This window comes from Olsenella uli DSM 7084 (genome assembly GCF_000143845.1).
Taxonomy (GTDB): domain Bacteria; phylum Actinomycetota; class Coriobacteriia; order Coriobacteriales; family Atopobiaceae; genus Olsenella; species Olsenella uli.
The window spans coordinates 628,816-686,486 of sequence record NC_014363.1; the positions used below are offsets into that span (position 1 = coordinate 628,816).

The window sequence follows — 57,671 nt, forward strand, 5'->3', positions numbered from 1 at the left end:
GCATTGCCCTTGCGGTCGCATCCGTCGTGGTTGCCGTGGCACGCAAGCGCAGGTATCGGCGGGAGCACAAACCCCAGTTCGACGACAAGTACTTCCGCGACGTCCCCTCGGACGACCATCCCGCCGTGCTCGGGGCCCTTCTCAACGAAGGCAAGCCCACGAGCGAGTGCATGACCGCGGCGCTCATGCAGCTCACGGATAACGGCTACGCAAAGCTGGAAGTCGTCAAGCGGACCGAGCGCGGCTTCCTGGGCTCCGAGAAGGAGGCCCAGGACTTCCTTCTCACGCGCAAGCAGGGCAACAGCCGCGCGGACAAGCAGGGCGAGTCTTCCCGAAAGGTGGACAAGTGGACCGCTGACTTCCTGTTCCGTGAGATGTCCCGCCTGAGCAAGCGCGTGTGCGAGGAAGGCGGCAGCGAGGACGAGCTGTACTTCGGCGAGATCGAGGACATAGCGAGGGAGCATCCCAAGCGTTATGAGAGGGCGCTTGAAAGCTGGAACACCTCCGTGCAGTCGCTGACCACGAGTCGCGGCTTCTTCAGGGACGAGCACGGTAGCGGGTCGGGCCTGCTCCATGTCCTGGGAACGCTCGACTTCCTGGCAGCAACCCTGCTCGTCATGGGCATAGTGGTCGGAATGCTCGTCTGGTGGATTGCGCTGGCCACCGCCGCCGTCCTCATCCTTGTCGCCCTGGTGCTCTTTGGTGTGGCGAATGGGCTGGACGAGCTCTCGCCCGAGGCGATCGAGCTCAGAGCGAAGCTGGAGGCGCTCCGGCGCTGGCTCAAGGATTTCACACGCCTGGGGGAGGCGGTTCCGACTGACGTCGTCCTCTGGAACAGGTTGCTGGTCATGGCCGTCGTGCTGGGCGTTGCCGACGAGGTCATCGAACAGCTCAAGGTCGCGGCGCCGCAGGTCCTCGAGGACCCCTACGTCAGGCCCGTCTATGGCTGGTACTACTACGGTGGGCCCCGCTCGTCCGCCCCGTTGCATAGCTTCACGGACAACGTCAGCACCGCACATAGGGTGAGCACGGCGGCCCTGGCCGCATCCTCGTCCAGCTCCGGTAGCGGCGGCGGAGGAGGTTTCTCCGGTGGCGGTGGCGGCGGCTTCGGCGGTGGCGGTGGCGGAGGCGCGTTCTGATGCGTGCTGCCATTCCCACCTTGGATGCCATTGGCCTCAGGGAGGAGCCCTCTTTCGCCAGACTTGCGGTCAGACTTCCTGCGTGACGCCCGTGGGGGTGCGAGAGGCCCTTCTTACGATTGCGAAAATCTTCCTGCGATTGCGGAAGTTCGTTGACGCCGGGAGATTCTCTGGTATCCTAGACAAGCTCGAAGTGGCGAGCGCATCGGCTGGGTAGCTCAGTTGGTAGAGCAGGGGACTGAAAATCCCCGTGTCAGGGGTTCGATTCCCTTCCCCGCCACCATAAGAAAGGCCCGCCTACCTGTGAAAAGGGTAGGCGGGCTTCTTTCTTGCTTGTGCTGTGCCACCACACGCGCCACCACAACGGCAGAATCGCGTCCCGTTGAACGCTCCGGGGAGGGCATCTCGCGGGGCGCGGCGTCCCAGGGAAAGGCAGCGTGTCGACAATCGCGCATAATCCTCCGCTCTCGCCAACAATGCAAATCGCGCCTAAGCCCACGGTCTGAGGTGCCAGGCCTATGTAACCCCTTGTGTGGCTGCCGGACGGGTCCTCTAGCCGACTGAGCTGAGATACCTCCTCAGGGCGTCGCGGTATATGTCGGCGCGGCTGACCCTGCGCCCTTTGGCGATGCGCTTCACCTCCTGTACGTCCGTCCTTGGCGGAATCATACACATAGGCAAGCTCAAGCAGCCTGCTCCTCTCGTCAGATCCCACTGAAAGCCATTCGCCGTCGTCCCTCTGGTGGTAGCAGACCATACCGCGCGTCGCGGCCACCACGTCGCCGTCCGATATCTCGGGATGCCTCGCATGGATGCGGGGGTGAACGTCTATGGCGCTCATGGGCGTGCCAGCCCGAGAGCGCCCGTTATAGCCGGGCCGCACGCCTGCCCGACGAGCGCCAACGTGTTCCCTATGCCGATCAGGCCATCGGATGCGGTGATGAGGAACGAACCTCTGTTCATGTCTGTGCCCTTCGCCGCAACTTGCTGGTTTCCCTGCCCTCGGAAATTACCGCTATCCCCGCGTCCCGCCGCGCCTGAGGGGCACCACGGGGGCGGACGCGTGCTCTCTGAGCGCCCTCTCAACGGCTCCCATGGCTGACTCCTTGCCCCTCTCCCTCGCCGTCGTGTAGATGTTGAGCGTCGTGCTCACCGTGGAGTGCCCGAGGGTACCCGACACCCCCGCTATGTCCTCGCCAGCCGCCCAGAGGACCACGAGAGAGGAAGCCGACGGGTGCCCCCACATCCAGCCCATGGAGCATTGCCAGGGCCTAGCCGTTGAGTGCCAAGACGTTGTCTGCACCGTCGATGTGCGACACCGGCGGTAGGCCGGCGCACCCCCTAATAGAAGCGGACGGAGAAGGAGCGCTCCCGGGGGTTGACGGCAAGCTCCTGGCGCGCGTCTATCGTGTAGCTGATGGGGTAGCGGCGATAGGCCGCCGAGAAGTCACCGAAGAAGGCCGCGATCTGCTCGTCGGTGCCCTGGATTTCCATCTGGACCGACCCGTCGGACTCGTTGCGTACCCATCCGGTCACACCGGTGCCCTCCGCCACGCGCCGCGAGGTCCAGCGAAAGCCAACTCCCTGGACCTCCCCCACGAAGCGAAGGCCGATCCGCCGGAGCCCCCCGTCTGTCTCGGACATCGGTGCCTCCCTACCTTCCATCCTCGTCTCCCGCCGTAGTTTGCCGTCCCTCGGGTGGCCTGCGCCTGCCAGGGTCCGTGTCAGCCCGTGCTCGCACCCGTCGGACTTGCTCCCGTCCAGGGGCTTAAGCCTTACAATGGGGAGGGCGGTCGTTGCCTGGCCCGTATCGTTCGATCCCTTGGAGCGTCCATGTCAGCCAAGTTTGTTCTCATGTCTGATTCTACCTGCGATTTCTCGCGAGAGGATGCAGAACGGATGGATGTCAGGTGCCTGCCCTTCACCTACACCGAGGCCGGCAGGCCCGATGGTGGCCTGCATGGCGAGGACGACCTGTTCCAGGCGCGCAGTGCCCACGAGTTCTACGGGGCCATCCGCCAAGGCGCCGCCCCCATGACCTCGCAACCCTCCCAGATGGTGTTCGAGCAGACGTTTCGCGAGCTTGCCGATGGTGGCAGGCCGGCCGTGCTCTTCTGCATCAGCAGCGGCATCAGCGGTGGCTACAACGGCGCCGTGACCGCGCTCGAGCGTGTGGAGGAGGAGCTGGGACGCAAGCTCCCGATCCTCGTCGTGGACTCGCTGTTGGCAAGCACGGCCTTCTATCTGCTGCTCGAGCAGGCCGTCCGCCTGCGGGACGAGGGCCGCGAGGCACAGGAGGTGTACGACTGGGCCCAGGACGCGCGCTATCACGTGCGTACGATCTTCATGGTCGACAACCTTGACACGCTGCATCGGGGCGGTCGCATTCCCAAGACCGTCGCTTTGGTGGCAGGGGCCCTGGACGCCAAGCCGCTCCTGAACTTCAACCTGGATGGGTCCCTGGGCATCATCGGCATCACGCGCGGTCGCCGAAAGGGCATGCGCAAGCTGGCCGAGCATTACGCCCAGTACCACCGCGACAATCAGTACGCCCCGACGGTCTGCATCGGAGATGCGGACTGCGAGGCGGACCGTGCGCGGTTGGCGGCCCTTCTGGAGGAGGTGCAGCCAGGCGTGCGCGTGCAACCGTCCACCATCGGTCCCACCATCGGCTGCCATGTGGGTCCTGGCATGCTGAGCTGTTGCTTCTGGGGAGATGACCGCCGCGAGGGCAAGGGCTACGGCAGGGTGCGGGGCCTCAGGCAGGGAGAGGCCGCGCGCTAGCGCCTTCGGCTCCGTGCCAACGTAAAAATAAACCTATTAAAATACACAACAACGACCATATGCACAAGAGACAATCGACAGATTGACATATTTCTTCTCCCTTCGTGATAGAATGGCAGCTATCGCGTGTGAAGGGGGAGTTGCATGTATGAAGTCGGGCAGTACATCGTCCATCCGGGCCAAGGCGTCTGCAAGGTCGAGGAGATCGTCTCCGACCCCGTCCAGGTCTACATGCTGATGCCCGTCGGGGGGCGGCATCCGATGAGGATCAGCTTTCCGGTGGCGTCCGAGGGGCGCCTGCGTCCCGTCCTGAGCAGGAGCGAGGCGCGTCAGCTCATCGGCGAGTACGACGAGATGGCCCTCGAGGACTTCTCCTGCAACAGCTCCGCGCTCGAGGAGGAGCACTACAAGAACGAGATGCGCCGCGGGACCTGTCGCGACTCCGTCCGCATCGCCAAGACCTTCCGCAAGCGCATCGATGACGTGAGGGCCTGCAACAAGAAGCCTCCCGTGGTCTACGAGCGCATCCTGAAGCAGGCACGCGAGCGCTCGCTGGCCGAGCTCGCGGTCGCGCTGGACGTCACGCCCGATGACGTGAGCGTGATGTTCCGTCGGGAGATGGGCGAGGCGGAGGAGAACTAGCCTCCCGGCCCTCGACTCCGGAACATCGCCCCTCCAGTCCCCATGCCCTTTTCGCTCGCCTGGGACTGCGGGCGCCCTGGGGCCAGGCGTCCCGTGGGCTACAATGGGCACCATGTGTCACGGGGTGCCGCCTGGCGTCCCAGGCCCGCGTCGCGGCAGGTGCGTGGGCCTCACCACAACCGTGATGGGAGAACCATGGCCACGACCAACGACGAATCCAAGACCCGGGCGATCATCACCGTTCTGGGAAGCGACCGATCGGGCATCGTCGCGGCCGTGACCGGCGCCCTTGCCGATCATGACGCCAACATCCTCGACATCTCGCAGACCATCCTGCAAGGCATCTTCACGATGACCATGCTGGTCGACCTCGCGTCGACCAACGTGGGCTTCTCCGAGCTCCAGGACCAGCTCTCGGAGCTCTCCGGTCGGCTGGGGGTCCAGATCACCCTGCAGCGCGAAGAGGTCTTCAACTTCATGTACCGCCTCTAGCCTCGGGACGCCTCCGGCACTGCGCCAGGAGGCCCGAGGTCGGCCGGAGGTCCAGCGTCTCGTCAGACGCCCCTGCCGCCACGACTCAGGGAGGTTCCCATGCCCGAGCCACCGCATCCCCTCCATCCCACACGGAGGTTTCTCACGTCCATGGAGACGTCCGCCCTCTCGCATGTCGCGGACGCCTACCCCATGCCGTCCGTCGGCCTGGGTAGGCCCGAGGTCTCTGACCAGCTGTATGAGGGCATGCAGCGGGTCGACCGCGTGCCGGACGAGCTCTACGACCGCTACGACGTCAAACGCGGCCTGCGCAACGCCGATGGCTCGGGCGTCCTGGTGGGCCTCACCACGATTTCTGACGTACACGGCTACAACAAGGTCGACGGCAGGATCGAGCCCGACCGGGGGGACCTCAAGTACCGCGGCTACTCCATCGTGGACCTCGTCGCCGGTACGCACGGCGAGGATCGCTTTGGCTATGAGGAGGTCTCCTACCTGCTTCTCTCGGGAAAGCTTCCCACCGTCGCCCAGCTCGCGGACTTCGAGGCCCGCATCGGCTCGCGCCGCCAGCTGCCCGAGGGCTACCTGGACATCTTCCCCCGCACCACGTACGCGCACTCCATCATGAACGTGCTCCAGCGCGCGACGCTTCTGCTCTACGCCTTCGACCGCGACCCGGACGACGCCTCGCCCGAGCACGAGATCGACGTGGCCCTGTCCCTGCTGGGCCGCTGGCCGCGCGTGGCGAGCGTCGCCCACCAGGCCTACGTCGCCGCGACGGACGGCGTGCGCCTGCGTGTCCCACCCGCGCGTGAGGGCTACACCATGGCCGAGACGGTCCTGGACGTCCTGCGCGGCGACGAGGGCTTCAGCCGCGAGGAGGCCATGATGCTCGACGTCATGCTCATGCTCCACGCCGAGCATGGCGGTGGCAACAACTCGAGCTTCACCTGCCGCGTGCTGTCCTCCTCGGGCACGGATGCCTACAGCGCCTACGCGGCTGCCATAGGCTCACTCAAGGGACCCAGGCACGGTGGGGCCAACTACAAGGCAGGAGAGATGATCGACGACGTGGCGGAACACGTGCGCGACTGGTCCAGCGACACGGAGGTCGCCGACTACCTCACCCAGATCCTGAACAGGCAGGCCTTCGACCGCACGGGGCTCATCTATGGTCTGGGCCATGCGGTCTACACCGTGACGGACCCGCGCGCCGAGGTGGTCAGGCACTACGCCCGCGCCCTGGCCGAACGCAAGGGACAGTTGGACAAGCTCGAGCTCATAGGCCGCGTGGAGCGCCTGGGCCCGCAGCTCATGCGCGACGTGCGTGGCATCACCAAGCCAATCAGCACCAACATCGACCTCTACACCGGCTTCGTGTATGCGATGCTCGGCATCCCGCGCGACCTCTACACGCCCATCTTCGCGCTCGCGCGCATGTCGGGCTGGGCGGCGCACCGCATGGAGGAGCTCTATGGCCCCGCACGCATTATCCGTCCGGCCTACAACTCCTACATGACGGACCAGTCCTACGTCCCCCTTGCGGAGCGCGCGTGATGGAGGCCGCAGGTCCCGTGCCCGCGACCGTGGGATCGCTGCCCGTGATGCCGAGGGCAGCGTTCTTCTCGGACATGGACGACACCTTCCTGGCGACCGACAAGTCCCTGGTGGCGCTCAACATGGAGGCGCTCGATGCCCTGGGCTGTCGTGGCCTGCCGTTCGTTCCCTGCACGGGCCGGGCGTGGGCGGCGGTGCCGCGCGAGCTTCTGGTGCATCCTGCCGTGCGCTACGTGGTGGGGGCTAACGGGGCGGTCGTCCGTGACGTGCGTCGGGGCGAGACCGTGCGCGAGGCCTCGCTCGACCCCGCCTGCGTCCGTGCGCTCCTGGGACGTCTCGGGGGCGTGGACTGCAGCTTCGACCTCTTCACGCCCGAGGGCGTGCTGTCCGAGCGGGCGCGCTACGAGAGGCTGGGCGCCTACATCGACGATGCGCCGAGCCTCGGTACCGTGCGCGCGTCGCGCCATCCCCAGGACCTCACGACGGAGCAGCTGATCGCCGGGCATCCCCACATCCAGAAGCTGACGCTCTACTGGAAGGACGAGAGCGACCGCAGGGCCATCCGCGAGGCGGTCGAGATGGACGGCGCCCTGGGACTCACCACGAGCCACCCCAAGAACTGGGAGGTCATGGCAGCGGGCGTCAGCAAGGGGTCGGGACTTGCGTTCGTCTGCGGACTGCTGGGCGTAGGGGAGTCGGCGGCGGTGGCCTTTGGCGACAGCCCCAACGACATCCCGATGCTCACGCGGGCAGGTGACGGCGTGGCGGTCGCCAACGCGACGGCCGAGACACGCGGAGCCGCCCGTCACGTGACGTCCTCGAATGATGAGGGGGGCGTGGGTCGCTACATCCTTGACCTGCTCGGACGGTGGACATAGGGAATCGTGACGGATGTTGTCTGTCGCGTGGCAGCGGCCGCATGATGGCAACCGCCTGCATGCCACGTTGCTGTCGACGTGTCGTGCGGGCGGATACGGGCGGATTGCGTCGCGGGGCGCCCCGGCGTCGCTATTCCTCGCCGTCCTGCGACAGGTCACTGCCAGCCTGGAGGGCCTGGGAGGAGTCCTCCTCGGCGGCGCTGTCCTCGACGTCCTCCTCGTCCTCGAGCACGAGGGGACGGAAGCTCGCGGTGTCACCGCCGATGACGGAGTGCTCGATCGTCTCGACCGACTCTGCCAGCTCGCTCTTCATCGTCGCCGAGAAGATGTCCTCATCCGGGTCCTCGAGTGCGCTCTCGTGCCTGCTGGTCGCACCGGTCGCCGTGGCCTTGCCGCATACGGCACCCCCCGCCGACTTGGTCCAGCCGATCTCGGGGCTCGCCTCGATGCGTGAGAGCCTGTGCTGGCGCTTGCGGCGGGAGAACAGGGGCACGTACTCGAAGACGATGGCCGAGTTCTCAAGGCCGTACCAGCGTGCCGGCGAACCGCAGATGCGACGGATGACGTACTTGGCCTCCATCACGTTGCGGTTGAACCCGCCGATCTCCGAGTCGGGGGAGAGGACCTTGCGGATCAGGCAGAAGCGAAAGTCTCCCACGATGCCGTTGTCGCGGTAGATCGAGTACTTGTGGTGCTGGGGGGCTATCTGCCTGCGTTCCACCAGGTTCTCGACCACCTGGTAGAGATAGGTGTTGACGCGCTGGTTCACGCGGAAGCCCAGGCGCAGCTGCACCTTGAAGAGGAAGTCGGTGCCAAAGTCGTTCACCAGGAACTCGTGGGTGTAGGGCTCGTCGGTGACCTGGACGTTCAGGAAGTAGTACGCACGGGCGCGCTTGGGCCGCTTGTCCAGGATCGAGTAGAGGATGTCGCGGTCCAGCTTGTCGGGCGACGAGTCGTTGGTCAGGAAGACCAGGTTGTCCGCTATGTAGGGGAACTCGTCGTCGTTCTTGAGCTCGAGGAGCTGGTCGATGTAGCGCGCGACAGGCAGGTAGACCGACTGCGTGCGCTCTATAGCGGTGCCGCGGCGCCACACGTACATCACGGCGAAGATGGCGGTAGCCATGAGAACGGTGAAGTAGCCGCCGTGGAAGAACTTGGTCAGGCTGGAGAAGAAGAACATGAGCTCGATGGCACCGAAGAACAGAGCGAACGGAATGGCCGCGCCCTGCTTGTGGCAGACCTTGGCCAGGTAGGTGTAGAGCAGGACCGTGGTCATCAGCATGGTGACGGTGATGGCCAGGCCGTAGGCCGCCTCCATGTGGCTGGAGGTCTGGAACAGCAGCACCACCAGGACGCAGCCGACCCACATGATGTTGTTGACCATGGGAATGTAGATCTGCCCCTTGGTCTCGCTGGGGTAGCTGATGCGCATGTGGGGCATCAGGTTCAGGCGGATGGCCTCGGACACGATGGAGTACGAGCCCGTGATGAGCGCCTGCGACGCGATGATGGCAGCCAGGGTGGAGAGCACGACGGCGAAGGCGCGCATCTCGGCGGGAACGATCTGGAAGAACGGATTGAGGTCCTCGACGGCGGCGAGCGCGCCATCAGAGTTGTGCAAGAGGATCCAGGCACCCTGGCCCAGGTAGTTGAAGATCAGGCAAGCCTTCACGAACGGCCAGCTCACGTAGATGTTGGGCTTGCCCACGTGTCCCATGTCCGAGTAGAGCGCCTCGGCGCCCGTGGTGCAGAGGAATACGTTGCCCAGGACCATGAGCCCCGCCGCATTGATCTGACCGTCGAAGAGGAAGGTGATGCCACGCACGGGGTTGAGCGCGCGCAGGACCGAGAGGTCGGCCCCCATGTTGACGAGGCCGGCGATGCCCAGGAACAGGAACCACAACGTCATGACGGGGCCGAAGAACCTGCCAATCGACGAGGTGCCCGCCTTCTGGGCGAAGAACAGCACGCTGATGATCAGGACCGTGATCGCGACCACGATGGCCTGGTTGTCCCCGATGAGCGTGTAGACGAAGTCGATGGTGCGCAGGCCCTCTATGGCGGTGGTGACCGTGACGGCCGGCGTCAGGATGCCGTCGGCCAGAAGCGCTGCCCCGCCGATCATGGCGGGGATGATGAGCCACTTGCCACAACGCCTGACCAGCGAGTACAGCGCGAAGATGCCGCCCTCGTTGTGGTTGTCGGCCCTCATGGCGACAAGGACGTACTTCACGGTGGTGATGAGCGTCAGAGTCCAGATGATGAGCGAGAGTGCCCCCAGGACCGCGTCCTGCCCCATGGTCATGAGGCCGCCGTTGCCGGCCATGATGGCCTTGAGCGTGTACATGGGGCTGGTGCCGATGTCCCCGTAGACGATGCCCAAGGTGACCAGGATCATGCCGGCGGAGAGGGGGATGCCCGCCTTGCGGGACCTGCGCATCGGACGGAGGGACTTGCCTGTCGACGGGGACGACTGCATCATGTGATACCTACCACTCACTCGTAAAGCTGTCCAAGGGCAACCTGGGGCCAGGTGTGCCGAATATGAAACCAAGCGCGTTAATCTAGCACAAGTCCATGCGTGTCATGTGCCATCCGCCAAAACACATGGCGGTAGGATGATTGTAGCCCCTGCGCCGCATCGTGCGCCACATGCCGTACACACGTGCCATGTGTCGCACGGGGTAGAATCAGGTCCGTTGACAGCGCGTCGGGCACGGTCCGCTGGCCGTTCGAGCCCGACCTCGTGGAAGGGAAGGCAATGGCAGAGGAAGAGAAGGGCACGTCCGTCTCGTCCGTGAGCGCGTCCACGCCGACGTCTGTGTCGTCCGCCATGCTGACACCCGTCTCGATGGCGTCTGTCCCGGCCGCGTCGGGCGGTGCGTTCATGAGCGTGCCCGCTGAGGCGCGCCTCGAGACCCCCAAGCCGGCTTCGGCACGTCTGGCCTGGGATGGATCGGGTGAGACAGCAGGCGAGCACCTGGATTTTGTCGTGACTGCCGCACACCTGGACGTGCGCGAGGACACCGGCAGGCTGGTGGGCAAGATGTTCTCGCTCACCTACGTGCAGGTCGACGCCAAGGGTGACGCCGACCAGACGCGCCCGGTGACCTTCGCCTACAACGGCGGTCCGGGCTGTGCGTCAGTGCCCGTGAACTTTGGCGGCATCGGGCCTCGTCGCGTGAAGACCGACGGCGTGAGGCACCTGGCCCACCCCATCCAGGTCGAGGACAATCCGGCGACGTTGCTGCGCGAGACCGACCTCGTCTTCCTGGACGCCCTGGGGACCGGCTGGTCCAGCGTCGCCGACGGTGCCGACACCTCCAAGATCTTTGGCGTGGACGGGGATGCCGACGCGTTCTGTCGCGCCATCACCACCTGGCTCGAGGAGAACGGCCGTTGGATGAGCCCCGTCTACCTCTTTGGAGAGTCGTACGGCACGGTCCGCAACGCCGTGCTCATGCGCCTTCTGGGCGAGCGCGACGTCAAGCTTGCCGGCGTCACGATGCTCTCGGCCATCTTTGACTTGGCACAGGTCGAGGAGGGCTCTGACCTCTACCACCTGGGCATGATGCCGACGATGGCCGCAACGGCGCAGTTCTTTGGCAAGTCCGGCAAGGGTGTGGACGCAGACGAGTGGTTCGACCGTGCGATGGGCTGGAGCGAGGATGTCCTGGCGCCGGCGCTCTTGCGCGGAGATCGTCTGGGCGAGGAGCGCGAGGCCGTGGTCGCACGGCAGATGAGCGAGTTCATCGGTCTTCCCGAGCATCATATCCGGCGCCGCCGCCTGCGCATCACGTTGGACGACTTCCGTCGGAATCTGCTGGCGGACGAAGGTCGCGTCACGGGTCGCCTGGACACGCGCTTCTCGTCTGACGCCCCTGTGGCGGTGCAGTCCAGCAGCGAGTTCTTTGCCATGGAGGATGCCGCAGACGATGCGATGGAATCCAGCTGGACCAGCGCCTTCCGCGCGTTTTGCCGAGACGAGCTGGGGTATCGCGGTCCCGCGCGCTATCTTTCCAGCAACTATGAGCGCGTGGGTGTCAACTGGAAGTGGTCGCACCGCGAACCTGGCAAGGACGGCGAGAGCAGCTCTCCCAACGTTGCTTACGACATCGCCGTCGCCCTGCGTCGCAACCCACATATGAAGCTTGCCATCCTGGGTGGGCGCTATGACGCGGCGACCACATACTGGAACGTCGTGCACGACATGTCTTGCCAGTTCCTCTCGGACGAGCTCAAGGAGCGTGTCGAGTGGCATCGCTATGGCTGTGGCCACATGGCCTACGTCGACGAGCCCACCTTGCTTCAGCTCTCCCATGACATGGAGGCCTTCTACCGCAAGGCATAGGCGTACGGGTGCAGGACGCACGGCCTGCGGGTGCGGTGCCCTGCAGTCGCGCGCGGCCTGCGGGTGCGGTCGGGGATGCGGGGCGCATGACTTGCGCAGCGTGCGTGACTTGCGGGTACGCGCGACTGCCATTGGCGTAGGTTCTGACGCTCGTTTCGTGATGCTGGCCCTGCGATAGGGGCTCCGAAGACTGCGAACGCTGGACAGAGGGGTTCTCGTGTTGCGCCGCGAGGGCCCCTCTGCCTGTGGAAGCCCCCTTGGCCCTCGAGGGTCGGTCGTCCTGCTCAGAGGATCGCTGGGAGCGGGGGACCTCACTGGCTTCGGTCCCACTTCTCGAATTCTCGGCACCGGTCATCGTCAACCGGTCATCGTGGGTCAGTTGGTGAGTCGTCAAAACCAGATGACACAAAAATAGGACTTATGTGTAGTTTTATGGTTAGAAAAATGATGAAACTGGAAGGGATTGAGCACTCAGTCAGGACAGTCATTCAATCTACCTGCGGATATCCCTTCACTCACGTTGTAGGGTGATGGGCGGGTTTGTCTCAGTTCGGAAGAATAGGGTCTATATCCACACATAACTGTCGATTTTGTTACATTCGGCTTGTGCTGTACCTATTTTGCGCGGCACTCAGTTCGCGCGACGCCCGGCTTGGTCCATCCATCTGGCCTAAGCCGGCCCGGCTCGCCCAACTTGGCCGGTTGACCTGATGCGCCGCCGTGCGGACCTTCCCGGGCGAACCTCCAGATCGTGTACTCGGGCAGTGCAGTCAGCTCACATAGATCGGCAGCACGTCAAAGATGCCCGCCATCTCCCTCGAGTCGAGGTCGAGCAGCCTGCTCAGAAGGGATTGGCGCTCCCACGCGGAGCTTTGGCTGATGGGACGCCTGCGGCGGTGGGACAGGCGGATGATCATGTCGAATACGGCATCGATCTTGGTTATGCTTCCGATGCACTCCTTGGTTATGCCAAGGGGTCGATACCCCATGGCGACCAGCGCATTATAGCGCTCCCGGTCTCGCCGCAGGCTGTCGGCTCCCGCGTGAAACTGCTTGCTGTCATATTCGCAGACAACCTTGTCCGGAAACAGGAAGTCCACGTAGAGCACCTGCTTTCCGCAGAGTCGAGCTGCCGAGTCCCTGAGCGTGATCTCTGCGTTGAGCTTTGCATTGCCTATGCCGTAGCCTCCGAGCCTTCTTGGGATGGCTGACATCATGGCGATTGCCACCTCCATAGGGGAGGTTGCACCTTCGCATGCATAGCGCAGGGACGTTTGGAATGGGTTGCACCCATATGCACCTTGCATCTGCCTGGCGAAGCTCTCGAGCCTCGCAACGCTTGTCACGGGCTCCGCACCACGAAATCCGATCGTGGGGGACATGCCCATGCCTTCGTCGAGATCGTCGAGGACGGGCACGAAGCGCGAGCACATGATCGATGCCACCCAGGCGAGCTGGACCGCGTCAAGGTGCGGTGCCATCTGCAGCAGTGTGAACTCCGGAGAGGAGATCAGACAGTCGTTGTGCAGGCGCAGAAACGCTCCCCTTGGAATTGCTCCGCTCCAGACGTGTCTCCTGACCTGCTTTGTCTGGTACCTGCGATCCGGCTGGGAGACCAACACATGCACCACGTCACCACGCACTCCCGTCCCCACCAGGTCATGCGCCTCGAACTCCCTGGACGGGCAGGCTGCGGCATCCAGGTTCCGCACGCACGCCTCCGTGACATCGCAGAAGCACCGTCCGTCATCGAACAGCCACCGGGAGAGCGCCGAGGTATGACTCAGGTACATCGCCATACCACAAGGCTACCTGCCTGTCGTTGTCAGGGATGCGACGGCCTAAGATAGCTCTGCCGCTGCGTTGCCCGTACGTCGCACGATGTAGGCATGGTGGACCTTGGCGTTGCGCCTGAAGTCCTCGGGAATCGTCTGCTCCGTGATGTCCTCCAACGCCACGCCCGCGCGCTCCAGTTTGTCGACGTCGGGCCTGAAGTTGCGGAGGTTGCACGAGAAGATCGCGCGGCCGTTTCTGGTGAGCAGTCGCGACAGCCCGATGATAAGCTCGGCATGGTCGCGCTGGACGTCCCAACTGCCCCTCCCCATGCGCTTGGAGTTGGAGAACGTCGGCACGTCACAGAAGATCAGGTCCCAGCGGTTCTTGGTGCGCCTCTGCGCCGATACCCAGTGGATCACGTCGGCCTGCACGTATTCGTGTGCGTCGTCGCTGCCGTGCGCACCATTGCGGCCGTACGCGCTACCGCGGCCAGGGCCGTTGCGGCCGTTGCGTCTCTCGCGCGGGTTGCCAGGCCTCCCGTTGGAGAAGCCGTTGCGGTCCATGTTGCGCCTCGCCCAGTCCAGCGACGGGCGGCTCATGTCGACCGTGGTGGTGTGCTTGGCCCCGCCGTCCGCCGCGTAGCAGGTGGCGGTCCCCGTGTAGGCGAACAGGTTGAGGAAGCGCTTGGACCCCTGGGTCTGCTTCATCATCTCGCGAACCAGGCCGCGCGTCTCGCGGTGGTCCAGGAAGAGGCCACAGTCCAACCTCGTGGAGAAGTTGACCTCGAAGGTGAGGCCTCCCTCGTCCACCAGATGGGCACCGGGGGACAGCGTCGGTCGTCCCGCATGGCCGCGACGTCCCGCATGGATGCCGCGCCCGTCGTGCCCGTCGTGCTGGGCGCGAGCGCCATGCATCCCGCGCCCGTCGCGCTTATCGCCTGCGGCCTGCGACGCGTACTGCGAGCCGCCCCTGCCGTGGGACCGCACGCGCACGAAGACGTCCTGCGGCTCCACGCCCAGCACCCTCGGGGCGATGGCCAGCACGTCCAGCAGGCGCCTGCGAGCCAGGGTGGCGTCCACGTCCTTGGGGGCCGCGTACTCGTACACCTGCAGCCAGCGACGGCGGGCGCCTTGGGGCGCCATGAGCTCCGATCCCTGGAACAGGTCGATGGTCACGGCATAGTCGGGCAGGTCAGCGTCGTAGATGCGGTAGCAGCTCACGTCCTCGCGCTGCGCCCACTTGCGCCGCTGCCTGTACACCTTGCTCAGGCGCGCCGCAAACTGGTCGCTGGCTTCCACGAACACGGGCACGCCCACCTGGCGGCCGTTGCGGTCCGCCACGCTCACCTGCGGCCTTGTGGCCGCCATGTTGCCGGCCGTGTAACTGCGTATGGTTGCGTCGGACTGTCCCACCAGGATCCCCAACGTGGTATCAGGCTTGCAGCCAAGGGCGGAGTCCACGGTGGCGTCGCGTGCCACTGCGACGACGCCCGTCTGGGCAGGTAGTCCTGCGGTCGCAGGCACAAGGGCCGCAGCCACGTCGGCCAACGCCATTGCCTCGAGTGCCACCTCGTCTTCGGGCACCCAGGATAGGTCGCAGACCGCAAGGGCGTTCTTCTCGGCCGAGAGGAGCGCTCCCACCTCGGCCGCGGACCCAAAGGCGGGCGCGACGTCCATGCCTGCCGCGCGCAGCGCCCGCACTGCGGCCTCCTGCGCCCCGCGACGCCCGTCGCATGCCAGCAGCCTCACGCCGCGGCCTGGGATTGCGTCCGCACGCCCGCAGGCGTCGTCGAGCAGGTCCTGCCATGCGCCTGCGTCGTGCCCCATCCAGCCGTCGAAGCCCCAATGTGCCCTCAGGAGCCCCGGGGCGCGGCCCAGCGCCTGCGAGGCCGCCTCCACCAGGACGGTTCCCGCACCGGAGTGAACGACGGCGACAGCGGCCCCCTCGTGGCGGCAGTTGCGGAACCATCCACCGTAGGCCAGCAGGGCGGCGGCGTAGTCCGACCGCAGGGGCGCGATGGGTGCCCTGCCCTTACGGGCGGACTCGTAGCCTCGGCGGAACAGGGGCTCGCCTGTCAGGTCGATGCCGACCACGGCGCGCTCGCGCTGCACGCGGACGGCGATGGTGACGTCGGGCCGGCTCGTGTCCACCACAGGACGGCCGCCTCGCCGCGACATAAGCCGGTCGACGACGGCGTCCTTGGAGCGCAGTGCCACGAACTGCGAGTTGCGCAGCGCCGCGTTGGTGCCGTGGGCATCGATCGCCATGGTTGCGGACGGAGGGAGGTGGTCCTCCCATGCAATGCGCGAGAGCCCCTCGTACAGTGCGTCTGACGACGTGGCATCCACGTGGCCCAGCACCAGGATGACACGTGAGGCCAGGCGACTCCAGAGGCAGGCCTTGTACGCGTCCCCAAGTCCCTCGCCGAAGCTCACCTGGCCGCGAAGCGCCCGGACCCGTGGCAGGCCCAGCGAGCTCAGCTCGTCTGCCAGCAGTGACTCGAAGCCCATGGGACAGGTTGCAAAGAGCCGCGTGGCAGGTCCCGCATGCGCCGTGCTGCGCTCCGTTCCGGGCGTGCCGCATTCCGTTCCCGCCATGCCATCCTCGGCCCTCGGTATGCCGGGACCTGGCCTCGTTTCGTCAGCCATTGGTACGCCTTCAGTCATCGGGACACCTCTCGCCCGTGGTCAGTGCGTCAATCATACTATCGGCCCTCCATCGTCGTCGGTGACATCTCCTGCTGTCGGCGTCGCCTGTCATCGGGTGCCGCCTGCGCAAAGGGACCATCCCCACGTGCCTGCGCGGGGGACCGCCCCCCACGCAAAGCTGCTCCCTGCGGGAAACCGTCTGCATTTGCCCCCCCGTGCATCGTGTTGAGGGATTATCATCAGACGTAGAGAAGGCAGGCCTGACGTGGCTGCGCGCCACGTGGGCGTCCGGCGAGACTGAGGGGAGAAGCACCATGGATCAGGAAACCCAGGCCAAGGTCCAGCTCTGGAAGGACAACGTCGAGGAACCCGACCTCAAGTCCGAGCTCGACGAGCTGCTCTCCGGTGACGAGGAGAAGCTCAACGACGCCTTCTACCGCAACCTCGCGTTCGGCACGGCCGGGCTGCGTGGCGTGCTGGGCGTCGGCTCCAACCGCATGAACGTCTACAACGTGGCCCAGGCCACCCAGGGCGTGGCGGACTACCTCAACGCCCACTACGACCACCCCACGCTCGCCCTCGCCCGCGACTCCCGCCTCAAGGGCGAGGACTTCCAGCGCGTCGCCGCAGGCGTCCTTGCCGCGAACGGCGTGCACGTCTTTGTCTATCCGCGCATCGAGCCCGTTCCCACGCTGTCCTTCGCCGTGCGCTACCTGCACGCCTCTGCGGGCATCGTGCTCACGGCCTCGCATAACCCGGCACAGTACAACGGCTACAAGGTCTACAACGACAACGGCGGACAGATCGCCAACGAGGCGGCCGACGAGATCTCCGCCGCCATCGCCAGGACCCCCGTCTTCGGTGGTCCCAAGATGATGGACTTCGAGGAGGGCCTGGAGAGGGGCCTCATCGAGTGGACTCCCGAGGAGGTCCTTGACGCCTTCATCGACAGCGTCAAGAAGGTCTCCGTCCCCGGCTTCAAGGCCGACCCGTCCTACTCCGTGGTGTATACGCCGCTCAACGGTACGGGCATGGAGTGCGTCACCCGCATCCTCAAGGAGATCGGCGTCGAGAACGTGGACGTCGTGGCCGAGCAGTCCCAGCCGGATGGCAACTTCCCCACCTGCAAGTACCCCAACCCGGAGTTCCGCGAGGCCCTCGACCTCGCCCTCAGGCTCGCGGACGAGAAGAGGCCCAACCTCGTGGTCGCGACCGACCCGGACGCGGACCGCATGGGCACGGCCATTCCCCACGGCGGGGAGTACAAGCTCCTCTCGGGCAACGAGATGGGCGTCCTCATGATGGACTGGCTGGCCCAGATGGCTGCCGAGAGGGGCGAGGACGTGCGCGAGAAGGTCGCGGTCACCACCATCGTATCGTCCGCCATGCCCGATGCCCTGGCCAAGGACAGGGGCTTCGAGCTCAGGCGCGTCCTGACCGGCTTCAAGTACATCGGGGACCAGATAGACCAGCTCAAGGACGAGGGCGAGGAGGAGCGCTACCTCATGGGCTTCGAGGAGTCCTACGGCTACCTCGTCGGCACGCACGCGCGTGACAAGGACGCCATCGTCGCCGTGGAGATGTGCGTCGAGATGGCGGCCCACTATGCAGCGTTGGGCAAGGACCTCTACGAGGCCATGGAGGACCTGTACCGGAGGTACGGCTACTACCTCAACGGCACCGTCAACGCCGCCTTCCCGGGTGCCGCCGGCGCCGACAGGATGGCTGCCATCATGCAGGGCCTGCGCACCGAGGCACCCACCGAGATCGCGGGCTACAAGGTCCTAGGCATCACGGACTTCGCCACCGGACCCCAGATGCCGCGTGTCTCCGGCCTGCAGAAGGAACCTGCCCAGAGCCTGCCGCCCGCCAACGTCATCGAGTTCCGCCTCGAGGGCGACAACAAGGTCATCTTCCGTCCCTCTGGCACGGAGCCCAAGGTCAAGGCCTATCTCTTCTCCAAGGGCGCCACACGGGAGGAGTCCGAGGCCATACGCGACAGGCTCGATGAGGCCTCCAAGGCCATTCTTTCGTAGGGGTGACGTGGCGGTGCGGCAGGGAATGGCGCGCACCTTGCCATTTCCCATCCGCCTTGCCCACGATTGCATCGTCTGAGGGGCCGGGCGCCTGGAGGGGCGCCCGGCCTTCGTGCGACTTCGCGCGGGATGTCCTGGACGGTCCGGACGCGTGAGGGCGAAAGGGCATACGGGGACGCTCGGCCTTCCGGTCCTCCGATGGGAGCCCTAGCTTGTGGTCGTGCCGCCTGGGCTGTCGCCCGTACCCACGGCACCTTCCCCCCTGGTGAGCTGGTACATGCCGTCACAGTTGGCCCCGATGGTCCCGGCGGCCCAGGGACGCATGGACGCCGAGGCGCTCGCGGGGTCGTAGAGCGAGACCGAGCCGTCGCTGTTCAGGCTCACGACCAGCGCCCAGTGCGCATAGGGGGTCGTGAAGTTCGCCTTCAGCTGGACCAGGGCGATGGAGGTGCTGCCCTCGGAGAGGATGGTCTTGAGGTTGTCCCCCGAGGGGGTGTACTCCTTGACGGCCACGCCGTAGTCGGCCGCCTTCCCCGTGAAGAAGGACGCAGCCGTCCCCAGGGTCTCGTCCGTGTAACCACCGCTCGTGGCATCGGCTGCGAGGCTTGCGGGCGTGAGGTCGGTCTTGCCCGTCAGGCCGGCGCGCGCCATGAAGAGCGCCGCGAGGCCCGAGCCGTTCACGCCGACGTTGCTTCCCGCATACTCCACGTAGCCCCAGCGCGCGTCCCAGTTGTAGACCAAGGGGTACGTACCGACCTCGTTGGAGTCCGTGTAGTCGGCGGACTTCTTGTCGCTGTCTGGCACGGATGCCACGAAGTCGGTGGCCTCGGGCTCGAGGAGGGCCAGCTCGGGCAGACGCTCGTCGGCGTATCTGTCGGCGTTCTGGGCGATCCAGGCCAACTTCTCGGAGCGGTTCAGCTGCGGTGTGAACTCGTTCGTCAGGTGCTCAGACGCGCCTGACGAGACACGGGAGTCGTAGGAGTTCACGGCCTTCTGGTCTCCCGTCTGCTCCGGCTGGGAGGGGCTGCAGCCACGGACACAGCTGCCAACCAGGAACAACACCAGCAGCAGTCCCAGGAGGCCCACGCAGAGAATGGCGATCGAGCGCCCGTTGAGGTCGTAGCGTGACAGGAAAGCGCCCCTGCGCTGGGCACCCCGCCCCCCGTAGCTGCGGCGGACGTTGAGACCGGCATCGCTCCCCAGCATGGTCCGCGCGTTGCGGCGGCTCTTGTAGGGCAGGTTGCGCTGTCGACGCGAGTCGCTGCCGTAGCCGGCCTGCATCGGACGGCTTGACGAGCTGCGACGCCCGTCTCCCGGGCGCTCCGAACGCACGTCGGGCCTTCCGCCACGTGAGGAGCTGTTACGAGAGGGGCGATAGCCATTGTCGGAGTAGGGCATGGAGTGTTCCCCCTAGGGTTATGCATCCTTCAGGACCACGCACGCTCCATACTATTGCAAGTCACGCATCAGGTAAGCCCAAAGTAGGGGAGCGGCCGTCAGAAGAGGGTGATCACCCCTGCGAAGGCCTTCGCTACTGCGGTGGTGATGGTGTGGGGCTTCGCCAGCAGGAAGAAGTGGCTGGATGCAGGAGAATCCTCGGAGGCCTGAACTTTTCCTAGTCTTGACGCACACCGGCTCCTTTCGCCGTTTTAATCAATACTCCTTGACGCCTATTTATCGCTGCCGTAGCTTGATACGTGGTCGCGCAAATAGGGCGTGACGCATGCAGGTATTCCTATTTTGCTCGATGCGGAGGCAGAGATGGTCAAGAGGCGCAACAATCGGCAGGATGCGATCAGGGACATCGTCCGCGGGAAGTCCATCCGCACCCAACGCACGCTTGTCGACGAGCTCCGGTCCATCGGCTTCAACTGCACCCAGGCCACCGTCTCGCGCGACATCGCCGACATGGGCCTGCGCAAGCTCTCCGAGGGTATCTACGTCCTGGCCGAGGATCTCCACCTGCAGCGCATGGTCTCGGAGTTCGTGGACAGCGTCGAGCGTGCCGACAACCTCGTCGTCATCAAGTCCCAGCCGGGCACGGCCCCCGGCGTGGCCGCGGCCGTCGATGCGGCCTCGCTGCCCGAGGTGAAGGGGTCCGTGGCAGGCAACGACACGGTCCTGGTCGTGTCTGGCGGCGTAGAAGCCGCGCAGGACCTCGTCAACCTCGTCAACAAGCTGCGTGACACCCGCAAGTAGCCATACTTTCCGCAAGTGGCCGGGCTTCTGCAAACGGTGCCAGACTTCGTGTCACCAGGCTTCTCGGGAGACGTTGCACTGTAGTCGCGCATAGACACAAAGGGACCGGAGCCCGTCCTTCGGGCTCCGGTCCCTTGGCATCGAGCGGGGACGAGGGGCAGGCCTAGGGGTTCGCTCCACCGTTCTCGGCACCGCCGCCTCCGTTGTCCGCGGGCGGCTCGGGCTGCTCCCCGCCGTTGTCGTTGCCGCCGCCGTTGTTCCCGCCGTTGTCGTTGCTGTTGCCGCCGCCGCCGTTGTCCGTCGTCTCGGTGGGCGCGGTCGTCTCGGTCGTGGTGGTCGTCGTGACCTCCGTGGTGGTCTCGTTTGCGTCGTCGGAGGTGCTCCTGGTCTTCGTCTTGGAGTCGGAGGCGGTGCCGCCCTTGAACTTCCAGCTGCCGTTCGACCGGTACTGGGGCGACTCGTCCGTGGTCGGGAACTCGCCGCGCGGTGTGCCGGCAAGCGCCTGGTTGATGAAGTAGGCGAAGATGGGGACCGACGTGTTGTAGGGGTGACCGTTCGACCCGTAGACGTGGACGGGGCTCTCCTCGCTGTAGCCGCACCAGACGGCGACGGAAAGCTGCGGAGTCACGCCGCAGAACCAGAGGTCACGGTAGTTCTCAGAGGTGCCGGTCTTGCCTGCGAGGGGCTGGTCGACGCTCACGAGCGACTGGAGCGAGTTCGCGGTGCCCGATCCCCTGCAGACGCCCTCCATCACGTCGAGGGCGGCGGAGGCCACGGCGGAGGAGACGGCCTGGGTGGGGGAGTCCGCGTGCTCGTAGACGGTGTTGCCGTTGCGATCCTCGATCTTGGTGATGGCGATGGCGTCGCGGTGCACGCCACCGGAGGCGATCGTCGCGTACGACTCGGCCATCTGGACCACGGGGACGCCCTCGGTGCCCAGCGTGATCGAGTCATAGGCGGGGATGTCCACGTCCACGCCCAGCGTGTGGGCCATGCTGACGACCTTGTCGGCACCTATGGCCTGGATGACCTGGACGAAGCCCGTGTTCGAGGAGACGGCGAACGCGTTTGCCAGGCTGATGTTGCCGTAGCTCGAGTTGCCGAAGTTTTGGACCTTCCAGGTGGGCGAGAACTGCATGGGCGAGTTGCAGTTGATGGAGACGCCGGGGCTCATCCCCTCCTGGAGCGCCGCGACGAGGGTGAAGAGCTTGAAACTCGAGCCCGGCTGGCGGTAGGCCTGGGTCGCCAGGTTGAACTGGCTCTCGGCATAGCTCTTGCCGCCGACCATCGCCTTGATGTAGCCCGTCGAGGGGTCCACGGCGACGAGCGCCGCCTGGAGCTCGTCGTTGCCGATCTCGTCGAGGCGCTGGGCCACCGCGCTCTCCGCCGCGGACTGGGTGCCGGGGTCGATGGTGGTGTAGACCTTCAGGCCGCCCTGCATGATGGTGTCCTGGTCGAAGTCCTCGAGGAGGAGCTGCTTCACGTAGTCGGAGAAGTAGGGGTAGCTGCCGATGCTGTCCGAGAAGGAACCCTCGTCGAGCGTCAGGTCCTCGGCCGTGGCGGCGTCGTGCTCCTCCTGGGTGATGTCGCCCTCGGAGAGCATCCAGTCCAGGACGAGGTTGCGGCGGGTGGTGGCAGCGCCGGGGTTGGAGAACGGGTCGTAGGCGGAGGGGGACTGCGGCAGGCCCGAGAGCGTCGCAGCCTCGGCCAGCGTGAGGTCGCTCGCATGCTTGTTGAAGTAGGTCATCGAGGCGGCCTCGATGCCATAGGCGCCGTGACCGTAGTAGATGGTGTTGAGGTACATGTTGAGGATCTGGTCCTTGGTGTACATCTTCTCCATCTGGATGGCGATGTAGGCCTCGCGCACCTTGCGCTTGAGGCTCTGCTCGAACTGCTCGTCGGAGAGGACGGTGTTCCTCACGAGCTGCTGGGTGATGGTTGAGGCGCCCTCGGAGCCACCGGCGAGCTGCACGAAGACGGCACGCACGATGCCCTGCGGGTCGACGCCGTTGTGCTGGTAGAAGCGCCTGTCCTCGATGTCCACGGTGGCCTGGCGCACGTAGGGCGAGATGGCGTCGAGCTCCACGCTCCTGCGGTTCTGCAGGTAGTACTCCGCTATGACCGAGCCGTCGGATGCGTAGACCGTCGTGGGCTCTGCCACCAGGTAGGCGTCTGCGGAGGAGTAGTCGGGCAGGTCCTGCAGCCACTGGGTGACGAGCGCGCCGAGCGATATCGAGAGGGCCGTGACAAGAAGCGCCAGAAAGCCGAAGAAGCCGGCGACGCCGAACCCGAAGACATGGGTGCGGGAATGTAGGTGAGCCCTGCGGGTGCGAATGCCCATTGGTTCCTCCTTGGAGAGACAGTCGCATCACATTATAGGGAAGTGTGGGGGAGTGGGTTTGGGTGAGGTGCGGCGCAGCTGCTCAGATACTTGCGCCGGTCTTCTCCCGACGTCACGCATCGTGGGTGCGGGCAATGCCATGGTACTTGACGGCTAGCGCCTCCGCTTGTCGACGAAGCTTCCTGCAAGCCCCATCAGCCATTTATCTACAAGGAGGTGATTCGCAAGCCCCATCGGCACGGCGATGGCGGATGCGAGGACGGTGTTAAGCAACCATCCCATCGGAATGGGCCAAAGGAAAACGAGGGTCTGCTGAACCGGGAAGCCCCATAGGTAAGTTCCATAGGACAGGTCTATGTCATGGGCGAAGTTTTGCGCCTTGTGCCTCGTTCCCCATCCTAGCCAGATGAGGGCATAGGGGAAGGTCAGGAGCATGGCCGGCAAGTCTAGGCCCAATGTGCAGAGGAGGCATGTTGCGGCTATTGCCGCAAGCCCCATGGGGGGCGAGACGACGATCTCGTCTCTCCATACCCAGACGAGCATGCCGACGAAGAACTCCAGAATGGCCCGGACGACGCTGAGCGCCATAAGCTGAGACAGGCTGAGGAAGATGATTCCCGCAGCGAGTGCGGCACAAATGAGAGCGGTTGCGCTCCCTTTCCTGAAGGACGTCATACGGAAGGTGAGATAGCACAGCACATAACAGGCAAATTCAACCGGCAGGGTCCACAACGCACCGTTCACGACGGCGGGATAGGGGTTTGTCTCGAACACGTCCGGCAGGCTGTGGACGGGTACGAGCAGTGCGTTGAGGAGATAGCGATAGGTTTGGGCGTTCTGGAAATACGAGGCAACATCGCTTGATGACAGCAGGGGGCCGAAGACAAGCGCGCACAGCAGAACGACGAAAGCGAGCTGCGGAAAAATTCTTTTGATGCGAGCAGCGAAGAATTTCGTGGCACTAGCATGGCGCTCACAGCTCTTGGAGATGAGAATGCCCCCATAGAGGAAAAACACGCCAACGGCCATGCCACCGATGCTGAGCCTTCCTGAGGTCAGCCGGTCAAGGAAAGATGCGCTGCCATTGGCTCCGCCCGTCAGGGAGTATGAGTGAGACCAGATGACGCCTAGTGCCGCAATGAAGCGGATAAGGTTGAGGTTGTTGTTGCGCCCATGCATGATGTCATGCAGGGTCGCTCTCTGGGCATGCTCCGGGTGCGGCACCAATGGATGCTCACTTTCATCTGACTCGGACGCTAGTGGTCGTTGCTGGACTGTCCAAGCTCATACAAGTGGTTGATAAGGGCCGCGACGCCAGAGGGCCAGAACTTATTGAACATGGCAAGGTCCTCCCGGCTGCGGCTGTTGTCGTGGATGAGACGGCTGGTCTCGGACCCTTCATGGATGCGGTGAAGCATGAGAGGCCTTGGGTTGTACACGAAGCTGCCATCGGCTGCCGAGAGCTTCTCCCATGCCTGCCAATCAAGGTCAGAGTTGAAGTCCTTGGCGAACAGAGGCTGTTCGAAAGCCGAGGTTATGAGCGTTACCGAGGGGCAGCAGATGGGACATCCAAGGGAGAGGATGCGCCGTCGTACCGACCGTCGCGTGGCGTTACGAGGTTTTTCCAGCGCCTTGAGCATGAGTCGCTTGATGCGTAGGTTCCTGTTGTCGAAGACGCGCTTGCCCTCCCTCAGCTCTCCATAGCTGGTGAAGTATAGCAGGGGGTTCCGGGAGGAGCCCAGCATGTGGAGCATGCTCTCGGCGTAGTCGGGAAGGTATATGTCATCCTGGTGGGCAATGGTGACCAGGGGACTGCTCGCCATTCTGACGGCGAAGTTCCAGTCTCCGGCGATGCCTCCGGGACCGTCGTTGACGAGCATCTCGCAACCTATCTGCTGGCAGGCACGCTCTATGGTGGGGTTGGGGGTCGAGGTGACGAGGATGACCCTTGTCGCAACGGTCTGCTGCCTAAGCGACTGCACGCATTCATCCAGGTAGGGGCTAGCCCCGTAGGCGCAGATTGCAAAGCAGTGATCTGGGGGAGTGTACATTCTTCATCTTCCAAGAGAGTGCGGACCTATCTATCGTGCCACCCTATAATATATGGGCTTGGGTGAAATGTAACTAGCGGAGCAGCCCTGATGTGTCTTTCGCTGCGGACAGGTGATTTCATTGGAGTACAGGCAGTACGAGGATCCGGCGGTCTTGCGCAAGCTTCAGCTTGTTTCGACGAGAATCCTGGGGGAGTTCGATAGGGTCTGTGCCAAGCTGGACATTCCCTACTTCGCGTATGGTGGTACGGCCATCGGAGCCGTGCGTCACGACGGCTTCATTCCCTGGGATGATGACGTCGACGTTGCGATGTTGCGCAGCGACTACGAGCGCTTCCTCAGGGAGGCCCCAGAGGCGCTCGCATCAGAGTACGAGATCGTCGATTGGCATACGGATCCGTTTTTTCCTGCCTGCAACGCGAACTTGGCCCTTAAGGGGACGTATTGTGTTCCAGACGAGTTCATGTGCTGTCGCTTCCAGTATCCCATTGGGATAGGCATATACGCCCTCGACCAGGTTCCTGCGGACGAGGGGGACTACCGCAGGCAGGTTCGGCGCACCTGGTTATGGGGGCGCCTGTCCTTCCTGAGGGCGACCTCAAGCCCGCATGTCAACCTCGGAGGAGTTCGCCGCCTCCTTGTCCTGGTTGCCTGCAAGCTTGCTCATTGGGGCATGCGTGTCGTTCGCCTCTCGCCGGCGTTCATTCATCAAAGGTGGGAGCGTGCTGCGCGTATGGCCCAGGGCGAGCCAGCCAATGAAGGCACGCTGTATGCTGACTATGCCGACAGGACGCCCTTGACCTGGGCGGTGACCAGATCTGACGTGTTCCCCTTGCAAGAGCATGCGTTCGAAGACCTGACCATTAAGCTCCCCCACGAGAATGACAAGCTGCTGAGACGAGGCTATGGTGACTACATGTCTCTGCCTCCCGAGAACGATCGCAAGAACCACCATCCTGGTAGGCTCGACTTCGGGGACTTTGCATGAGCGAGGGCATGACCGAGGGTCTTGCGACGAAGGCGTCAGACTCCACTCGATGCTCGGAGCAAATGGCCAAGGACTATCTATGGAATACCCTGGGGTCTTTGGTGAATGCGGGTGCAAGCGTTCTCATGTTGCTTGTCGTCACGCGTTTCCTGGGGGCGTACGCGGGTGGACTTTTCTCGATAGCCTTTGCGATAGCTCAGCAGTTTCAGGTGGTGGGGCATTTCGAGATGAGGGCCTACCAGGCAACTGATGCCAGAGAGAGGTTTTCGTTCGGCATTTACTTCGCGTCGCGAATCCTCACATGCTCTCTGATGGTTCTGCTCGTCGTTATCTATTCTATCTTTGTGGCGGAGCGACGCGAGGCCCCCGTGCTTCTCCTCATCGCCTCCCTCAGGTTGTTCGATGCCTTCGAGGATGTGTTCCATGGGATGTTTCAACAGCATGGCAGACTTGACGTGGCAGGCAAGGCGTTCTTCTGTAGGGGCTTGATGACGATTGTTACATTTTCCCTAGGAGTCATCCTGACGCGTGACATCGTCTCCGCTTGTGTCATATCCTTTGTCGCCTCGTTGGTGACGGTCATCTTGATGGACATCCTACCTGCCCGTTCGTTCGTTTCGCTCATCCCCACGTTCGAGCTGAAGCCCATCGTTCGCCTGCTTCTGGCCTGCATGCCGCTTTTTGTGGGCTCCTTTCTCCTGACTTACCTGAGCAACGCTCCAAAGTATGGGATAGAAGGCCTGATGACTAAGGACTACCAGACCTATTACTCGATCATCTTCATGCCCTCCCTGGTCATCAACCTGTTGAGCGGGTTCGTGTTCAAGCCGCTGCTGACCGATCTGGCGATGCATTGGACGAAAGGTGACGTGAAGGCTTTCTTCTCGATCATCGTGAGGGGTTTCATGGTTATTTGCGCTGCCACGTTGCTTGCCATGCTGGTTGCCTATCCGATAGGGACGGAGATCCTCTCTGCAATCTACGGAATTGACGTGACGCCTCTGCGCCCCGAGCTCATGATCCTTTTGATAGGGGGCCTTCTCAACGCGGTGAGCGTCATCCTATTCTATGCAGTGGTGACCATGCGCATGCAACGCTTTGTTATCGTGGCGTATGGCGCGGCGGCCCTTTTTTCATTCTTTGCGACCACCCCGTTTATTGCGGCTGCCGGACTGATGGGGGCTTGTATGCTCTATGATACGTCGATGCTCATTCTCTCGCTCATCTTCCTGGCGGCGTTGGTGTATCGGGCTAAGAGATGCGCCCCTTCGGCAGCCATGGCCCCTCCTGAGTCCCCTGGACTTGAGTGATTGCTATCCGAGGTCCATTCTCATTCGTAAGGTGCGGTTCTGACATGTGTCTCTGATCCAAGGTTGGTTGACTATGTGGCCTGTATTTTTTCTGAGTTTTGCGCTGGCTGGGGCTTTTCTATATGTTCCCGGGTTCTTCTTCTTTAGAGGGCTGGGATTCGGTACGGCTCCCTCCCTCTGCCTGTCACCCGCCGCATCTCTTCTCATATATTGTCTCCTGGGAGTTGCCTACGAACGCCTGGGAGTTTGGGCCAGTTGGCGCACCATGGTTCCGGTGACCCTAGCCCTATGCCTCATGCTTGGTATCGTGGCTGTCTTCGTTAGGCATCGCCTGTTGGGCAATGGTGTTGGGGCGGGAGTCCGTGGCACTGAGGGGGCCGACGAGAGCCGGGGTGAAGGGGTCGCGTGCCTTACTATCCCGGCGCTCGTTCCCTTCTTTCTGATGGCGCTCGCCGTCGGCATGTATGTCTTTGTGCTTCCTTTGGATGGCCCCGACTCCTTTGCCCAGAATTGGGACAACGCCTTCCACCTCAATGCGATCGCCCAGTTCCTGCGTACGGGAAACTACTCCGCGTTTTCGATGGGGGCCTGGCAGCCGGGCGAGGTTGCTCCAGTTGCAGATGTTATTGGCTACTATCCGGCAAGTTGGTCGATTCTCGTTGCCCTAGTTGATTCGGTCACGAGCACCTCGCTTCCCTGTGCGGTGAATGCTGCTAACTTTGCCCTTTTGTCCTTAGTATTTCCCAGCTCGATGTGTTTTTTGACGTACGTCTTGTTTGGTGGGAGCCGAACTCTCTGTCGTGCTGCCGCCGTCGTAACTCCGCTCTTCGTCGCGTTTCCCTGGATGTTCGTGGAGTATGGATCTCTCAACCCCAACCTTGCTGGAATGTCTCTGTCCCCTCTGGTTGTCGGATCCTTCATCCTGCTTGGACGCCGGCTGCTTGGGGGGAGTCCTTGGCTTGCAAGCGCTCTTTGCTTTGTGGTCACGTTGGTCTCGGGTGCGGCGGCACATCCCAGCGCAGTCTTCAGCTCGGCAGTCGTTCTTGCACCTTTCTGCGTCTGGCTGTCGGTTCAGGTTGCAAAGAAGGCATGGTCTGGCTCTCCTAAGCTTTCCCTGCGTCTGCACCTGGTGGCAATCTCGGTCTCGTGCGTTCTCGTCGCGCTTTGGGTGGGTTTCGCCTGTTTGCCTCCCCTGCATAACGTAGTGACGAACGCCTGGAACTATTGCGTCGGACCCTCTCAGGCAGTAACGAACCTGATTACCCTAAGCTTCGTGAGGGATTATGGGCAACCTCTCCTGAGTCTTCTTGTGTTTGTGGGTATTGTTACCCTCATCAGGGAGAACCGTGCGACCTGGATCGTTGCCTCGTGTGCTCTGGCGTCGTTCATCTTTCTGGTGGACCTCGTCCTCTCCTCGGATTTCGGTAAGTACAACCTCAAGGCCATAGCTGCGGGCTTTTGGTACCAAGATCCCTATCGCACGGCCGCGACCGTGGTCTTGGCCGTGATTCCCCTGGCGTCCGCAGGACTGGCCCGCGTGATGGTTTTTGTCCAGCATCGTGCTGGTATCGCACAGGTTGATTGGCGGGGAAGCACGCGCGCCTTGTCATTCTCAAGGCGCTACGCCCCGACCCTTGTCACGGGCCTTGTCGTTCTGGCGATTCTATGGCCGTCGTTTCGACTTCCAGGCGTGACGGATGTCACTACGGGCTTTGGTGGGTTCAGAGGCGACATGGCTCGTAGCTTTGATGTGTCGAGCAACGTTCTTGATGACGAGGAGAAGTGCTTTCTAGAGCGCGTTAAGAACGTTGTTCCGGGGGATGCGCTCATCGTCAACATGCCAGACGATGGCTCCGTATTCGCGAATGGGCTCTTTGGGCTGAATACCTACTACCGTGTTTTTGGCGTCCAGTGGAAAACCGATGAAACGACTGAGAGCAAAGTCGTGCGCGAGCGTGCGTCACATCTTGCCGACGACCCTGAGGTTCGTAGCGCATTCTCGTCTATCGGTGCAAAGTACCTGCTGATCCTTGATTCAACGGATGAGGAGAGCGACACAAGGCAATTCCTAGTCAGCTTCCAACCTGAGTTGTGGCAGGGCATCGCTGACGTGCACGAGGACACTCCCGGGTTGAGCCTTATGCTTTCCGAGGGGGACATGAGGCTATATCGCGTGTTGGATTAGCCTGCTAGCGTCGTGCAAAGGCGAAATCGTACGCTGCCTTCGCTGCTTTCATGAGCGTCATGTCAAGGGTGATGGCCAGGCCGAGCGAGATCCCGAAAACAGCAAGCGTTAGGAACATAGATCCCGCTATCGCCCAAAGACCTGTAAGTCCTTGAAGCTCTGGAAGCTGCGACAAGGGAACGAGGACGATCATGTGAACGAGATATACGGAAAAGGAGTGCCTGGCCACCAGGCTCACAAAGGCGTTGGTTCTCTTATTACGAAATATCCTGATGAGGTCGGCATAGAGTCCTAGGGTAGCAATAATAAAGAGGGGTGACGTATCCTGTGCATGTTGCCCGTACCCTTGATGGATAAGAAGTACCGAAAGTGCGAGACAGATCACCGTGAGGGGTGCGAGCCAGAGACGGGGGACATCCGTTGCCAGCCCTTCGTCGATAAATGACCCGAGACAGTATACGAAGAAGAACCCGCTGATGGGCAAAGAGAAGACCACCTCGCGTCCGAGGTTGGCGAAGATGGTCGCGTAGGTCTGGTAGGCAAGCCCTAGGGCAAGAAATGTTCTGCGCTCCGTAGGGGAAAGCCCCGGAAAGATCCGACGAACGAAGGGGGAGACGAGGAGGTATCCGAATAACGCATAGATAAACCAGTATTCGATGCTGGCGTATCCCTGGGCTGAGAGCAGGTTGTGTGCGAAGAGTCGAACAAAGGAAGTAGAGCCGTCGCCAGCGTGCCAGTCAAGAAGGGACCTGCCCAAAAAAACAAGCAGAGTGGGGAGTACGATGTTGCGCAGCTTGGAGCTATAGAACTTCCAGATCGAGTCCCCCTCCCGGGGAGGACGCAGGTTGAAGTGACCGGACATGAGGAAGAACAGCGCATTCCCAGTGAAAAAGAGGGTCTGCGCGCTCAGGCGGTACCATTGGGCCGCCCCTCCTGCCTGCGGTCCAATGACGACGAGGGAGTGCACGGCAACTACGAACAGCGTTGCAACGAATCGTATGGCATCGAACTCGTATGCCCTCGCCCTGCCTCCTAGGGCTTCTTTGCTACGTAGGGACTGTGGGTCTCCCGTTTCCTTCTGTGATTTCACGAAGCCTCCAGGGTATGCAGTCTGTTTAGAAGGCCAGTATAGTGCGCCATTCTGGTGGTATCTGCTAAGATGTGGAAGCACCTTTGGGAAATGGGGCATTAGGCTTGCGTCTGTCCCATGATGGTGCGTCTGTGCTCGCTTCAATTTTTTCGGAGATTAACGTGAACAGTATGGACAAAGCGCTTGTCAGCATCCTGGTTCCCATCTTCAATGTCGAAAAATACCTCGATCGGTGCCTAAGTTCCCTGAGGGACCAGAGCTATCGCAACATAGAGGTGCTTTGTATAAATGATGGCTCTACAGACGGCTCACGTACCATCATTGACTCTTATACGAGTTCCGATTCGCGCTTCAAGCTAATCGACAAGCCAAACAGTGGTTACGGCGATTCAATGAACAAGGGACTTGAGGCCGCACAGGGCAAATACATTTCCATCCTTGAGTCAGATGACTTTCTCGACTCCGATGCTATCGAGCATATGGTGGGCGAGGCTGAGTCAGACCAGCTTGAGGTGCTCAAATGCAACTTCTGGCTGTACTGGTCCGAAGAAAGGCCAGAGCGCTCATACCGAAACGATGTCTACTTTGCTTTGGCCACTCCGGAGATGGTGAACCTTGGCGTGCATGCACCAAGGAACTATCCGGACATCTTCTGGAAGAAGCCGTCAATTTGGTCCGCACTCTACCTCAAGAGCTTCTTGGACGAGAACAACGTCCGCTTCCTCTCCACTCCCGGCGCCTCATACCAGGATTCGAGCTTCACTTTCAAGGCCTTCTCGTGTGCTGAAAGGGTACGATATTCCGGAAGAGCGTTCCTGCATTACCGTCAGGACAACGAGCAGTCATCCGTTAACTCTCAAGGCAAGGTGTACTGCGTTTGTGACGAGCATGCGGAGATACAGCGTTTCCTGGATGAAGAGAGGCCCGAGTTTCGCCAAGAGCTCGATCCAGTGCGTGCGTACGTGAAGTTCTTGAACTATGCATGGAACTATGAGCGTCTGGCGGTTGAGTTCAAGCAGGAGTTTCTGGATAGGTTCTCGCTTGAGATGCGTGGCGAGGTCGACAGGGGGAGTATCCCGGCAGGCGTCCTGGACGGGAGCTATGCAAAAGATGGTGAGCTTTGGCGATGCCAATACTTCGACCCGGTTCAGGTGGCCAGTCTGAGGCAGGTCCTGTACAAGAAAGAACTCTACGCTGCCCTGTGCTCCTCCAGGGCAAGCTCCAGCAAGTTGCGGACTCTGAGGAACTTTTGGGCTGCCGGAGGTATTGCTACTGTTGTCGAACTTGCCAAGCTTAAGCTTCGAAAGGGTTAGTGGCTTACGCCATGGGTAAGATTTCGGTCATAGTTCCCGTCTATAACGTGGAGAACTACCTCGATGGGTGCCTGGAATCTCTCGTGGCCCAGACCTACCAGGACATAGAGATCGTCTGCGTGAACGACGGATCGACGGATGGGTCAAGGGAGAAATTGCGACAGTGGGCTGAGCGTGACGGTCGCGTGAGGGTCATACATCAGGGTAACGCTGGCGTTTCCGCTGCGCGCAATGCTGGTATCGAAGCTGCCACAGGTGAGTTTGTCTGCTTCTTGGATCCTGACGATCGCTTCCTCCCCCATGCATGCGAGGAGATTCATGCGATCCTCTCTTCCACAGGCGCCGACGTGCTGACCTTTAGCGCCACCTACATTTCTGCCAGTCCAGGCCCCCTGTGGCTTGATGATGCGCTCAGTTCGAGGGATGTCGATTACCTTGGCTTCTCCATCGACATCCTCTTCAAGGAGGCGTCACGGCCCTTCGTGTGGCGCATGGCGTTTAAGGCGGGCTTCCTTGCCGAACATGAACTTCGTTTCGACGAGAGCCTCCACTTTGGCGAAGACCAGGCGTTTTGCTTTGCGGTGTATCCTCGTTCGTCACATACGGTGTTCAGCTCGAAGATACTCTATGAGTATAGGGTTCAGCGTCCTGGCTCTCTTATGGACCAGAGGTACAAGGACCTTCGCAGCAAGATGCTTGAGCATGCGTGTGTCGTGGAGTGCGTCTACGCCGACTGGGAGCGCTTGGGCATCCTCGAACAGTACTGCCCTCTGATGCTTTCCTGGGGCTTGGATTTTGTTCTGACTGACATGCTCAGGGCTCCTCAGGATGATTTTGCGGTCATTGCCCAGCGCCTTTCGGGGATACTGCGTCACTTCTTCAGTGAGGACTCTCTGGGTCAGCTTGGTACCGAGGCGGACAGGTCTCTCGCGGCGAATTTGTTCCGATGTCCGCAGGCGCCATTGCTCTCGCGGAAGAGGGCGGCATGGCGCTTCTTTCGCTGTCGCTATGGCCGCAGGCTGACCCTGCGCTGGCTACTCACCCGCTTTTACTTAAGCTCTTCGTAGGGCTTCCCAGCGTGACCTATCGCTAGAGAGAATGCTGCTCCTTCCTTAGGAAGGAGCAGCGATGTTTTGAGGCGGCTTTGCTGACGTGCAGTCGACCGCTAGTATGCTCCGAAGTCCAGGCGGGCAGGGAAATGGTTCTTGCGCTTTTCGACGGGAGGAAGCTGCATGTAGTCGCCAAACATCTCCCTGAGCATCGCGTCGATCTCCCGTGGGAAGTGCAGCTTCATATCCTCGAAGTCGAGATCGAGAAAGGGCTTGATGTCATCCCATGCATATGTCTGGGTGAAGCGGTTCGTGTCGCACAGGTATCCGATGCGGCTCGTCGCCTCGTTAGCGTAGCGCCTGCGCGCCTCGCGCTCCTTGCGATAGGCGAACTCAGGCGATATGCGTAGAATCCTTGCAAAGGCATGTGCGCCCGCACAGGCAAAGCGCAGGAGCAACCCCCTCCATCCTCTAACCTGTATAACAGGATGGGAGACGCTTATGAGAATGCGAATGTGTGCCCAGAACCAGGCATCCCAAGCTTGCTTTCGGTACGCGTTTTCGTCATCCGCGACATTGTCGAAGGCATACATGTCAAGAAAAATCCCAAGGTCTAGAGGCAGCTCTGAGAGGGTCTCCTCGCAGAACTGCGTTCCCTTGAGCATGATGCGTGTCGTGGCGAGCGGGTAGTTGCTGTCTATGTCGGCATTAATGACGTCATAGGTGCCGGCATGCTCCTCGCGAATGATCTTGACGAGTTGCTCGAGGTCACGTGCAGGCATGCCGATGTCGATATCATCATCCCAGGGGATAAAGCCCTTGTGCCGAATAGCTCCGATGCCCGTTCCTGCAAGACCGAAGTATGTGAGGCCTTGCCCGTCACAGATACGAGCTACGTCCTTGAGGATTTTCAACTCGCACTGCTGCACATGGCGAAGGGTTTCCGCATCATATTCTCTCATAGGACTCCCGAAGCTTGGTATCGTCTGCGACGGATGACGCTAGAGCGTCTCGAGGTAACGCATGAAGTTGCGCTTGTTCTCGAGGGCAGTGGTGGTAGGCCGGCCCAGGTTGTCACGGGCACCTATGGAGCTGCGCACCTCAATGAGGGAGGGACCCGTCTGGGACTTTGCTTGCCTTAGGGCGGCGTCAAGTTCGTCAAGGTCTGAGACGCAGATAGAACTACTGTACCCGCATGATTGGGCGATGCCCACCAAGTCAATCGCACCCGCTGCCGTCGGCATGCCGCCGACCGTCTCGTGCGCTGCGTTGTTGATGATTACATGGACGAGGTTCTGGGGGGCCTGCGACCCAATGATGGCTATGGCGCCCATGTGCATGAGAGCCGCGCCATCTCCGTCTATGCACCAGATGCGCTGGTTAGGCTTGTGAAGGGCGATTCCTAGCGCGATGGACGAGGCATGTCCCATTGACCCGACAGTGAGGAAGTCTCGCTTGTGTCCTTGACCTGCGCTTTCACGGATCTCGAAGAGCTCGCGGCTCGCCTTTCCGGTGGTGGAGACGATGGGGTCATCGTCCGAGGCCAGCGTGATGTGCCGGATGATCTCCTCACGCACAAGAGAGTTGTCGTTTGCATACCTCACATCGCCAGAAAAAGAAAGAGCTCCCTTTCGGATAACAAAGGCGATGTCGTGTCCCTCGCCTAACAACCGCTTAAACTCGGTCATGGAGGCCTTGAGCTCATCCTCGGTGGTCTGCTTGTCGATGACGAAGTGACGCACGCCCATGTCGTCTAGGAGTCTAAGGGTTACCTCTCCCTGGTAGACATGCTGAGGCTCGTCGTGTATGCCCGGTTCGCCGCGCCAACCTATTACGAAGATGGTGGGGATGGCGTACACTTTCTCATTGAGCAGTGATGCAAGAGGATTGATGATGTTGCCCTCGCCGCTGTTTTGCATGTACACGACGGGAACCTTGCCAGTGGCAAGGTGGTAGCCGGCGGCAAGGGCGCAGCAGTTGCCCTCGTTTGCGGCGATGATGTGATGCTGCGGATCAATGCCATACTCGTGCATAAGGTAATTGCACAGGGGCTTCAGCTGCGAATCGGGGACGCCAGTGTAGAAATCGGCACCCAGGGCGTCTACGAAAGCTTTAACCTTCATCGATGTTGCTCCTCAACTGATCAGAGTAGCTTGGGTCAAATGCGGCAAGCTCCTCAATGGTATCGAGTTCGACGACCTGGCCCTCGAGGACAGGGCGGATTCTGAGATCGAACTCGTCGATGTGCTGGTTCACTATGTCATCCCAGAAGAGCCGCTCGTGGCCCTCCTGCGTATACGCGGAGCGTATACAGCGGGCGAGGTGGGCTGCGTCCCCGCCCTTAAAGAACGAGATGCCGACCATGGCGTAACTGTTGACCGCGCCCTTGCCAACCCTCGTTATGCGTCCGGTCGTGTCAAGGTCGAAGGCCCAGTCGTCCGTATAGCCCTCTGTCATGCGACCGAAATAGCACGATTTCGAGGGGAGATCGGAAAATATCCCCGACTCGGAGACGACCAGGTCGGCCTCGCATATGAAGGCGTCTCCTTGCTCCAGCACCTCGATGGCAGCGTATATCGAAGAGATGTTATTCTTCGAAAGGTACTCAGGGTTTTCGATGAGCTTGACCGGCCCATAGCGTTCCTCAAGGTAGCGGAACTGATCCTTGAGATATCCCACTACGACGTAGATGCACGCGACGCCCGCTGCCTCGAGCGCATTGATCACCGACTCTATCATGGGGGTGCCATTGACGCGTATCAATGGCTTTGGGGTCATCTGTGTAAGCGGGGCCATACGCGTCCCAAGCCCCGCCGCCATCACTATCGCCTGCGCCTGTGACACGAGCCGTACCCTATAGCTCGTCGATGAGGGTGATGATTTCCTTGAAGGGCATAAGCTGCTCGTCGACCTCGAGCGCGCGGTGGGCCTTCAGAATGCCGCGCGCAGTTTCCTGCATGGCGGGGAATGCGGCTCGAATCAGCTGGTTGGCGTAGATCACGATGTTGATGCCATGGGCCGAGAGCTCCTCCTCGGTCTCGCCGTTAAAAGAGGTCGGCACGACGACGATGGGCGTCTTGCTGTCCTGTGCGCGGAAGCGGTCGCAGAACTCGTAGATCTCGGAGGGATCCTTCTTGCGACTGTGGATCATGATGCCATCCGCCCCGGCATCCCTGAACGCGAAGGCACGGGTGAGCGCATCTTCCATGCCACGCTCAAGAATCAGGCTTTCGATACGCGCGATGATCATGAAGTCATCGGTGAGCTGGACCTTCTTGCCAGCTGCGATTTTGGCACAGAATTCGTCGATGGGAGCCTGGGTCTGCTTGACCTCGGTGCCGAAGAGGGAGTTCTTCTTCAGACCCGTCTTGTCCTCGATGATGACGGCGGAGACGCCCATACGCTCAAGGGTGCGGACGTTGTACACGAAGTGCTCGGTCAGCCCACCCGTGTCACCATCGAGGATGATTGGCTTGGTGGTGACCTCCATGATGTCGTCTATCGTGCGTAGGCGTGCGGACATGTCGACGAGTTCGATGTCAGGCTTGCCGCGCTCGGTGCTGTCGCAGAGCGAGCTTACCCACATGCCGTCGAACTGATCGAGCCTGTTGTCATGGTCGACGACCGTCTTCTCGGCGATGAGACCCGTGAGTCCGTCATGGGCCTCGATGACCTTGACAGTGGGGGAGATCTCGAGCAGCTGCCTCAGGCGGCGGCGGCGGTACTCGGGCATGGCCAGCTTCTCGCGGAGTTGTTGGTCAATCTTGCGTGCTTCCTCGCTTCTAGTGTAGGGGACCTCGATCAGTTCGCCTCCAAAGCGGGAGAGGAGATCAAGGACGTTGGCGCGAATGACGCTTTCAGGGCCGCTCTGCCAGTTGTCACCGTGGATGACGTAATCGGGCCTGAGCTGTTCGATGACGGCGTCGTAGAGATAGTCGTCCTGGACGATGACCCGGGAGACGCCCTCAAGGGACTCGTAGAGCCGTATCCTCTCGTCCTGGGAGATGGTTGGGAACTTGTTGTAGCGAATGAGCGCCTTGTCGCTGAGGGCTCCCAGGACGACCTCGCCATACCGCTGGGCATTCCTGATGATGTTCAGGTGTCCCTCGTGGATGATGTCGGTGCAGAATGCGGTATAGACAACTGCCATGCTGTTCTCCTTGAAATAGGTACTATGCGTCTGAACGCTGCGGATTCTAGTAAATAACGGGTGTCTCGACGCCGGCACGCTCAAGAGCACACTCAAAAACCTTCCAGAAGTTTACGATGTCTCCCTCGTCTATGGCACCGAGCGCACAGAGCCTGAAGGTGCCCTGCCCCTGCATCTTGCCTGGGTAGATGGTGAACCCGTGCTCGTAGCAGTAATCGTGGATCTTTTCGAAGTCCCAGGACGGATCGTTTGGATAGCGCACGGCGGCGACGAGGCCTGACTGCACGCGACGATCAAGGGCCTCCTTGAATCCTAGACGGTCGATTCCCGAGCGGATGGCTGCCATGACACGCTGGTGACGCTCCCACTTTGCCTGCTCGCCTTCGGCGAAGTACTCGTCCAGAGCCTGCCTCGCGGCGTAGATGGTCTGAACGGGAGGAGTGAAATGCATCTCGCCTGTCTGCTCGAAGTACTTGTACTGCATGTAGAGATTGCAGTAATAGGAGCGCACGGGGTACGAGCGTGACGCCTCGATGATGTCGCGGCGCCCGATGACATACGAGAGTCCCGTCATGCCCTGGATGCCCTTCTGGGCTGACGCCATGCAAAAGTCTATGTTGTCCTCGTATACGTTGATGGGAATCATCGCGTAGGCTGAGGTCGTGTCCGTGATGAAGAGGGTGTTGTAGCTGTGTGCGAGCGCGCCTACCTCGCGTGCAGGGTTCAGGAGGCCGGACCCTGTCTCGTGGAAGGTCATGTACACGTAGCCCACGTCGGGATTATTCCGCAGAGCCTCCTCGATGACGTCCAGGTCGGGGAGGGCGTCGACGGGTTGCCTCAGCTCGATATAAGGCATGCCGTATGCATCGAGCACATCACATGCACGCTGGCTGTACGATCCGTTGTTTATGACCAGGGCGCGCTTGTCGTTGTCGAGCAGGGAGTTCAGCACCACGTCCATGCAGATGGTTCCGGACCCGCAGAACAGGACGGTGGTGTACTCATCCGTGTCACCATGGACAACACGCACCAGGTCGCTGCGCAGGGGGGTCATGATCGAAGCGAATTCTTTTTCACGCGGGCAGATGTCAGGTACGACTTGGGCGTACTTGACGGAATCGGTAGTGGTGGCGGGTCCAGGATTGAGGAGAATATTTCTCCTCATGGTATCTGACATGGGATTTCCCCTAAGCTTTCAGTCGGCATCATGGGCTTGCATTGTAGCACGTGGTCCTGTGACTGACGGTAGTACCTGATGGTCGCATGTTGGCCAACACCAAGTTTGCATCGCTTTGTTATGAGATGTTGGAATGCAACGGTAGATGGGCTATGGTGGGCACTGCGTCACAATGTCTCTTCCGCGCTCCGTGCGGAGCTGCTGCATCGAGAGGGTTTCATGGGCATATACGATGACAAGCCCCGTGTCCTGCTTGTGGTTCCAGCCCACAACGAAGAGGGCAGCATTTTGTCGGTGGCTCACCAGATTATGGAGTCGGGCTATGACTACATCGTCATAAATGATGGATCGACAGATGGTACCCTGCGAATCTGTCAGACTTATGGCCTGAACTACATCGATCTCCCCATCAACCTGGGCATCGGCGGAGCGGTGCAGACAGGTCACCGCTACGCCCTCGAACATGGATACGACGTCGACATCCAGGTCGACGGAGACGGCCAGCATGACATCTCCTACGTTCCCAGGCTGCTTGAGGAGATCGACAGGGGCGCAGACTTGGTCATCGGCTCGCGCTTTATGGGTGAGGCCGAGGGCTTTCAGTCTACCTTCTTGCGCAGGACCGGCATCAAATGGCTTGAAGGATGCATCAAGTTCGTTACGGGGCTGACCATCACGGACTGCACCTCGGGATTCAGGGCCTCCGGCAGACGGGCCATGTCACTGTTTGCCTTGAACTATCCCTGTGATTACCCGGAGCCGGAGTCGATCGTGACAGCGCACACGCACGACTTGGTTGTTCGCGAGGTGCCTGTCGTTATGCGCGATCGGCAGAGCGGGACGTCGTCCATCAATGCCTTGAGGAGCATCTACTACATGGTCAAGGTCACCCTCGCTGTGCTGATTGAGGGAATGGGTCAAAGAGGGGGGAAGAAATAGGATGGGAGTCACCCTACGTCTGATGCTGATCTGCTTCTGCTCGCTCTTTTTCTTTGCGGTCGTTCGCTTGGTCTCTAGGGGCAGGCTTCAGCTGAAGTACTCGCTTCTCTGGATGGCGATGTCCCTCGCGCTGATTCTGTGTGCATTGGTTCCCGACCTCGTCGGGATGGTTGCCAGGCTGCTGGGAATTGGCCTGGCATCAAACCTCGTGTTCTTGGTCGGATTCGTCATTCTCCTGGGCATCTGCCTGTCTCTGACAGTTATCGTGAGCTGGCAATCCCGCGACATTCGCCAAATGATTCAACACCTCGCTCTCATCGAGAAGCGCCTCTCGGATGGGGATGACTCCTCTGACCACGTCGCCGTCGATTAGGGTTGCTGCCAGGGAAGCCGTTGGGTCCTGCTGTTGCAGCTCATAATACGAAGGGATTGTTTTTATGAAGGGCATCATCCTTGCCGGGGGTTCAGGGACGCGCCTCTACCCACTTACCACCGTAACCAGCAAGCAGCTGCTTCCCGTGTACGACAAACCTATGGTCTACTACCCGCTCTCGACCCTGATGCTCGCGGGGATTCGCGACATCCTTATCATCTCTACCCCGCGCGACCTTCCCAACTTCGAGAACCTGTTGGGGGATGGGACTGATTTTGGAATCAGCCTTTCGTATGCCCCTCAGCCAGAGCCCAATGGGCTCGCACAGGCTTTCGTGATAGGCGCTGATTTCGTGGCGGATGACTCGTGCGCCCTGGTGCTTGGTGACAACATTTTCTACGGGAACGGACTCTCGCGACATCTGCGAGACGCTTCGGCCTCGGCTGCTCAGGGACGGGCCACTGTCTTCGGCTATCACGTTGACGATCCGGAGCGCTTTGGTGTCGTCGAGTTCGACGCAGACTACAATGTCGTCTCTATCGAGGAGAAGCCAAGGCACCCGAAGTCGAACTATGCCGTTACGGGCCTCTATTTCTACGATGAGCGCGTGACGGATCTTGCGATGCGTGTCATTCCCTCCGCTCGTGGCGAGTATGAGATCACCGACCTGAACCGCCTGTACCTCGAGGCGGGCAATCTTGATGTCGTGACGCTGGGACGTGGCTACGCATGGCTTGACACGGGGACGATGGAGTCCCTCTTCGAGGCGTCTCAGTTCGTTCGGACCGTGCAGACAGCGCAAGGGCTGCCAGTGAGTGTCCCTGAGGAGATTGCCTTCGAAAACGGATGGATTTCACGAGAACGGCTGCTCGAGTGCGCGTCACGTTACGGCAAGAGTGATTACGGGAAGCACCTTAAGCTCGTCGCAGAAGGCGGCATCGTCCCATCCAGCCGCTAGGAGGTTATGCATGTCTGAACAATTCAATCACATTTTGGTAACGGGTGGATGTGGCTTCATCGGTAGCAACTTCGTTCATCATGTTGTGCGCGAGCATCCTGGTGTACGGGTTACGGTGCTCGACAAGCTTACCTATGCAGGAAATCCCCAGAACATAGCGAACCTGCCATCCGACCGTGTCAAGCTGGTAGTGGGAGACGTCTGTGATTCCGAGCTGCTCGACGGACTCGTAGCCAACAATGATGCTGTTATCCACTATGCGGCCGAATCGCATAACGACAACTCCATTCAGGACCCCTCGCCCTTCGTTGCGACGAATGTGCAAGGCACCTACTGCCTGCTCGAGGCGTGCAGAAAGCATGACGTCAGGTTTCATCACATATCTACCGATGAGGTCTATGGCGATCTGTCCCTTGATGATCCGACCCGCTTTACGGAGGAAACCCCCTATCGGCCCTCGAGCCCCTATAGCTCGACCAAGGCCGCTTCGGATATGCTTGTAAGGGCCTGGTCGCGCACCTACGGTGTGCGTGCAACGATTTCTAACTGCTCCAACAACTATGGTCCATACCAGCATGTCGAGAAGTTTATCCCACGCCAGATAACCAACATACTCTGTGGTGTCCGACCCAAGCTTTACGGAGATGGCAGGAACGTCCGCGACTGGATTCACACCGATGACCATTCCCGTGCAGTATGGCAGATTCTTACCTGCGGCCGCATGGGGGAGACCTATCTTATCGGCGCAGATGGGGAGAGGTCGAACATCGATGTCCTGCGTGAAATCCTTGTAGTGATGGGCAGGCCGGTAGATGAGTTTGATTGGGTTAGAGATCGTCCCGGACATGATCGCCGCTACGCGATTGACTCGACCAAGCTTCGTCGGGAACTCGGCTGGAAGCCCCTCTACACAGATTTCTTTCAGGGCCTCGCCCGTACTATAGCCTGGTATTCAGAGCACAGGCAGTGGTGGGAGGGTGCGAAGGACGCGACGGAAAAGAGATATGCCGAGCAGGGGCAGTAGGGGGTATTCGTGGACTTTGAAAAGGACCTGCGTTCCTTTGGTACGGAGATAGCCGGACTCAGGGTGTTTGACCTGTGCGTTCATGGTGATGACAGGGGATGGTTCAAGGAGAACTGGCAGCAGGCAAAGATGTCCTCCTGCGGGCTTCCTGACTTCCATCCCGTGCAGAACAACATCAGTTTCAATGCTCAGAGGGGAGTTACGCGTGGGATTCACGCCGAGCCTTGGGACAAGTACATCTCGGTTGCCTCTGGGTCGATTTTTGGGGTCTGGGTTGACTTGCGTGCCGGGGAGGGCTTTGGGAGGGTTTTCAGTTGCCGCATCGATCCCTCCAAAGCCGTCTTCGTTCCCCGAGGTGTGGGCAATGCCTTCCAGGCGCTGGAAGACGGGACCGTGTACACGTATCTCGTCAATGCCCACTGGTCCCAGGAGCTCAAGGAATCGTACACCTTTGTGAACCTGGCGGACGAGCAGCTTGCGATAGAATGGCCCATCCCCCTTTCGGAGTGTGAGCTGTCCCAGGCTGACAGGGACCATCCTGCCCTTCGCGACGTGTCTCCCATGCAGGGAAAAAGGACGCTCGTTACGGGCTGCAATGGACAGCTCGGGAGGGCTGTGCGCCAGCTTGCGAACGAGAGGAAGCTGGTGGGCTTCGACTACTGTGACATCGACACCTTCGACTTCTCAGACATCCGGTCATACGACGACATCCCCTGGGATGCGTATGGAGCAGTTATCAACTGCGGGGCCTACACTGCGGTTGACCGTGCGGAGTCGCCCGAGGGCCGTGTGATGTGCTGGAAGGCAAATGCCCTCGGCCCCAGCCTGCTTACCCAGACCTGCGCCAGACATGGCATCACGTTGGTGCATGTTTCGTCCGAATATGTGTTTGATGGCAGCAGGGAGCTGCATGACGAGGACGAGACCTATGCCCCCCTGTCAGTCTATGGCCAGTCCAAGGCTGCCGGTGATATCGCCCTGTCCTGCTGTCCCAAGTACTACATCGTCCGCACGAGCTGGGTTATCGGAGATGGTCACAATTTCGTGAAGACCATGGCCAGGCTCTCTGACCGATGCGCCGATCCGGCAGACTCGCTTGATTCCGTCTCGGTCGTCAACGACCAACTTGGTCGTCCGACGTTTGCGGACGAGCTTGCACGAGGCATCTTCTGGCTGCTGGACACCCGTCCCGCCTACGGTATATATAACCTCTCGAATGCGGGACGCATTGCTAGCTGGTACGACATTGCCAGACGGACATTTGAGATGAGAAATGGCAACGGGCACTGCGTACATGCCACCTCTACGGCCGACTATTATGCGGGGTCTGAGGCCCCCGTGGCTTGCAGGCCGCGCAATAGCGCCCTTTCCCTTGAGAAGATGTGCCGTCTGGGATTTGAGCCACGTGACTGGGAGGGACAGCTCTCTTCATACATGAGACGCTGCGAGCGGTAGGACCGTCGTCCGCTCGCTGGGGTGGCCAAGTCTCGTTCGAGGAGAGACATCGCATGCTCGTCTCAGGGCCGGTGAACCAGCCTGTGCTGGGGCCTCCCTCTCCGAAGTGGCATCTTGCTTCGTCGACCGTCCTCCAGCTCGCAGCGGTAATGTCACTCTTGTCCAGGTAATAGTACTCGTCCTGGTACACGACTCACTCATCGGCCAAGGCGATGCCGTCCCTCATGACTTGCCATCCACCCGAGCTGTGCGCCCGCGTGCCGTAGAGCTCAGGCCGTCCTATGCGCATCCTCTCCGATTCGCATGTCCGTAACCGCACCATTACTCTCCTGGGCCCAAAGATGCCCTATCCCTCGTCCGCCGGTGAATTCCTTAAGTGTGTTCAATTTATAGTTAATGATAACTTATAATGAACGCCATCGTTCCTATCTTATGATGTCCCGAGGGCATCGGTGACGTTAGAAAGGTTGATCATGGTCCTCAGAAAGAGCGAGTTCTGCCTTCTCAAGGCGATTGCTGGTTTGGATGAGGAGGTTTCCCAGCGCCAGCTTACCAAACTAAGCGATCTTTCCCTGGGAACCGTGAATGCCACCCTCAAGGCATGCGAGGAGGCGGGTCTGGTCGCGGACGGGCGCATCACGCAGGCCGGCATGGAGGCCCTCGAGCCCTATGCCGTCGACAACGCCATCATCATGGCGGCCGGCCTCTCCTCTCGCTTCGCCCCCATCTCGTACGAGAAGCCCAAGGGCCTGCTGCGCGTGCGGGGCGAGGTGCTCATAGAGCGGCAGATTCGCCAGCTCATAGATGCCGGCGTCACGGACATCACGGTGGTCGTGGGCTACAAGAAGGAGTACTTCTTCTATCTGCGCAGCAAGTTTGGCGTGAAGATCGTGGTGAACCCAGACTATGCGACGCGCAACAACAACGGGACCCTCTGGCTCGTGCGCGACGCCCTGGCCAACAGCTACGTCTGCTCGTCCGACGACTACTTCCTCGACAACCCGTTCGAGCGCTACGTGTACGAGGCGTACTATGCCTGCGAGCGTGTCGAGGGCCCAACCAAGGAATGGTGCGTCACCACGGGTGCGGGCGGTCGCATCACTCACGTGTCCATCGGCGGTGCCGACTCCCTTGTCATGCTGGGACACGTCTACTTCGACCGGTCCTTCTCCGAGGCGTTTCGTGCCATCCTCGAGCGGGTGTACGACAGGCCCGAGACGGCAGACAAGCTCTGGGAGGAGATCTACGTCGACCACATCCGCGAGCTTTCCATGGTTGCGCGCGAGTATCCGGCTGGCGAGATCAACGAGTTCGACTCCCTGGACGAGCTGCGCAGCTTCGACACGCACTTCATAGAGAACGTGGACTCGGAGATCTTCGACAACATCGTCTCGGTCCTCGGTTGCGAGAAGTCAGACATCCATGACTTCTGGCCCCTCAAGCAGGGTCTCACCAACCTCTCCTGCCACTTCGCGGTGGGGGATGTCAGCGAGGCTAATGAGTACGTGTATCGCCACCCAGGCATCGGTACGGAGAAGATGATCGACCGCGCCAGCGAGGCGGCGGGGCTCAGGCTCGCGCGCGACCTTGGCCTTGACAGCACGTTCATCTATGAGGACGAGGCGCGTGGCTGGAAGCTCTCCCGCTTCGTGCCCAACGCCAGCAGCCTCGATGCCACCGACGACGACCAGCTGCGCCGCGCCATGGAGATGTGCCGGCAGCTGCACGAGAGCCCCGCCACGCTCGAGCGCCGCTTCGACTTCGTGAAGGAGGCGCTTGGCTACGAGAAGCTGCTCCTGGAGCATGGTCCCATAGAGGTGCCGGGGTACTTTGAGCTCAAGGACAAGGTCCTGCGTCTGAAGGGACATGCAGACGCGGACGGATACCCGACCTGCGTCTCCCACAACGACTTCTTCGAGCTCAACTTCCTCGTCGAGCAGGATGGTCGCATGAGCCTCATCGACTGGGAGTATGCGGGCATGTCCGACGTCGCCAACGACTTCGGCACCTTCACCGTGTGCTGCCAGCTGACTGACGAGCGTGCCGACCAGGCCCTCGACTACTACTTCGGTCGTCCGGCTACCTTCGAGGAACGCCGCCACTTCTGGAGCTATGTGGTCTTTGCCGGCTGGTGCTGGTATCTGTGGTCGCTCGAGAAGGAGGTCGAGGGGGCAAGCGTCGGCGAGTGGCTCTTCGTCTACTACCGCTACGCGGTGGACAACGTGGACAAGGTGCTCGGGTGGTACGGGGACGCCGACGTCCGCTGATTGCGGGCCCATGGAAAGGGAGACGGCTAGAAAGGGAGACAGACTATGAGATACGGTCTTTTCAGCGGCGTGCTCTGGGCGGTGGACACCGTCATCCTGGGAATCGCCCTCGGCATGGTCCCCTACCTTGATGCGGGGCAGGCATCCGTTGCGTCCGCGTTCATGCACGACGTCTTCGCAGCGCTGATCCTGCTGGTCTTCATGGGCGTCCGTGGTCGCCTGGGCGACACGCTCGCCGCACTCAGGACGCGCAGCGGCAAGGTGATCATGCTCGCGGCGCTCTTGGGCGGACCCATCGGGATGAGCGGCTACCTGACTGCCATAGACAGCATCGGTCCGGGGTACACGGCGGCGATCTCCGCCTTCTATCCTGCCGTGGGAACCTTCCTGGCCGTGCTCGTGCTCAAGGAGCGTATGCGTCCGCGCCAGGTCGTGGCGCTTCTGGCGGCACTCTTTGCGGTCGTGGCCATGGGCTGGTCCTCCACGGGCGCGACAAGCGTGAGCAACCCGCTGGCGGGAATCCTGGGCGCTCTGCTCTGCGTGTTTGGCTGGGGTTCCGAGGCCGTCATCCTGGCCTGGGGCATGGGTGACGATGCGGTCGACAACGAGACGGCCCTGCAGATCCGAGAGACGACCTCGGCGCTGGCGTATGGGATCGTCGTGGTGCCCCTGACGGGGTCGTTCGCCCTTGTGGGGCAGGCTGCCGCGACGCCTGCGAACCTGGTCGTCCTTGCGGCCGCCTTGGCGGGCACCGTGTCCTACCTCTTCTACTACAAGGCGATAGACACCATCGGTGCCGCACGCGGCATGGCGCTCAACATCTCGTACTCGGCGTGGGCCGTCCTCCTTGCGGCCATCGTGATGGGGGTCATGCCCACCGGGCTGGAGGTAGCCTGCTGTGTCGTCATCATCTGCGGCACCGTCCTCTCCGCCTCGCCCGACTGGCACGAGCTGGCTGCCGGTTGGGGAGGGGACGACAGTAGGGAGGCAAACTGACGCCGCCTCTTGGGAAAAACCTTGCAGGTGCACTTGTGGGGGCCCCTCTCGCCACCGTCTTGCCGACGGTCACGTTTCTGGCGGGGTGCTTGCGGATGAGTCGCCGTTGGCTGATGATGGCTGCCTAACCGATTCGGCCAGCCGTTCGAGGGGCTCGCCTGTGGTGGGTCCCTCGACTTTGGGTTGATGGGCCACAAGTTGAAGGTGCACGACATATTGGCATTTGCATATGCATGGAAGTCAACCTAAGTTATTCTGTATAACGGTTCTATTAACACATGGAGGTGGCGTGCCCTGTGCCCCTCGTAGGTGGCAGTGCCTTGGTTGAGAGGCTGGGCGAACCTGACTGGGCGGACGTGTCCTGAGAGGTGATAGGTTATGCGATCTAGGAGAGCTTCCCTGCTACTGGTAGCCTTGGTGCTGGTCACCGTCCTGGGGCTCCCAAGCCTTGCGTGGGCAATTGATGCGGGCGACGCCGAGACGGCTCCTGTAAGCGACGAGGACATCGAGGCCATCAGCACCGCGCTGCAGCCGCCCGCAATGGGGGTGAGGAGCCTGCGTTCGACGGGCTCCTCCTCCACGGGCGATTTCGTTGTGGCAATAGATGCCGGTCACGGTGGAAATGATCCCGGTGCGCTTGGCAATGGCATGCGTGAGTCGGATCTCACCCTGAGGATGGCACAAGCGGCTCGTGACGAGCTGGTCCGCAACGGCGTCAACGTGTGTATGATTCGTGAGGGCGACACCTATGTGTTCAGCCCAAACGTATCTCTGGAGCTGCAGGCGCGGACGACGAAGGCCCACAACGCGGGGGCGGATGTCTACGTGAGCCTGCATATCAATTCCGGTGGCGGCAGCGGGGCCGAGGTCTGGTACCCACGTACGGACATCTCCTATCGCCCCGAATGCGGCACCACGGGACGGGGGCTTGCGGGCACCGTCCTTTCGAGACTGACCGATGGCAGCCCCTTTGGCATCCGGCGCAGAGGCATTTTTGAGCGGAAGAACGTCGAGAGCACCTACCCCGATGGCTCCCTGTCAGACTGGTATGCCGTCATCCGCCACTCGCGGGAGTACGGTTTCCCCGGCATCATCGTCGAGCATGGCTTCATAGACAACTATTCGGATGCCGTAAACCTCAACAGGTATGCGGAGGCCATGGGTAGGGCCGACGCAGACGCGGTCATCGATTACTTTGGCTTGGGCTATCGGTGGGTCAGGTCAGAGGATGGCCAGCACTGGATGCTCAAGGGCGGCGCGGGTTATGTCTACAACGCGTGGAAGCATGTCGGAAACGCTTGGTACTACTTCGACGATAACGGCTACGCCCTGACGGGCCGGCAGTCCATTGGCGGAGCGCAGTACTGGTTTGACGACTCGTGTGCCATGGTCACCGGATGGAGCTATATCGACGGCTCCTGGTACTACTTCGCAGATTCCGGTGCCATGCAGACCGGCTGGCAGAAGCTCGGTGGGCTCTGGTACTACCTAGACCCGTCCACTGGTGCGATGCTGAGCGGATGGCAGCAAATCGACGGGTCACGTTACTACCTCTCCGACTCTGGGTCTATGCTCACGGGCTGGCAGTTGGTAGACGGTTCCTGGTACTATCTCGAGCCATCCGGCGCCATGGCTACGGGTTGGCACTTCCTCGGCGGGCTCTGGTACTACCTGGACCCGTCCACCGGCGCCATGGCCAGGGGCTGGGCGTGGGATGGCACGGGCTGGTACTGGCTTGACGGTTCTGGAGCCATGTTCAGGGATGGTTGGAAGCTGATCGGCGGCTCCTGGTATCTCTTTGAGAAGTCCGGAGCCATGCAGACCGGCTGGCGGCTTGTTGGCGGGGTATGGTATTACCTCTCGCCTTCTGGTGCCATGGCTACAGGCTGGCAGAACGTGGATGGGTCCTGGTACTGGTTTGGCAGCTCCGGGGCAATGGCTACAGGCTGGCAACATATAAATGGAATCTGGTACTACCTCGGGTCTTCTGGTGCCATGCAGACCGGCTGGCAGCGGATCAACGGCCCCTGGTACTATCTCGAGCCATCCGGCGCCATGGCCATAGGTTGGCGGCAGATTGACGGTTCGTGGTACTACCTCGGGTCCTCAGGAGCTATGGTCACGGGCTGGATGTGGGATGGTGCCGTCTGGTGGCAACTTGGCTCGTCGGGAGCATGGTCGGGTGTCTCGCAACGGTCTCAGTCCATCATGGGCAGCTCGACTGTCTCGGCCGACCAGATGGCGGCAGCGTACCGTGCGGCAGTTGGCGCAGCGACCTATCCGTCGGCGACCTATGCCCCCGAGGGAGCGGAAACCATCGACCGCTTCTGCCAGATCCTTCTCGAGGAGGCCCGGACGGAGGGCGTTCGTGCTGAGGTCGCCTTCATGCAGGCGATGCTCGAGACGGGCTGGCTTAAGTTCGGTGGGGACGTGTGCCCCGAGCAATGCAACTTTGCAGGCATCGGCGCGGTCGGCGGCGGCGTCCACGGCAATGACTTCCGCATGGACCTCAATGGTGACGGAGCGTCTGATGGGGTGCGTGCCGGCCTCAGGGCCCAGGTGCAGCACCTCAAGGCCTATGCAAGCGCCAGCGCCCTCGTCAACCCCTGCATCGACCCGCGCTACCACTACGTGAACCACGGCAGCATCACCGATGTCCAGGGACTTGGAATCCCCGATTATCCCCAGGGCATCGGCTGGGCGGGCAGCGCCGGCTATGGCATGGATATCGTCTCGCTCGAGAACCGTTATTTCGGGTTGGGATATTAGTCCGCGGACCGTGTCGGACCATGCCGTAGGGGGACGGCTGCGGTCATAGGGATGGTTTGCACCAGAGCACATGCGCTATCCTGACAGGCGTATCACAGATGGCCTCGCGCCATCTTCGCCGATTTTTCCTGGAGGGTTACGCAGTGCTATCAGTTGAAGAACAGCTCAAGGTCATCACCTCGGGCACCATGCAGATCGTGCCGATGGACGAGCTCAGGCACAAGCTCGAAAAGGGCGTTCCCCTCAACATCAAGCTGGGCGTCGACCCCACCAGCCCCGACCTGCACCTGGGGCATGCCGTCCCCCTGCGCAAGATGCGCCAGTTCCAGGATTTTGGGCACAAGGTCACCCTCATCATAGGCAACGGCACAGCCCTCATCGGCGATCCGTCCGGTCGCGACAGCACCCGCCCACCGCTTACGGAGGAGCAGGTCGAGGCAAACGCACAGACCTATGTCGAGCAGGCCATGAAGGTGCTCGATCCCCAGAAGACTGCCATCGTCCACAACGGCGACTGGCTGAAGCCCCTCGACCTGGCCAAGATGCTCGAGCTCATGAGCCGGTTCAACGTCGCCCGCATCCTTGAGCGCGAGGACTTCCACAACCGCTACACGGGCGGTCTCTCCATCTCGCTGCACGAGTTCATCTATCCCGTGCTCCAGGCGTATGATTCCGTCGTGGTCAAGGCCGATCTCGAGATGGGTGGCAACGACCAGATCTTCAACCTCCTGGCCGGCCGCGACCTCATGCGCTCGATGGGCATGGAACCTCAGGTCGCCCTGACGGTGCCCCTGCTCGTGGGCTTGGACGGCCACAAGAAGATGTCCAAGAGCTACAAGAACTACGTCGGCCTCACTGACGGGTCCAACGACATGTATGGCAAGCTCATGTCCATCGCGGACGAGATCGTGCCCATGTACTTCCGCCTGTGCTCCACGCTCTCCGTGGACGAGATCGATGCCATTGACGCCGCCTACGCGGATGGCTCCGCCGATCCCTATCGGCTCAAGCGCCAACTCGCCCGCAACATCGTGGACCTGTATCACGGCGACGGTGCGGGCGACGCCGCCGAGGCGGCCTTCGACGCGCAGTTCAAGCAGAACAAGGTCCCTGACGACATCGCCGAGTTCCCGCTGTCTGTGGCGGCAGTGAATGACGAGGGCAAGGTCTACCTGGCCAAGCTGCTTTCGGACGTGAAGATCGCGCAGTCTGCCGGCGAGGCCCGTCGCCTCATCGACGGCGGCGGCGTCAAGGTGGATGGCGTGGCCATGGAGAGGAAGGTCTACAACGTCGACCCCGCGCTCTTCTCGGTCGGAACGGTCATACAGTCTGGCAAGAAGAGGTGGGCCAGACTGGTGTAGGCACCGGCTGCACCTGGTTGTTGAGTTTCCCGGGAAGGGCGGGGAGGACGGCCTTCCGTCGGCCATCGAGCCGTCCTTCGAGGGATAGACTCGTCTGCGCCCTGCGCAAGACCCCAAGGAGGCCCACCATCCCTCGTCCCGCATCCCGTTCCTTCCGTGACGCCCGCGGCGTGCCCGAGCTGCTGGCACCCGCCGGCGGCCCCGAGCCGTTCAACGCCGCCCTCGCCGCCGGCGCAGACGCCATCTACTGCGCCCTGGGCAGCGACTTCAACGCCCGCCGGGGTGCCCACAACTTCACCTACGAGACGTTCGAGGCCGCGTGCCGCGCGGCGCACCTTGTCGGCACCCGTGTGTACGTGACGGTGAACGTCGTGATTCGGACGGCGGAGATGCCGCGCGTGCTGGCCTTGGTCCGCAAGGCCTGGGTCCTGGGCGCAGATGCGCTCATCATCCAAGACTGGGGCCTGCTGTCCGAGGTCCGCCGCCGCTTCCCGCAGATCGAGTGCCACGTGTCGACGCAGGCAAACGTGCATGACGCCCGCGCCGTGGCCTGGTGCCGCGAGCTGGGTGTCGAGCGCGTGACGCTCTCGCGCGAACTCTCCGTGGGCGAGATCGCCCACATCGCGCGGGAGGGCGTCGAGTTGGAGGGCTTCGGCCATGGCGCCCTCTGCTTCTGCTATTCGGGCGTGTGCATGATGAGCTCGCTGGCCGGTGACCGCTCGGCCAACCGTGGCCTCTGCGCCCAGCCATGCCGCCTGCTCTACGACCTGGTGGACGAGGAGGGCAACCGGCTCAACGCACCGGAGAGGGGCCGCCCCCTCTGCCCCAAGGACTACTGCACCATCGACGACCTCGCGCGTCTCAATGCGGCGGGGCTGGGGTCCCTCAAGGTCGAGGGTCGCATGAAGGCCCCCGACTACGTCTACTCCGTGGTGTCGGCCTACCGCGCACAGTTGGATGACCTTGCCGCCGGGCGCACGCCGTCCGCCACAGATGACGCGCTCCGCCACGAGCGCCTGAGACGCGCCTTCAACCGCGACTTCACCCACAGCTACCTGGACGGCCGCTCGGACGATGACATGATGAGCTACGAGCGCTCCAACAACCGCGGGGAGCTCGTGGGCGTCGTCGTGGGCAGCCGCGACCTGGGTGGCGGCAGGGTCCGTCGTGGCGGCGGCAACGGCGGCCGCGAGCGCTTCCGCTCCAAGACCTTCGCTGAGGTCGACATCAGCCTGGACAGGCATGTGGGCCAGGGCGACCTGCTCGAGGTTCGTCCCGAGGACGATCCCTCGCAGTTCCTGACGACGCGTGCGGATGTTGACGCCAAGGCGGGCGAGACCATCACCTGTCGCAGCGTCCGGCCCATGCCTGCAGGCAGTCCGGTGCGCGTCATCCGCTCGCAGCGGGCGCTCGACGATGCGGCGTGCGTCTCCTCCGGCGGCGAGAGGAGAAGGCGTCCCGTGCTGGTGCGCGTCTCGTCTCGTCGGGGGGAGCCCTTTGCCGTGGAGCTCGCGACCGCAGACGGCGTCGCCTCGGTGCGCGCCGAGGGCTTCGTGGTCGAGGGGGCCCGCACGAGGGCCGTCACGCAGGAGGACCTCGTCGCCCATGTGGGACGCATGGGCCAGAGCCCCTTCGACCCCGTCTCCTTCGAGATTGACCTGGACGAGGGCTGTGGCATGGGCTTCTCGGCCGTGCATGGGGTTAGGGCACGGGCCTGCGAGCTGCTCGAGCGGGCGCTGCTGGAGCCCACGAGCGCCAAGGTCCGCTCCGTGGGCCTCGCTCGTGTGCCCGATGCGGAGGACCTGGCCGTCCATCTGCGCTTCGAGCGCAGGGAGCGGGGTCTCGGCGCATCCGCTGCTGTGGCTGACGCCGTGCCTGCGGGTGCGGCGGAGGTCTGTGCGCTGGTGGGTGGCCCTCGGCTCGCGCGTGCTGCCGTCGCCGCAGGCGCCGCGCGCCTCTATGCCACAGCCGATGCGCTGATCGCGGCACGTGTGGCGCAAGCGGGCTGGCCGGGTGGCGTCGAGCCCATTGCCTGGTTGGACGAGGTCTGTCGAGAGGGGGACCACGCCCGCCTCGACCAGTTTGTGCAAGGCGGCGAACCATGCGCAGTGGGCAACGTCTCGGAGCTGGCCCTTGCGACCAAGCGCGGCGCGACGCCCGAGATCCGGCCCTGCATCCCGGTACACAACGAAAGTGCGCTCGTGGCGCTCGAGGAAGCTGGGGCGCAGGGCTTCTGGCTCTCGCCCGAGCTGACGCTGGAGGAGGCCCGTGCCCTGGGGCGTGCGGCCGACGTGCCGTGCGGGCTGGTCGTCTTTGGCCATGTGCGTGCCATGACCAGCGAGCACTGCGTCTTGCAGGTGGCCGGCCGCTGCATCCACGACTGCCCCCGCTGCGAGCTACGCCGAAGGCACGTCTCGCTGCGGGACAAGGACGGCCTGCTGCTGCCCGTCCGCACCGACCCGCAGGGACGCAGCCGCATCTACGGCGCGCGCCCCCTGGACGCCACGCCGCAGGTAGGCGAGCTGCTGTCTGCGGGCGTGACCCGGCTCATGGTCGACTGCACGCTGCTGGACGAGTCCGAGGCAGGCCTTGCCGTGCGTCGCGTCGTGCACGCAGTCAAGGCGTCATTTTGTGGCAAGAGGCCTGCCCCCCGCATGGCGGGCGCAACTTCCGGGCATCTTTTCTCGGGCATCGGGTAGACTCGGTAGCAATTGCAAGCCATACGGTGGGATATTGCCATGGGCCGCGGTCCCATGGCCCTGCCGTGCAGGGAAAGGGACACATCGTGGCAGAAGAGACCAAGACCCCCATCAATCGCGAGCTCCTGGAGGCCACGCTCGACGTGATCCGCCAGAGCCTCCAGGCCGATGGTGGCGACGTCGCGCTGGTGGGCTTCAACGACGAGGGCGTCGTCACCCTCGAGATGCAGGGCGCCTGCGCGGGCTGTCCGCTCTCCAGCCTGGACATGAGCGAGGGCATCGAGCGCATCCTCAAGGAGCACGTCCCCGGCGTGACCAAGGTCGAGCCGGCCATGGCCTGGTAGCCCCCGCATGTGGCTCGACGACCTCTACCATGCACTCGACCCCGTCGCACTGGCGGCGGGGCCCGTCGTCATCCGCTGGTACGGGCTGGCGTACTTCTTCGGCTTCGTCTGCGCCGCGATCGCCATCAGGCGTACGGCACGACGCTGGGGCTTTTCGATGAGCGTGGATGACCTGACCACGCTCATGATCGGCATAGCGTTCGGCGTGATCATCGGTGCCCGCCTGGCGTACGTGATCTTCTATGGGGACGGCTACTACCTGCAGAACCCACTTGAGGTCCTCGTCCCCGTCGGGGGCGGCATCCGTGGCATGAGCTTTCATGGCGGGCTTGTCGGCGCCATCGCGGGTGGCGCCATCGCGTGCCGCCACCTGCGCTGGTCCATCCCCACGACCTGCGATCTGGCCGTGATCGGCGCCCCCCTCGGCCTCTTCTTCGGACGCTGCGCCAACTTCATCAACGGGGAGCTGTGGGGCAAGGAGACGAGCCTCCCCTGGGGCGTCATGTTCTGGGACACGGGCGGTGGACACGTGTATCGTCACCCCTCCCAGCTCTACGAGGCCCTTCTCGAGGGTGTCCTGATGTTTGCGATCCTCTACCTGCTCTCGCGCCGCAGGCCCGCCCGCCCGCAGGGCACGTTCCTGGGCACGTTCCTCGCGCTCTATGGGTGCTTCCGCTTCCTGATCGAGTTCGTGCGCCTGCCGGACGCACAGCTTGGCTACCTGCTCGGCACCGATTGGCTGACCATGGGCCAGTGCCTGTCGCTGCCCCTCGTGGCCGTGGGCGTCGCCGTCGTGACCTGGGCGCATCGGGCCCGGTGTCCGCAGGCGCTCCTGCTGGGGAAGGCGCGCCGCTCGTAGGCACGTCATGCGTGACGTCTCGGACACGGTGATGACGTTCTTTGACGGCCAGGTGACGGCGGGTGAGAAGGCGTAGGCGCCCTTCCAAAGCTCCTGGCTCTGGCGCTGGCGAGCCGCATGCGCCTCACCGCTCGATTTCGCCGATCTGGTGGGATTTATCGGCGGGGAGACTGCCTTCTGTCGCATAATTGCCCTACAGCCCCCGAACGCGTCCTTGAATACCCGATGAGGAGTCATGTTGGGCAGAATCAAGCAGTACCTCCCTCCGTCGTCGCGCTCCTTCCACGGCCTCTATCGTGAGGTGCTTGGCCTGAGGGAGGACGTGCGGGCCATGCGCGATGACATCGCGCTCCTACGCGAGGAGCTCCATCGCGTGCGTGATGATGCGGCCGTCTCCGTTCACTTGCAGACGGAGCAGGTGGCCCAGGCAGCCCAGGCGGGGGAGAGGGTCGATGACCTCGCGCGGAGGCTGGACGCCCATGACGCCCACATGGACCTGTACGCCTGGCAGAGCCTGCGTAGGGAGGGCGAGCGCATGGCGGATGCGAAGAGCCGCTTCTTCTCGTCCCTTCCCGCCGCCTGTGGGAGCATGCGGCTACTTCAACTGGGTTGCGCTCGGCTCCTGCACGAGTTCGACGATCTGTGCAGAGAAAATGACCTTGAATACTGGGTTGCCTTCGGTACGTTGTTGGGCGCCGTGCGCCATGGCGGCTTCATCCCCTGGGATGATGACACCGACCTGGGCATGATGCGCGATGACATCGACCGCCTGGCGAGGCTGGTGGAACAGAGCGAGCGGTTCAGGGTCTCTCTCGTGTACGATCGCTCCGTGTTCTGTCGTCAGCTGCGCCTCATGTATCGTGACCCGCGCATACCCTGCTTCCTCGACCTCTTCGCCTTCGACTACGTCACGGACGTGTCCTCTCGTACGTTTGACGAGCAGCAGGCCCTTCGCGACAGGATGTGCGCGGAGCTCGCGGCACGGGAGGAGCTCTCCTTCTGGACGGGCATGCCCTACCTTCCCAGCACGGACGAGAGGTCGGGGAGGATCGAGGAGGTCTTCTCCCGCTATAGGGACGATCTATACGGACGAGGCGTCCTGACGCATGATGCCCGCCGCGCCAAGGGCATCGTCTGGGGTATAGATAACCTCAACGACCGGAATCACTACAGGTGGATATGCGAGCTTGGGGACGTCTTTCCCACGAGGGAGCTGTCCTTCGAGGGAGGCCCCTGCCGTGGGCCGAACAACCACCTGAAGTTCCTCGACGAGGTGTACGGCGACATCTACTCCCTCCCCGCAGACATCAGGAGTCACTTTGCCCACGTTTCGCGTGAAGAGCTCCGCTCGAGCGAGACATGCCAGGCCATGGAGGAGTTCTTCGGGAGCGATATGGTCGACGCCTCCATGGGCGAGGACGGAGAGGCCAGACAATGCGCAGAGTGATCACGTACGGGACGTTCGACCTTCTGCACTACGGTCACATCAGCCTGCTCAGACGAGCTCGAGGCCTGGGTGACTATCTGGTGGTCGCCCTCTCCACCGACGAGTTCAACCATAACGAGAAGGGCAAGGTCTGTTACTTCTCATATGAGAGGAGGAAGATGCTCCTTGAGGCGATCCGCTACGTCGACCTTGTGATTCCCGAGGAGAGCTGGGGGCAGAAGAGAAGCGACATACACGAGTACCACATCGACACCTTCGTCATGGGGGACGACTGGGAGGGACAGTTCGACTTCCTGACGGAGGAAGGGTGCAGCGTGGTCTACCTTCCGCGAACTCCCGAGATTTCATCCACCCGCATCAAGGACAGCCTAAGGTCCCAGTAGGCATTGGAGGATCGCCGCGTGTGATGCACATGGCGCCTGGAGGTGCAGGTCCGCGACGGTATGTGTGCAGATGCAGGGCCGCAGCAGTATCCGCGACCTTGCCCGTGCGTTGGCCCTACTCCAGGATGAGGAAGGGGTCCTCGTCCTCGAAGTCGTCCTCGTCGTCCCCATCGGAGGCCTTGTCCTCGCTCCCAAACCAGCGATAGGCCTCGATGGTGTCGTCCTCGTCACCTTCCGCCGCGGGCAGGACGGAGCTCATGAGGGAGAGCCCGTCTGCGCTGGGCACCACCTTCGACCACTGTGTGAGCACGGCGTCCTGGGGGTTTCCCTCGAGTTCGACGAGCGAGTCGAGGTAGATCTCCGTGGCCCCGTCCAGCAGGTCGGAGGTCTTGCGAAGGTGCTGGAAGAGGTCCGCGATCTTGGAGAGGGCCTCTTCGGGATTCGACGCGGAGACGACCACGGGCATCAGGCAGTAGTTCTCTGCCGGGTCGTTTGCGTCGTCGTAGTTGAAGTTGCCGATGTAGAGCATGGTGTCCTCCCGACGTCGTGGGGCGGCTGGACTCGCGCTATCCTGACTGTAGTCCAAGCGGTGTGTCCGGTGGCCCATGTGCTGGCGGACGGTCGTGGCGGAGCGCCCACAGAGGCCAACCACACACCAAGTCGATCGGGGTTGAATCCACATGTCCAAGCATGGAAGGCACGTCGCCCGTCACGGAGAGCGTTGCCTCGTGCGCGAAGAGCGCGTGGTTGCCGACAGCCATCACGCCAACCTCTGGCCCGCAACGGCCAGGACGCTCGTCGTCCTGGCTGTCGGATCGGTCATCGCCTTGGGAATCGTGCTTCTGTTTGAGGTCTTTGACATGGGTTTCGTAGGCCGGCATGAGGTGCAGCCTGCCGAGGAGGCAGATCCTTCGACTCTGGTCCCACCGCATGTGGGCCCAGCCGTCGCGGGCGAGGAAGAGACGCCTGTCGCGGGCTCCGCGGTCGCCTCGACCGCGGGTGCCTCGACTGCGGACACCTCGACGCTTGCGGGTATGGTTACTGCAGGTAGGGTGTCATCCATCCGTCTTGTCGGTGACTCGATCACGGCGGGGTACCTCTGTGACGGCTACGAGGCTCCCAGCGACACGGGCGTCGTGGCGTATTCCGGCCCCGAGGGCACCTACTACGAGACCGCGACCACCATCGACGACTGGGCGAACTCCTTCCGTTCCTACGCGACCGAGAGGGACGTCACCTTCGTGAATGCGGCGGTGTCCGGCTTCCGCATGTCGTTTCTGGCCGATGACCCGGATGCCTGGCTGGCCGACGGCGCCGACGTGATCGTCGTGATGCTGGGCACCAACGATGCGGCCAAGGAGTCACTCGAAGACTTCCGCGCGTACGCCCGGGAGGCACTTGCGGCTGCGGCCGCGCGCTGCGGCCATCTCGTCGTGGTCTCTCCTCCCGACAACGAGCGCACCGACGCCACGAATCGCTTTGGCATGGGCCAGGTGGACCAGGTCCTGGGCGAGCTGTGCGCGGAGGCCGGCTGGGAGCACGTATCGCTCTACGACGTCCTGGTGCCGGGGACCAGCGACTTCAACGAGGACCAGGTCCACCCGACGTCAGCAGGTTCGCAGAAGCTCTGGGCGGCGCTTC

Annotated in this window: 45 protein-coding genes and 1 tRNA gene (2 of these 46 only partly in view); 30 read left to right on the forward strand and 16 right to left on the reverse strand. The window is 62.2% G+C overall.

Annotated features, from left to right (window positions below; translation table 11 throughout):
* Together OLSU_RS02795 and OLSU_RS02800 are read left to right on the forward strand one after the other, a co-directional pair.
* Positions 1 to 1,139 carry the 3' portion of a DUF2207 domain-containing protein gene (locus OLSU_RS02795; RefSeq protein ID WP_013251432.1) on the forward strand. 844 nt of this gene lie to the left of the window's left edge, so only the last 1,139 of its 1,983 coding nucleotides appear in the window; its start codon lies beyond the left edge, outside the window; the stop codon is at positions 1,137 to 1,139.
* Positions 1,140 to 1,346: 207 nt separating this feature from the next.
* Positions 1,347 to 1,422 (forward strand) — tRNA-Phe (locus OLSU_RS02800).
* 732 nt (positions 1,423 to 2,154) lie between these two features.
* Here OLSU_RS02800 and OLSU_RS09615 read toward each other — a convergent pair.
* Together OLSU_RS09615 and OLSU_RS02810 are read right to left on the reverse strand one after the other, a co-directional pair.
* Positions 2,155 to 2,319, reverse strand: coding sequence for a hypothetical protein (locus tag OLSU_RS09615; RefSeq protein ID WP_156407856.1), 165 nt, complete (start codon positions 2,317 to 2,319; stop codon positions 2,155 to 2,157).
* A 161-nt stretch (positions 2,320 to 2,480) separates the two neighbouring features.
* Positions 2,481 to 2,783, reverse strand: coding sequence for an acylphosphatase (locus tag OLSU_RS02810; RefSeq protein WP_013251436.1), 303 nt, complete (start codon positions 2,781 to 2,783; stop codon positions 2,481 to 2,483).
* A gap of 210 nt (positions 2,784 to 2,993) precedes the next feature.
* Here OLSU_RS02810 and OLSU_RS02815 point away from each other — a divergent pair, with 210 nt between their 5' ends.
* From OLSU_RS02815 to OLSU_RS02835, 5 genes are all read left to right on the forward strand, one after another.
* On the forward strand, positions 2,994 to 3,923 hold the full coding sequence (locus tag OLSU_RS02815; RefSeq protein WP_049765203.1) for a DegV family protein: 930 nt from the start codon (positions 2,994 to 2,996) through the stop codon (positions 3,921 to 3,923).
* A gap of 144 nt (positions 3,924 to 4,067) precedes the next feature.
* On the forward strand, positions 4,068 to 4,565 hold the full coding sequence (locus OLSU_RS02820) for a CarD family transcriptional regulator (RefSeq protein ID WP_013251438.1): 498 nt from the start codon (positions 4,068 to 4,070) through the stop codon (positions 4,563 to 4,565).
* Between the two features lie 195 nt (positions 4,566 to 4,760).
* On the forward strand, positions 4,761 to 5,057 hold the full coding sequence (locus OLSU_RS02825) for an ACT domain-containing protein (protein ID WP_013251439.1): 297 nt from the start codon (positions 4,761 to 4,763) through the stop codon (positions 5,055 to 5,057).
* Between the two features lie 99 nt (positions 5,058 to 5,156).
* Positions 5,157 to 6,614 (forward strand): citrate/2-methylcitrate synthase, encoded by a 1,458-nt coding sequence (locus tag OLSU_RS02830; RefSeq protein WP_013251440.1) that lies wholly within the window; start codon positions 5,157 to 5,159, stop codon positions 6,612 to 6,614.
* Positions 6,614 to 7,492, forward strand: coding sequence for an HAD-IIB family hydrolase (locus OLSU_RS02835; RefSeq protein ID WP_013251441.1), 879 nt, complete (start codon positions 6,614 to 6,616; stop codon positions 7,490 to 7,492). The genes OLSU_RS02830 and OLSU_RS02835 overlap by 1 nt, the downstream gene beginning before the upstream one ends.
* A gap of 130 nt (positions 7,493 to 7,622) precedes the next feature.
* On the opposite strand, the gene OLSU_RS02840 is transcribed toward OLSU_RS02835, so the two are convergent.
* Positions 7,623 to 9,971, reverse strand: coding sequence for a KUP/HAK/KT family potassium transporter (locus OLSU_RS02840; RefSeq protein WP_187287204.1), 2,349 nt, complete (start codon positions 9,969 to 9,971; stop codon positions 7,623 to 7,625).
* A 282-nt stretch (positions 9,972 to 10,253) separates the two neighbouring features.
* Between OLSU_RS02840 and OLSU_RS02845 the strand changes: the two genes are divergently transcribed.
* Positions 10,254 to 11,843 (forward strand): S10 family peptidase, encoded by a 1,590-nt coding sequence (locus OLSU_RS02845; RefSeq protein WP_013251443.1) that lies wholly within the window; start codon positions 10,254 to 10,256, stop codon positions 11,841 to 11,843.
* Between the two features lie 770 nt (positions 11,844 to 12,613).
* Here the strand turns inward: OLSU_RS02845 and OLSU_RS02850 are convergent.
* Both OLSU_RS02850 and rlmKL read right to left on the reverse strand, forming a co-directional pair.
* Positions 12,614 to 13,636 (reverse strand): hypothetical protein, encoded by a 1,023-nt coding sequence (locus OLSU_RS02850; RefSeq protein WP_162260685.1) that lies wholly within the window; start codon positions 13,634 to 13,636, stop codon positions 12,614 to 12,616.
* Between the two features lie 48 nt (positions 13,637 to 13,684).
* Positions 13,685 to 16,267, reverse strand: coding sequence for a bifunctional 23S rRNA (guanine(2069)-N(7))-methyltransferase RlmK/23S rRNA (guanine(2445)-N(2))-methyltransferase RlmL (gene rlmKL, locus OLSU_RS02855; protein ID WP_236697198.1), 2,583 nt, complete (start codon positions 16,265 to 16,267; stop codon positions 13,685 to 13,687).
* 314 nt (positions 16,268 to 16,581) lie between these two features.
* Between rlmKL and OLSU_RS02860 the strand changes: the two genes are divergently transcribed.
* The gene (locus OLSU_RS02860; RefSeq protein WP_013251446.1) at positions 16,582 to 18,303 is read left to right on the forward strand and encodes a phospho-sugar mutase; all 1,722 of its coding nucleotides are present in this window, start codon (positions 16,582 to 16,584) and stop codon (positions 18,301 to 18,303) included.
* A 207-nt stretch (positions 18,304 to 18,510) separates the two neighbouring features.
* On the opposite strand, the gene OLSU_RS02865 is transcribed toward OLSU_RS02860, so the two are convergent.
* On the reverse strand, positions 18,511 to 19,701 hold the full coding sequence (locus tag OLSU_RS02865) for a cysteine peptidase family C39 domain-containing protein (protein ID WP_013251447.1): 1,191 nt from the start codon (positions 19,699 to 19,701) through the stop codon (positions 18,511 to 18,513).
* A 363-nt stretch (positions 19,702 to 20,064) separates the two neighbouring features.
* Between OLSU_RS02865 and OLSU_RS02870 the strand changes: the two genes are divergently transcribed.
* Positions 20,065 to 20,502, forward strand: coding sequence for an arginine repressor (locus OLSU_RS02870; protein WP_013251448.1), 438 nt, complete (start codon positions 20,065 to 20,067; stop codon positions 20,500 to 20,502).
* A 163-nt stretch (positions 20,503 to 20,665) separates the two neighbouring features.
* On the opposite strand, the gene OLSU_RS02875 is transcribed toward OLSU_RS02870, so the two are convergent.
* The 3 genes from OLSU_RS02875 to OLSU_RS02885 all read right to left on the reverse strand — a co-directional run bounded on the left by OLSU_RS02875 (position 20,666) and on the right by OLSU_RS02885 (position 24,894).
* Complete coding sequence (locus OLSU_RS02875) at positions 20,666 to 22,843, reverse strand: transglycosylase domain-containing protein (protein WP_013251449.1); 2,178 nt, start codon at positions 22,841 to 22,843, stop codon at positions 20,666 to 20,668.
* Between the two features lie 153 nt (positions 22,844 to 22,996).
* Positions 22,997 to 24,022 (reverse strand): acyltransferase family protein, encoded by a 1,026-nt coding sequence (locus OLSU_RS02880; RefSeq protein WP_041549187.1) that lies wholly within the window; start codon positions 24,020 to 24,022, stop codon positions 22,997 to 22,999.
* A 77-nt stretch (positions 24,023 to 24,099) separates the two neighbouring features.
* Positions 24,100 to 24,894 carry a glycosyltransferase family 2 protein gene (locus OLSU_RS02885; RefSeq protein ID WP_013251451.1) on the reverse strand — a complete coding sequence of 265 codons (795 nt, stop codon included), beginning with the start codon at positions 24,892 to 24,894 and terminating at the stop codon, positions 24,100 to 24,102.
* Positions 24,895 to 25,006: 112 nt separating this feature from the next.
* Here OLSU_RS02885 and OLSU_RS02890 point away from each other — a divergent pair, with 112 nt between their 5' ends.
* The 3 genes from OLSU_RS02890 to OLSU_RS02900 all read left to right on the forward strand — a co-directional run bounded on the left by OLSU_RS02890 (position 25,007) and on the right by OLSU_RS02900 (position 29,377).
* Complete coding sequence (locus tag OLSU_RS02890; protein WP_269083693.1) at positions 25,007 to 25,882, forward strand: LicD family protein; 876 nt, start codon at positions 25,007 to 25,009, stop codon at positions 25,880 to 25,882.
* A complete protein-coding gene (locus OLSU_RS02895) occupies positions 25,879 to 27,192 on the forward strand; it encodes a lipopolysaccharide biosynthesis protein (RefSeq protein ID WP_013251453.1) in 1,314 nt (437 codons plus the stop codon). The genes OLSU_RS02890 and OLSU_RS02895 overlap by 4 nt, the downstream gene beginning before the upstream one ends.
* Before the next feature lie 73 nt (positions 27,193 to 27,265).
* Complete coding sequence (locus OLSU_RS02900) at positions 27,266 to 29,377, forward strand: DUF6541 family protein (protein WP_013251454.1); 2,112 nt, start codon at positions 27,266 to 27,268, stop codon at positions 29,375 to 29,377.
* A gap of 4 nt (positions 29,378 to 29,381) precedes the next feature.
* Here OLSU_RS02900 and OLSU_RS02905 read toward each other — a convergent pair whose 3' ends face one another.
* A complete protein-coding gene (locus OLSU_RS02905; RefSeq protein ID WP_013251455.1) occupies positions 29,382 to 30,467 on the reverse strand; it encodes an acyltransferase in 1,086 nt (361 codons plus the stop codon).
* Between the two features lie 170 nt (positions 30,468 to 30,637).
* On the opposite strand from OLSU_RS02905, the gene OLSU_RS02910 reads away from it, so the two are divergent.
* Positions 30,638 to 31,780, forward strand: a complete 1,143-nt coding sequence (locus tag OLSU_RS02910) for a glycosyltransferase (RefSeq protein ID WP_049765147.1) — start codon at positions 30,638 to 30,640, stop codon at positions 31,778 to 31,780.
* 11 nt (positions 31,781 to 31,791) lie between these two features.
* Positions 31,792 to 32,847, forward strand: a complete 1,056-nt coding sequence (locus OLSU_RS09065; protein ID WP_148219046.1) for a glycosyltransferase family 2 protein — start codon at positions 31,792 to 31,794, stop codon at positions 32,845 to 32,847.
* Positions 32,848 to 32,945: 98 nt separating this feature from the next.
* Here OLSU_RS09065 and OLSU_RS02920 read toward each other — a convergent pair whose 3' ends face one another.
* From OLSU_RS02920 to OLSU_RS02940, 5 genes are read right to left on the reverse strand one after another with little or no spacing between them, the layout of a single operon-like run.
* Positions 32,946 to 33,791, reverse strand: coding sequence for a LicD family protein (locus tag OLSU_RS02920; RefSeq protein WP_013251458.1), 846 nt, complete (start codon positions 33,789 to 33,791; stop codon positions 32,946 to 32,948).
* A gap of 39 nt (positions 33,792 to 33,830) precedes the next feature.
* Positions 33,831 to 34,952 carry a phosphonopyruvate decarboxylase gene (aepY, locus tag OLSU_RS02925; RefSeq protein ID WP_013251459.1) on the reverse strand — a complete coding sequence of 374 codons (1,122 nt, stop codon included), beginning with the start codon at positions 34,950 to 34,952 and terminating at the stop codon, positions 33,831 to 33,833.
* Positions 34,942 to 35,673: an NTP transferase domain-containing protein gene (locus OLSU_RS02930; protein ID WP_244851763.1), complete on the reverse strand. Its 732-nt coding sequence runs from the start codon at positions 35,671 to 35,673 to the stop codon at positions 34,942 to 34,944. Before OLSU_RS02930 ends, aepY begins: the two co-directional genes overlap by 11 nt.
* Positions 35,674 to 35,683: 10 nt before the next feature.
* Positions 35,684 to 36,979 carry a phosphoenolpyruvate mutase gene (gene aepX, locus OLSU_RS02935; protein WP_013251461.1) on the reverse strand — a complete coding sequence of 432 codons (1,296 nt, stop codon included), beginning with the start codon at positions 36,977 to 36,979 and terminating at the stop codon, positions 35,684 to 35,686.
* 46 nt (positions 36,980 to 37,025) lie between these two features.
* Complete coding sequence (locus tag OLSU_RS02940; RefSeq protein ID WP_013251462.1) at positions 37,026 to 38,156, reverse strand: 2-aminoethylphosphonate aminotransferase; 1,131 nt, start codon at positions 38,154 to 38,156, stop codon at positions 37,026 to 37,028.
* A 219-nt stretch (positions 38,157 to 38,375) separates the two neighbouring features.
* On the opposite strand from OLSU_RS02940, the gene OLSU_RS02945 reads away from it, so the two are divergent.
* From OLSU_RS02945 to tagD, 14 genes are all read left to right on the forward strand, one after another.
* Positions 38,376 to 39,095: a glycosyltransferase family 2 protein gene (locus OLSU_RS02945; protein ID WP_013251463.1), complete on the forward strand. Its 720-nt coding sequence runs from the start codon at positions 38,376 to 38,378 to the stop codon at positions 39,093 to 39,095.
* Position 39,096: 1 nt separating this feature from the next.
* The gene (locus OLSU_RS02950) at positions 39,097 to 39,468 is read left to right on the forward strand and encodes a DUF2304 domain-containing protein (protein ID WP_013251464.1); all 372 of its coding nucleotides are present in this window, start codon (positions 39,097 to 39,099) and stop codon (positions 39,466 to 39,468) included.
* A gap of 64 nt (positions 39,469 to 39,532) precedes the next feature.
* A complete protein-coding gene (gene rfbA, locus OLSU_RS02955; RefSeq protein ID WP_013251465.1) occupies positions 39,533 to 40,426 on the forward strand; it encodes a glucose-1-phosphate thymidylyltransferase RfbA in 894 nt (297 codons plus the stop codon).
* Positions 40,427 to 40,436: 10 nt separating this feature from the next.
* Positions 40,437 to 41,450 (forward strand): dTDP-glucose 4,6-dehydratase, encoded by a 1,014-nt coding sequence (rfbB, locus tag OLSU_RS02960; protein ID WP_013251466.1) that lies wholly within the window; start codon positions 40,437 to 40,439, stop codon positions 41,448 to 41,450.
* Between the two features lie 9 nt (positions 41,451 to 41,459).
* On the forward strand, positions 41,460 to 42,905 hold the full coding sequence (locus OLSU_RS02965; RefSeq protein WP_013251467.1) for a sugar nucleotide-binding protein: 1,446 nt from the start codon (positions 41,460 to 41,462) through the stop codon (positions 42,903 to 42,905).
* 473 nt (positions 42,906 to 43,378) lie between these two features.
* A complete protein-coding gene (locus OLSU_RS02970) occupies positions 43,379 to 45,172 on the forward strand; it encodes a phosphotransferase (protein ID WP_041548850.1) in 1,794 nt (597 codons plus the stop codon).
* A gap of 45 nt (positions 45,173 to 45,217) precedes the next feature.
* Complete coding sequence (locus OLSU_RS02975; RefSeq protein ID WP_013251470.1) at positions 45,218 to 46,168, forward strand: DMT family transporter; 951 nt, start codon at positions 45,218 to 45,220, stop codon at positions 46,166 to 46,168.
* Between the two features lie 378 nt (positions 46,169 to 46,546).
* Positions 46,547 to 48,937 carry an N-acetylmuramoyl-L-alanine amidase gene (locus tag OLSU_RS09070; RefSeq protein ID WP_013251471.1) on the forward strand — a complete coding sequence of 797 codons (2,391 nt, stop codon included), beginning with the start codon at positions 46,547 to 46,549 and terminating at the stop codon, positions 48,935 to 48,937.
* Between the two features lie 143 nt (positions 48,938 to 49,080).
* Positions 49,081 to 50,298 carry a tyrosine--tRNA ligase gene (tyrS, locus tag OLSU_RS02985; protein WP_013251472.1) on the forward strand — a complete coding sequence of 406 codons (1,218 nt, stop codon included), beginning with the start codon at positions 49,081 to 49,083 and terminating at the stop codon, positions 50,296 to 50,298.
* Positions 50,299 to 50,468: 170 nt separating this feature from the next.
* A complete protein-coding gene (locus OLSU_RS02990; protein WP_013251473.1) occupies positions 50,469 to 52,997 on the forward strand; it encodes a U32 family peptidase in 2,529 nt (842 codons plus the stop codon).
* A gap of 86 nt (positions 52,998 to 53,083) precedes the next feature.
* The gene (locus OLSU_RS09495; protein ID WP_013251474.1) at positions 53,084 to 53,341 is read left to right on the forward strand and encodes a NifU family protein; all 258 of its coding nucleotides are present in this window, start codon (positions 53,084 to 53,086) and stop codon (positions 53,339 to 53,341) included.
* Between the two features lie 7 nt (positions 53,342 to 53,348).
* Positions 53,349 to 54,200: a prolipoprotein diacylglyceryl transferase gene (gene lgt, locus OLSU_RS03000; protein ID WP_013251475.1), complete on the forward strand. Its 852-nt coding sequence runs from the start codon at positions 53,349 to 53,351 to the stop codon at positions 54,198 to 54,200.
* Positions 54,201 to 54,435: 235 nt separating this feature from the next.
* Positions 54,436 to 55,647, forward strand: a complete 1,212-nt coding sequence (locus OLSU_RS03005) for a LicD family protein (RefSeq protein WP_049765149.1) — start codon at positions 54,436 to 54,438, stop codon at positions 55,645 to 55,647.
* Complete coding sequence (gene tagD, locus OLSU_RS03010) at positions 55,635 to 56,030, forward strand: glycerol-3-phosphate cytidylyltransferase (protein WP_013251477.1); 396 nt, start codon at positions 55,635 to 55,637, stop codon at positions 56,028 to 56,030. Before OLSU_RS03005 ends, tagD begins: the two co-directional genes overlap by 13 nt.
* A gap of 115 nt (positions 56,031 to 56,145) precedes the next feature.
* On the opposite strand, the gene OLSU_RS03015 is transcribed toward tagD, so the two are convergent.
* Positions 56,146 to 56,559 (reverse strand): hypothetical protein, encoded by a 414-nt coding sequence (locus tag OLSU_RS03015; protein ID WP_013251478.1) that lies wholly within the window; start codon positions 56,557 to 56,559, stop codon positions 56,146 to 56,148.
* 151 nt (positions 56,560 to 56,710) lie between these two features.
* On the opposite strand from OLSU_RS03015, the gene OLSU_RS03020 reads away from it, so the two are divergent.
* Positions 56,711 to 57,671, forward strand: the 5' portion of a protein-coding gene (locus OLSU_RS03020) for an SGNH/GDSL hydrolase family protein (protein ID WP_236697196.1). 23 nt of this gene lie beyond the right edge of the window; the window shows 961 of its 984 coding nt (coding positions 1-961); its start codon is at positions 56,711 to 56,713; its stop codon lies beyond the right edge, outside the window.

What these genes read in the sequence shown, in the direction of transcription:
- OLSU_RS02885 (WP_013251451.1), bottom strand. Translation starts at nt 24,894, where the DNA reads ATGTACACTCCCCCAGATCACTGCTTTGCAATCTGCGCCTACGGGGCT.
- tagD (WP_013251477.1), top strand. Translation starts at nt 55,635, where the DNA reads ATGCGCAGAGTGATCACGTACGGGACGTTCGACCTTCTGCACTACGGT.
- OLSU_RS02820 (WP_013251438.1), top strand. Translation starts at nt 4,068, where the DNA reads ATGTATGAAGTCGGGCAGTACATCGTCCATCCGGGCCAAGGCGTCTGC.
- OLSU_RS02825 (WP_013251439.1), top strand. Translation starts at nt 4,761, where the DNA reads ATGGCCACGACCAACGACGAATCCAAGACCCGGGCGATCATCACCGTT.
- lgt (WP_013251475.1), top strand. Translation starts at nt 53,349, where the DNA reads ATGTGGCTCGACGACCTCTACCATGCACTCGACCCCGTCGCACTGGCG.
- OLSU_RS02945 (WP_013251463.1), top strand. Translation starts at nt 38,376, where the DNA reads ATGGGCATATACGATGACAAGCCCCGTGTCCTGCTTGTGGTTCCAGCC.
- OLSU_RS02860 (WP_013251446.1), top strand. Translation starts at nt 16,582, where the DNA reads ATGGATCAGGAAACCCAGGCCAAGGTCCAGCTCTGGAAGGACAACGTC.
- OLSU_RS02910 (WP_049765147.1), top strand. Translation starts at nt 30,638, where the DNA reads ATGGACAAAGCGCTTGTCAGCATCCTGGTTCCCATCTTCAATGTCGAA.
- OLSU_RS02975 (WP_013251470.1), top strand. Translation starts at nt 45,218, where the DNA reads ATGAGATACGGTCTTTTCAGCGGCGTGCTCTGGGCGGTGGACACCGTC.
- OLSU_RS02875 (WP_013251449.1), bottom strand. Translation starts at nt 22,843, where the DNA reads ATGGGCATTCGCACCCGCAGGGCTCACCTACATTCCCGCACCCATGTC.
- OLSU_RS02920 (WP_013251458.1), bottom strand. Translation starts at nt 33,791, where the DNA reads ATGAGAGAATATGATGCGGAAACCCTTCGCCATGTGCAGCAGTGCGAG.
- OLSU_RS02865 (WP_013251447.1), bottom strand. Translation starts at nt 19,701, where the DNA reads ATGCCCTACTCCGACAATGGCTATCGCCCCTCTCGTAACAGCTCCTCA.
- OLSU_RS02970 (WP_041548850.1), top strand. Translation starts at nt 43,379, where the DNA reads ATGGTCCTCAGAAAGAGCGAGTTCTGCCTTCTCAAGGCGATTGCTGGT.
- OLSU_RS03005 (WP_049765149.1), top strand. Translation starts at nt 54,436, where the DNA reads ATGTTGGGCAGAATCAAGCAGTACCTCCCTCCGTCGTCGCGCTCCTTC.
- OLSU_RS03015 (WP_013251478.1), bottom strand. Translation starts at nt 56,559, where the DNA reads ATGCTCTACATCGGCAACTTCAACTACGACGACGCAAACGACCCGGCA.
- OLSU_RS09070 (WP_013251471.1), top strand. Translation starts at nt 46,547, where the DNA reads ATGCGATCTAGGAGAGCTTCCCTGCTACTGGTAGCCTTGGTGCTGGTC.
- OLSU_RS02840 (WP_187287204.1), bottom strand. Translation starts at nt 9,971, where the DNA reads ATGCAGTCGTCCCCGTCGACAGGCAAGTCCCTCCGTCCGATGCGCAGG.
- OLSU_RS02940 (WP_013251462.1), bottom strand. Translation starts at nt 38,156, where the DNA reads ATGTCAGATACCATGAGGAGAAATATTCTCCTCAATCCTGGACCCGCC.
- OLSU_RS02870 (WP_013251448.1), top strand. Translation starts at nt 20,065, where the DNA reads ATGGTCAAGAGGCGCAACAATCGGCAGGATGCGATCAGGGACATCGTC.
- OLSU_RS02845 (WP_013251443.1), top strand. Translation starts at nt 10,254, where the DNA reads ATGGCAGAGGAAGAGAAGGGCACGTCCGTCTCGTCCGTGAGCGCGTCC.
- OLSU_RS02880 (WP_041549187.1), bottom strand. Translation starts at nt 24,022, where the DNA reads ATGCATGGGCGCAACAACAACCTCAACCTTATCCGCTTCATTGCGGCA.
- rlmKL (WP_236697198.1), bottom strand. Translation starts at nt 16,267, where the DNA reads ATGGCTGACGAAACGAGGCCAGGTCCCGGCATACCGAGGGCCGAGGAT.
- OLSU_RS02810 (WP_013251436.1), bottom strand. Translation starts at nt 2,783, where the DNA reads ATGTCCGAGACAGACGGGGGGCTCCGGCGGATCGGCCTTCGCTTCGTG.
- aepX (WP_013251461.1), bottom strand. Translation starts at nt 36,979, where the DNA reads ATGGCAGTTGTCTATACCGCATTCTGCACCGACATCATCCACGAGGGA.
- OLSU_RS02815 (WP_049765203.1), top strand. Translation starts at nt 2,994, where the DNA reads ATGTCTGATTCTACCTGCGATTTCTCGCGAGAGGATGCAGAACGGATG.
- rfbA (WP_013251465.1), top strand. Translation starts at nt 39,533, where the DNA reads ATGAAGGGCATCATCCTTGCCGGGGGTTCAGGGACGCGCCTCTACCCA.
- OLSU_RS02830 (WP_013251440.1), top strand. Translation starts at nt 5,157, where the DNA reads ATGCCCGAGCCACCGCATCCCCTCCATCCCACACGGAGGTTTCTCACG.
- OLSU_RS02895 (WP_013251453.1), top strand. Translation starts at nt 25,879, where the DNA reads ATGAGCGAGGGCATGACCGAGGGTCTTGCGACGAAGGCGTCAGACTCC.
- OLSU_RS02850 (WP_162260685.1), bottom strand. Translation starts at nt 13,636, where the DNA reads ATGTACCTGAGTCATACCTCGGCGCTCTCCCGGTGGCTGTTCGATGAC.
- OLSU_RS09065 (WP_148219046.1), top strand. Translation starts at nt 31,792, where the DNA reads ATGGGTAAGATTTCGGTCATAGTTCCCGTCTATAACGTGGAGAACTAC.
- OLSU_RS02835 (WP_013251441.1), top strand. Translation starts at nt 6,614, where the DNA reads ATGGAGGCCGCAGGTCCCGTGCCCGCGACCGTGGGATCGCTGCCCGTG.
- OLSU_RS02900 (WP_013251454.1), top strand. Translation starts at nt 27,266, where the DNA reads ATGTGGCCTGTATTTTTTCTGAGTTTTGCGCTGGCTGGGGCTTTTCTA.
- OLSU_RS02950 (WP_013251464.1), top strand. Translation starts at nt 39,097, where the DNA reads ATGGGAGTCACCCTACGTCTGATGCTGATCTGCTTCTGCTCGCTCTTT.
- rfbB (WP_013251466.1), top strand. Translation starts at nt 40,437, where the DNA reads ATGTCTGAACAATTCAATCACATTTTGGTAACGGGTGGATGTGGCTTC.
- aepY (WP_013251459.1), bottom strand. Translation starts at nt 34,952, where the DNA reads ATGAAGGTTAAAGCTTTCGTAGACGCCCTGGGTGCCGATTTCTACACT.